44 protein-coding genes and 7 pseudogenes (1 of these 51 running past the window's edge) are annotated in these 57,671 nt (G+C 74.7%); 8 read left to right on the forward strand and 43 right to left on the reverse strand.

Annotated features, from left to right (window positions below; genetic code table 11):
- Positions 1 to 179 precede the first annotated feature (179 nt).
- Complete coding sequence (locus tag BJF88_RS06785) at positions 180 to 1,109, reverse strand: zf-HC2 domain-containing protein (protein WP_075828250.1); 930 nt, start codon at positions 1,107 to 1,109, stop codon at positions 180 to 182.
- Positions 1,106 to 1,723, reverse strand: a complete 618-nt coding sequence (sigE, locus tag BJF88_RS06790; RefSeq protein ID WP_075828251.1) for an RNA polymerase sigma factor SigE — start codon at positions 1,721 to 1,723, stop codon at positions 1,106 to 1,108. Before sigE ends, BJF88_RS06785 begins: the two co-directional genes overlap by 4 nt.
- Before the next feature lie 255 nt (positions 1,724 to 1,978).
- On the opposite strand from sigE, the pseudogene BJF88_RS06795 reads away from it, so the two are divergent.
- Positions 1,979 to 2,631: pseudogene (locus tag BJF88_RS06795) on the forward strand (O-methyltransferase).
- A gap of 37 nt (positions 2,632 to 2,668) precedes the next feature.
- Here the strand turns inward: BJF88_RS06795 and BJF88_RS21510 are convergent.
- The 7 genes and pseudogenes from BJF88_RS21510 to dapE all read right to left on the reverse strand — a co-directional run bounded on the left by BJF88_RS21510 (position 2,669) and on the right by dapE (position 8,906).
- A complete protein-coding gene (locus BJF88_RS21510) occupies positions 2,669 to 3,082 on the reverse strand; it encodes a hypothetical protein (RefSeq protein ID WP_075828252.1) in 414 nt (137 codons plus the stop codon).
- Positions 3,079 to 3,936, reverse strand: coding sequence for a M17 family metallopeptidase (locus BJF88_RS21515; RefSeq protein ID WP_255371829.1), 858 nt, complete (start codon positions 3,934 to 3,936; stop codon positions 3,079 to 3,081). The genes BJF88_RS21510 and BJF88_RS21515 overlap by 4 nt, the downstream gene beginning before the upstream one ends.
- 410 nt (positions 3,937 to 4,346) lie before the next feature.
- On the reverse strand, positions 4,347 to 4,514 hold the full coding sequence (locus BJF88_RS06810) for a DUF3117 domain-containing protein (protein WP_069387794.1): 168 nt from the start codon (positions 4,512 to 4,514) through the stop codon (positions 4,347 to 4,349).
- 170 nt (positions 4,515 to 4,684) lie between these two features.
- A complete protein-coding gene (locus BJF88_RS06815) occupies positions 4,685 to 5,917 on the reverse strand; it encodes a hypothetical protein (protein WP_255371830.1) in 1,233 nt (410 codons plus the stop codon).
- Positions 5,914 to 6,875, reverse strand: a pseudogene (gene folP / locus BJF88_RS06820) (dihydropteroate synthase). Before folP ends, BJF88_RS06815 begins: the two are co-directional and overlap by 4 nt.
- 5 nt (positions 6,876 to 6,880) lie before the next feature.
- Complete coding sequence (locus tag BJF88_RS06825; protein WP_075828283.1) at positions 6,881 to 7,684, reverse strand: TIGR00730 family Rossman fold protein; 804 nt, start codon at positions 7,682 to 7,684, stop codon at positions 6,881 to 6,883.
- 73 nt (positions 7,685 to 7,757) lie between these two features.
- A complete protein-coding gene (gene dapE / locus BJF88_RS06830; protein ID WP_075828254.1) occupies positions 7,758 to 8,906 on the reverse strand; it encodes a succinyl-diaminopimelate desuccinylase in 1,149 nt (382 codons plus the stop codon).
- Between the two features lie 35 nt (positions 8,907 to 8,941).
- On the opposite strand from dapE, the gene dapD reads away from it, so the two are divergent.
- Positions 8,942 to 9,934 (forward strand): 2,3,4,5-tetrahydropyridine-2,6-dicarboxylate N-succinyltransferase, encoded by a 993-nt coding sequence (gene dapD / locus BJF88_RS06835; RefSeq protein WP_075828255.1) that lies wholly within the window; start codon positions 8,942 to 8,944, stop codon positions 9,932 to 9,934.
- Between the two features lie 1,101 nt (positions 9,935 to 11,035).
- Here dapD and BJF88_RS06845 read toward each other — a convergent pair.
- The 28 genes and pseudogenes from BJF88_RS06845 to BJF88_RS06965 form a co-directional block, all read right to left on the reverse strand.
- Positions 11,036 to 12,333, reverse strand: a pseudogene (locus tag BJF88_RS06845) (citrate synthase).
- A 127-nt stretch (positions 12,334 to 12,460) separates the two neighbouring features.
- Positions 12,461 to 13,597: a succinyldiaminopimelate transaminase gene (gene dapC, locus BJF88_RS06850; protein ID WP_075828256.1), complete on the reverse strand. Its 1,137-nt coding sequence runs from the start codon at positions 13,595 to 13,597 to the stop codon at positions 12,461 to 12,463.
- A 17-nt stretch (positions 13,598 to 13,614) separates the two neighbouring features.
- The gene (gene fdxA / locus BJF88_RS06855) at positions 13,615 to 13,932 is read right to left on the reverse strand and encodes a ferredoxin (protein WP_075828257.1); all 318 of its coding nucleotides are present in this window, start codon (positions 13,930 to 13,932) and stop codon (positions 13,615 to 13,617) included.
- 120 nt (positions 13,933 to 14,052) lie between these two features.
- Complete coding sequence (locus BJF88_RS21525) at positions 14,053 to 15,498, reverse strand: prephenate dehydrogenase/arogenate dehydrogenase family protein (protein WP_083648949.1); 1,446 nt, start codon at positions 15,496 to 15,498, stop codon at positions 14,053 to 14,055.
- Complete coding sequence (locus BJF88_RS06865; protein ID WP_075828259.1) at positions 15,495 to 16,451, reverse strand: prephenate dehydratase domain-containing protein; 957 nt, start codon at positions 16,449 to 16,451, stop codon at positions 15,495 to 15,497. The genes BJF88_RS21525 and BJF88_RS06865 overlap by 4 nt, the downstream gene beginning before the upstream one ends.
- Positions 16,448 to 16,921, reverse strand: a complete 474-nt coding sequence (locus tag BJF88_RS21530; protein ID WP_255371831.1) for a hypothetical protein — start codon at positions 16,919 to 16,921, stop codon at positions 16,448 to 16,450. Before BJF88_RS21530 ends, BJF88_RS06865 begins: the two co-directional genes overlap by 4 nt.
- Complete coding sequence (locus tag BJF88_RS21535) at positions 16,846 to 17,370, reverse strand: hypothetical protein (RefSeq protein WP_255371832.1); 525 nt, start codon at positions 17,368 to 17,370, stop codon at positions 16,846 to 16,848. Before BJF88_RS21535 ends, BJF88_RS21530 begins: the two co-directional genes overlap by 76 nt.
- 23 nt (positions 17,371 to 17,393) lie before the next feature.
- Positions 17,394 to 19,094: a VanW family protein gene (locus tag BJF88_RS06875; protein ID WP_075828284.1), complete on the reverse strand. Its 1,701-nt coding sequence runs from the start codon at positions 19,092 to 19,094 to the stop codon at positions 17,394 to 17,396.
- On the reverse strand, positions 19,091 to 19,885 hold the full coding sequence (locus BJF88_RS21540; RefSeq protein ID WP_255371836.1) for a hypothetical protein: 795 nt from the start codon (positions 19,883 to 19,885) through the stop codon (positions 19,091 to 19,093). Before BJF88_RS21540 ends, BJF88_RS06875 begins: the two co-directional genes overlap by 4 nt.
- A gap of 639 nt (positions 19,886 to 20,524) precedes the next feature.
- The gene (locus BJF88_RS06890) at positions 20,525 to 22,009 is read right to left on the reverse strand and encodes a DUF6113 family protein (RefSeq protein ID WP_075828262.1); all 1,485 of its coding nucleotides are present in this window, start codon (positions 22,007 to 22,009) and stop codon (positions 20,525 to 20,527) included.
- Positions 22,010 to 22,034: 25 nt separating this feature from the next.
- A complete protein-coding gene (gene typA / locus BJF88_RS06895; protein ID WP_075828263.1) occupies positions 22,035 to 23,945 on the reverse strand; it encodes a translational GTPase TypA in 1,911 nt (636 codons plus the stop codon).
- 374 nt (positions 23,946 to 24,319) lie between these two features.
- Positions 24,320 to 25,954 (reverse strand): BCCT family transporter, encoded by a 1,635-nt coding sequence (locus tag BJF88_RS06900; protein ID WP_075828264.1) that lies wholly within the window; start codon positions 25,952 to 25,954, stop codon positions 24,320 to 24,322.
- A 237-nt stretch (positions 25,955 to 26,191) separates the two neighbouring features.
- Entirely contained in the window at positions 26,192 to 26,914 is a 723-nt protein-coding gene (locus BJF88_RS06905; protein ID WP_083648939.1) for an ABC transporter ATP-binding protein, read from the reverse strand.
- Positions 26,911 to 27,894: an ABC transporter ATP-binding protein gene (locus BJF88_RS06910; protein ID WP_083648940.1), complete on the reverse strand. Its 984-nt coding sequence runs from the start codon at positions 27,892 to 27,894 to the stop codon at positions 26,911 to 26,913. Before BJF88_RS06910 ends, BJF88_RS06905 begins: the two co-directional genes overlap by 4 nt.
- Before the next feature lies 1 nt (position 27,895).
- Positions 27,896 to 28,273 carry an FtsX-like permease family protein gene (locus tag BJF88_RS06915; RefSeq protein WP_083648941.1) on the reverse strand — a complete coding sequence of 126 codons (378 nt, stop codon included), beginning with the start codon at positions 28,271 to 28,273 and terminating at the stop codon, positions 27,896 to 27,898.
- Positions 28,274 to 28,313: 40 nt separating this feature from the next.
- Positions 28,314 to 30,683: a hypothetical protein gene (locus BJF88_RS19510; protein ID WP_075828266.1), complete on the reverse strand. Its 2,370-nt coding sequence runs from the start codon at positions 30,681 to 30,683 to the stop codon at positions 28,314 to 28,316.
- Positions 30,680 to 31,078, reverse strand: a complete 399-nt coding sequence (locus tag BJF88_RS18950) for an FtsX-like permease family protein (RefSeq protein WP_158068894.1) — start codon at positions 31,076 to 31,078, stop codon at positions 30,680 to 30,682. The genes BJF88_RS19510 and BJF88_RS18950 overlap by 4 nt, the downstream gene beginning before the upstream one ends.
- Positions 31,021 to 31,896 carry a hypothetical protein gene (locus BJF88_RS19515; RefSeq protein WP_158068895.1) on the reverse strand — a complete coding sequence of 292 codons (876 nt, stop codon included), beginning with the start codon at positions 31,894 to 31,896 and terminating at the stop codon, positions 31,021 to 31,023. The genes BJF88_RS18950 and BJF88_RS19515 overlap by 58 nt, the downstream gene beginning before the upstream one ends.
- On the reverse strand, positions 31,805 to 33,955 hold the full coding sequence (locus BJF88_RS06930) for a hypothetical protein (protein WP_075828268.1): 2,151 nt from the start codon (positions 33,953 to 33,955) through the stop codon (positions 31,805 to 31,807). The genes BJF88_RS19515 and BJF88_RS06930 overlap by 92 nt, the downstream gene beginning before the upstream one ends.
- 51 nt (positions 33,956 to 34,006) lie before the next feature.
- Positions 34,007 to 35,824, reverse strand: a complete 1,818-nt coding sequence (locus BJF88_RS06935; protein ID WP_075828269.1) for an ABC transporter ATP-binding protein — start codon at positions 35,822 to 35,824, stop codon at positions 34,007 to 34,009.
- Positions 35,824 to 36,837: an ABC transporter permease gene (locus BJF88_RS06940; RefSeq protein ID WP_083648942.1), complete on the reverse strand. Its 1,014-nt coding sequence runs from the start codon at positions 36,835 to 36,837 to the stop codon at positions 35,824 to 35,826. Before BJF88_RS06940 ends, BJF88_RS06935 begins: the two co-directional genes overlap by 1 nt.
- A gap of 105 nt (positions 36,838 to 36,942) precedes the next feature.
- Positions 36,943 to 37,587 carry an ABC transporter permease gene (locus tag BJF88_RS23215; RefSeq protein WP_369824507.1) on the reverse strand — a complete coding sequence of 215 codons (645 nt, stop codon included), beginning with the start codon at positions 37,585 to 37,587 and terminating at the stop codon, positions 36,943 to 36,945.
- Positions 37,494 to 38,462 carry a hypothetical protein gene (locus BJF88_RS23220; protein ID WP_369824508.1) on the reverse strand — a complete coding sequence of 323 codons (969 nt, stop codon included), beginning with the start codon at positions 38,460 to 38,462 and terminating at the stop codon, positions 37,494 to 37,496. Before BJF88_RS23220 ends, BJF88_RS23215 begins: the two co-directional genes overlap by 94 nt.
- 197 nt (positions 38,463 to 38,659) lie before the next feature.
- A complete protein-coding gene (locus BJF88_RS06950; protein WP_075828270.1) occupies positions 38,660 to 40,468 on the reverse strand; it encodes an ABC transporter family substrate-binding protein in 1,809 nt (602 codons plus the stop codon).
- A gap of 346 nt (positions 40,469 to 40,814) precedes the next feature.
- Positions 40,815 to 41,899: pseudogene (ychF, locus tag BJF88_RS06955) on the reverse strand (redox-regulated ATPase YchF).
- A 56-nt stretch (positions 41,900 to 41,955) separates the two neighbouring features.
- Positions 41,956 to 42,360 (reverse strand): hypothetical protein, encoded by a 405-nt coding sequence (locus BJF88_RS21545; RefSeq protein WP_255371833.1) that lies wholly within the window; start codon positions 42,358 to 42,360, stop codon positions 41,956 to 41,958.
- Positions 42,357 to 43,538 (reverse strand): hypothetical protein, encoded by a 1,182-nt coding sequence (locus tag BJF88_RS06960; RefSeq protein ID WP_255371834.1) that lies wholly within the window; start codon positions 43,536 to 43,538, stop codon positions 42,357 to 42,359. Before BJF88_RS06960 ends, BJF88_RS21545 begins: the two co-directional genes overlap by 4 nt.
- Positions 43,520 to 44,379, reverse strand: a pseudogene (locus BJF88_RS06965) (ABC transporter ATP-binding protein). Before BJF88_RS06965 ends, BJF88_RS06960 begins: the two are co-directional and overlap by 19 nt.
- A 349-nt stretch (positions 44,380 to 44,728) precedes the next feature.
- On the opposite strand from BJF88_RS06965, the gene rmuC reads away from it, so the two are divergent.
- Positions 44,729 to 46,018, forward strand: a complete 1,290-nt coding sequence (gene rmuC / locus BJF88_RS06970) for a DNA recombination protein RmuC (protein WP_075828271.1) — start codon at positions 44,729 to 44,731, stop codon at positions 46,016 to 46,018.
- 51 nt (positions 46,019 to 46,069) lie between these two features.
- On the opposite strand, the gene BJF88_RS06975 is transcribed toward rmuC, so the two are convergent.
- Positions 46,070 to 47,140 (reverse strand): 4-hydroxy-3-methylbut-2-enyl diphosphate reductase, encoded by a 1,071-nt coding sequence (locus tag BJF88_RS06975; protein WP_075828272.1) that lies wholly within the window; start codon positions 47,138 to 47,140, stop codon positions 46,070 to 46,072.
- A gap of 310 nt (positions 47,141 to 47,450) precedes the next feature.
- Between BJF88_RS06975 and xseA the strand changes: the two are divergent.
- The 3 genes and pseudogenes from xseA (at position 47,451) to BJF88_RS06990 (ending at position 50,151) form a co-directional block, all read left to right on the forward strand.
- Positions 47,451 to 48,796, forward strand: a pseudogene (xseA, locus tag BJF88_RS06980) (exodeoxyribonuclease VII large subunit).
- Complete coding sequence (locus BJF88_RS06985; protein ID WP_083648944.1) at positions 48,783 to 49,067, forward strand: exodeoxyribonuclease VII small subunit; 285 nt, start codon at positions 48,783 to 48,785, stop codon at positions 49,065 to 49,067. The pseudogene xseA and the gene BJF88_RS06985 overlap by 14 nt, the downstream one beginning before the upstream one ends.
- Positions 49,064 to 50,151: pseudogene (locus BJF88_RS06990) on the forward strand (carbohydrate kinase). Before BJF88_RS06985 ends, BJF88_RS06990 begins: the two are co-directional and overlap by 4 nt.
- Here the strand turns inward: BJF88_RS06990 and BJF88_RS07000 are convergent.
- The 4 genes from BJF88_RS07000 to BJF88_RS07015 all read right to left on the reverse strand — a co-directional run bounded on the left by BJF88_RS07000 (position 50,051) and on the right by BJF88_RS07015 (position 54,486).
- Entirely contained in the window at positions 50,051 to 51,304 is a 1,254-nt protein-coding gene (locus BJF88_RS07000) for an ABC transporter ATP-binding protein (protein ID WP_075828276.1), read from the reverse strand. The pseudogene BJF88_RS06990 and the gene BJF88_RS07000 sit on opposite strands and share 101 nt — an antisense overlap.
- A 61-nt stretch (positions 51,305 to 51,365) precedes the next feature.
- Positions 51,366 to 52,217: a carbohydrate ABC transporter permease gene (locus tag BJF88_RS07005; RefSeq protein ID WP_187346203.1), complete on the reverse strand. Its 852-nt coding sequence runs from the start codon at positions 52,215 to 52,217 to the stop codon at positions 51,366 to 51,368.
- Positions 52,217 to 53,158, reverse strand: a complete 942-nt coding sequence (locus tag BJF88_RS07010; protein ID WP_255371835.1) for a carbohydrate ABC transporter permease — start codon at positions 53,156 to 53,158, stop codon at positions 52,217 to 52,219. Before BJF88_RS07010 ends, BJF88_RS07005 begins: the two co-directional genes overlap by 1 nt.
- 35 nt (positions 53,159 to 53,193) lie before the next feature.
- Positions 53,194 to 54,486, reverse strand: a complete 1,293-nt coding sequence (locus BJF88_RS07015; protein WP_075828278.1) for an extracellular solute-binding protein — start codon at positions 54,484 to 54,486, stop codon at positions 53,194 to 53,196.
- A gap of 127 nt (positions 54,487 to 54,613) precedes the next feature.
- Between BJF88_RS07015 and BJF88_RS07020 the strand changes: the two genes are divergently transcribed.
- On the forward strand, positions 54,614 to 55,300 hold the full coding sequence (locus tag BJF88_RS07020) for a carbonic anhydrase (RefSeq protein WP_075828279.1): 687 nt from the start codon (positions 54,614 to 54,616) through the stop codon (positions 55,298 to 55,300).
- 59 nt (positions 55,301 to 55,359) lie between these two features.
- A complete protein-coding gene (locus tag BJF88_RS07025; RefSeq protein ID WP_075828280.1) occupies positions 55,360 to 56,778 on the forward strand; it encodes a class II fumarate hydratase in 1,419 nt (472 codons plus the stop codon).
- A 54-nt stretch (positions 56,779 to 56,832) separates the two neighbouring features.
- On the opposite strand, the gene BJF88_RS07030 is transcribed toward BJF88_RS07025, so the two are convergent.
- On the reverse strand, positions 56,833 to 57,671 hold the 3' portion of the coding sequence (locus BJF88_RS07030) for an MFS transporter (protein WP_075828281.1). The gene runs 553 nt beyond the window's last position; 839 of the gene's 1,392 nt are visible here — the last part of the coding sequence; its start codon lies off the right edge, out of view; the stop codon is at positions 56,833 to 56,835.

The raw sequence follows: 57,671 nt of genomic DNA on the forward strand, positions 1-57,671 counted from the left end.
CGCGTGCTGCGGCGCGAGCCCACGGTGGCGGGGTGCGGGGGTCCCTGCGGCCGACGCGTGCGGAGGCGGCGGCGGAGGCGGGAGCGGGACGGCGGCACGGTACGCCGACGGCGGCGCGAAGGGGTTGTGCGCGGCGTCGTCAGGACGCCCGCCCGGGTCGCGGCCGCTCGTGGGGTCGCTCATGAGGTGCCGAGTGCTCCTGTCATGGTCGTCCAGCCCCGGGAGATGCGCGCCGGGACCCCGGCATCGTAGTCACGGGCGGGGAAGCTCGCCACGAGGTCGGCGACGTCGTCCTGCTCCGTGTCCGCGACCACGTCGACGACGGTGTCACCGGACTGCCACACGACGTGCCACGGCTCCTCGGACAGCACGTGGACGGCACGACCGTCGACGTCCCACGTGCCCACGCCGTCGAGCGCCGCGCGGTCCAGCACGCCGGCCTGCTCGCGGACGACGACCTCGCCCGTCGACGTGCGCAGGTCGATCTCGAGCACGTCCCCGTCGTCCCGGACCGCCACCACCGCGACGCCGTCGGGCAGCGCGGTCGGCCGCGCCCAGCCGTGCCCGGAGAGACCGGCCAGGGCCGCGGTGCCGTCCTGCGACAGCGCTCCACCGGTCACGGGGGCCGCCGCACCGGGGGCCTGCGCGAGCACGGTGAGCGGGTCGGTGCGGTGCAGGCTCGGCGTGATCGTCGGGCTCTGCCCCAGGGCGAACAGCCCGACGGCGGCGACACCGGCACCGCCGACCGCCAGGGCGACGAGCCGGCGCCGGACCGCGCCGCCCCGCAGCTCGCCGCGCCACGCCCCGCGCGGCAACGCGGCCGGAGCGGCGACGGGCCCGGCCCACGGGTCGCCGGCGGACGGCGGACGGCGCAGCGGGTCCTCGTCGCTCGGGGGGATCTGCGCGGAGAGCGCGAGCAGGCGCGCCGTGAGGTCCGGCGCCGGCTCGACGTGCGCGGCCGCGCTCAGCGTGCGCCGGGCAGCGCGTGCCGCGGCCAGCTCCTCCGCGCACCCGCGGCACCCGGCCACGTGCTCGAGGACGCGCTCGCACTCGGCCGGGGAGAGCTGGCCGTCGACGAGCGCGGAGAGCCGGGAGCCGAGGTGCGTCACGCGGCCCCCTGCGGCGCGAGGTCGCCCGCGGCGGGGCGCTCGGCGGGGTCGCGGTGCGGCAGCGCCGCCCGCAGCTGGGAGCGTGCGCGGTGGATGCGCGAGCGCACCGTGCCGAGCTTGATCCCCAGCGTCACCGCGATCTCCTCGTAGGACAGCCCCTCGATGTCGCAGAGCACCACCGCGGCGCGGTACTCCGGCGTCAGCGCGTCCAGGGCGCGCTGGACGTCGTGGTCGAGGTTCGCGTGCTCGTAGCCGCGCTCCGGCTCCGCGAGGTCGGTCCGGGCCGGGTACAGCGCGTCGTCGTCGCCCATCGACTCCATGCGGATGCGCTGCTTGCGCCGCACCTGGTCGAGGAAGAGGTTCGTCGTGATGCGGTGCAGCCAGCCCTCGAACGTCCCGGGCGTGTAGCTCGACAGCGAGCGGAACACGCGCACGAACGTCTCCTGCGTGAGGTCCTCGGCGTCGTGCCGGTCGCCCGTGAGGCGGTAGGCGAGCCGGTACACGCGCGCCGAGTGCTCGCGGACGATCTCGTCCCACGAGGGTGGCACCCACCCTGCGGCGTCGTCCTGCGGATGGACCGGCACCGCCGGTCGTCTGTCGCTCACACCGTCCATCGTCCCAGATCAACGTCCGCAGGCCGAGGCGTGTTCCCCGGCACCGCCGGGACGTGCGCCGGACGTCCACACCCCGCGCACACCTCGGCGTCGCGGCGCGCCACCGGTCGGGCGGCGCGCGTCCGCGCCGACGTGGGCCTCTCCGGGTACGATCCGAACAGCCGGCGCACCGCGCCGGGCCCGCGCGCCCACGGCGCGGCGGGCGTGGACCTCCACCACGAGCACCACCACCAGCACAAGCACCCGGAGGCTCCGATCACGAGCGACGTCGGCACCAACCGCAGCGCCAAGGCCGCCGGCTGGGTGTACTGCGAGGACTTCGTCCCCGAGGACGAGGTCCTGCTGCGTGCCCGCGACCGTGCCGCCGAGCTCGGCTGCCCGGCGATCCTCCCCGGGGCGGGAGCCTGCTGCGGGTCCTCGCCGCGGCGCTCGCGGCGCGGTCCGTGGTCGAGATCGGCACCGGCACCGGCGTCGCGTCGCTGTGGCTCCTGCGGGGCATGCCCGCCGACGGGGTCCTGACCACCATCGACGTCGAGGTCGAGCACCAGCGCGCCGCGAAGGAGGCCTTCGCGGAGGAGGGCGTGGCGCCCACGCGCACGCGCACCATCCCGGGCCGGGCGAGCGACGTGCTCCCCCGGCTCACCGACGGCGCGTACGACCTCGTCCTCGTCGGTGGGGACGAGCTCGGCTACCCCGAGTACGTCGAGCAGGGTCTGCGGCTCCTGCGCCCGGGAGGCGTCCTGGCCGTCGACGGGGCGCTGCACCAGGACCGTGTCGCCGACCCGGCGCGGCGCGACGAGGTGACCACGGTCGTGCGCGAGGTCGGTCGCGCGCTGCGCCGGGACGAGCGCGTCCTTCCCGCGCTCCTGCCGAGCGGCGACGGGCTGCTCCTCGCCGTACGGCGCTGACGGCTCACCGCGCGGCGCCGGCGGCGGACGCCCGCGGTCAGAGGTCGCCGAGCGCGGCGAGCAGCAGCCGTGCCCCGTAGCCGGTCGCGCCCTCGACCATCTCGTGCCGCTCCGCGCCCGAGCGCGCCGGGCCCGCGACGTCGAGGTGCGCCCACGGCACCGCTCCGACGAACTCGCGCAGGAACAGCGCGGCCGTGATCGACCCGCCTCCGGGGCTCTCGAGCGGTACGTGCCGCAGGTCGGCCACGTCCGAGCGCAGCGCACCCACGTAGTCCTCGACGAGCGGCATGCGCCACACCGCCTCGCCGGTCTCGCGGGCCGCGGCCTCGACGGCGTCCGCCACGGCGTCGTCCGTCGCGTACAGGGCACCGTGCCCGCGGCCGAGACCGAGGGTCGCCGCGCCGGTGAGCGTGGCGACGTCGACGAGGACGTCGGGCGCGAGCCGGCTCACGGCGAAGCGAGGGCGTCGGCGAGGACGAGACGGCCCTCCGCGTCGGTGTTCGCGACCTCCACGGTGCGGCCGGAGAAGGTGCGCAGCACGTCGCCCGGGCGGTAGGACGCCGCACCCACGTGGTTCTCGGCGAGGGGCAGGACCGCGGTCACGCGCCGGTCGAGGCGCGCCTGCGCCGCGCCGAGCACGACCGCGAGCGCGACGGCGGCCCCGGCCATGTCGGTCTTCATCGGCACCATGGCCTCGCGCGGCTTGATCGACAGGCCGCCGGTGTCGTACGTGATGCCCTTGCCGACGAGGACGACGTGCCGCGCCGGGGTTCCGGCCGGGAGCACGCCGTGCTCGCGCGGGTCGTACGAGACCGTCACGAGGCGCGGGGGACGCGCCGAGCCGGCACCGACGGCGAGCAGCGCGCCGAAGCCGTCCGCCGCGAGCTCGCGGGGGCCGCGGACCTCCACGTCGAGGCCGTGCTCCTCGCCCAGCTGCCGCGCACGGTCGGCCAGCCACTGCGGGCCCTTGACGTCCGCGGGCGCGTTCGCCAGGTCGCGCACGAGCCACGTGGCCCGGGCACCGCGGCGTGCCGCCTCGATGGCGGGCTCCGGGTCCGGGCGCCCGTCCGGGGTGAGCAGCACGAGCTGCTCGGCCGGCGCGTCGCTCGCGCGCGCGGCGGCGTCCGCCGGCCGGCCGCGACGCTGCTGCCGGTACGCGGCGAGGAGGTAGCCCTCGACGAACGCGTGCACCCCGGTCGGCCCGGCGTCCGCCGTGACCGCGCTGACGACGCGCTCGAGCCCCCGGGACGCGCGGGCGAGCGCGGCGCCGGCCCGGCGCAGCGACGCGTCGTCGCCGCTGCCCACGCCCAGCAGCACGAGCCGCGTGGGCAGCCCGGCCCAGGCAGGCGCGACGCGACCCGACGTGGGCGCGCGGGAGGTCGACGCGCACGACGTCGCCGGCCGCGCCGCGGAACCCCGGCCCGCCGGAACGCTCGGCGAGCTCGGCCAGGTCGACGCCGTAGCGCACCGCCGCGTCGACGGTGCCGGCCCGCGGCTGGAGCCCTTCGCCGTCCTCGCGCGCGGGCGCGACGCGACGACCACCGCCGCGACGAGTCGTCCGTCAGCAGCGGCGACTCGCGCACGGCGCCCCGCGCCGCGTCGTCCGTCAGCAGCGGCGACTCGCGCACGGCGCCCCGCGCCGCGACCACCTCGGGCAGCGCGCGCGGGACGTCGGGGGCGGCGGTCGTCACCGCGCCGCGCTCACGAGCGACCAATCAGCCCACCACGGCCTGGAGCGCGTCGCCGAGCTCGCTCGCCTCGGTCGCGTTGAGCTCCACCACGAGCCGCCCCCCGCCCTCGAGCGGGACGCGCATGACGATGCCCCGCCCTTCCTTGGTGACCTCCAGCGGGCCGTCACCCGTCCGCGGCTTCATCGCAGCCATTGGTGGCTCTCCATTTCTTCGTCCCGGTCCGCCCCGCGTGCGCGGGGGTGGGGCGCCCTCCGTGGCCCGTCGCGTGGCCCGGGCAGCCGTCCGGCGCACCCGGGACGCGCGCCCGACCTCCGACGACGCCCGCGGCACAGTCTAGTTCACGTGCACCGACATCTCGGGCATCACGGGGGCCACCCCGACGGCGGGACCAGCCGCCACAGCTCCCAGACCCACCACGCCTGACCCGCCACGCACACGAGCGCCACCCCGGCGAGCCACGCGCGCGAGCGGGTCCAGCCCACCGTCACGGCCCCCAGCGGGAAGGCCAGGAGGAGGAAGCGGACGAGGGACGTCCCCGGCTGCACCGTGGCGACCAGGTAGGCGAGGTACGCCCCGGACCACGCGTGCATCTCGGGGCCCAGCCGCGCCGCGACCGGGTGGAGCACGAGCGCCGCGACGAGCACGAGGAGCAGGGCGAGCAGCCACGGGCCGGCGTCGTCGAACAGCCACCGCGAGACGTCGACCCACGGGACGACGGGCACGACGTCCGCCCCGCCGCGCCACGCCTCCTGCGTGCGGAAGTACGCCCCGGGCACCCCGGTGACGAGCCCGCAGACCCACGGCCACAGCACGCCGCTGCCGAGCGCCGACACGAGCAGCCCGGCGAGGCGCGCGACGTCGGGCGCGCGCAGGTCGCCGCGCCGGCGCCGCTGCAGCGCGTGCCACAGCACGACGGCGGCCATGGGCAGCGCGACGGCGCGCGTGAGGCCCAGCAGCACGATCGCGAGCGCCGCCCACCCGTACCGCCGGCGCGCGAGGAGCAGGAGGGAGCCGGCGACGAGCAGCAGCGCGAGCGACTCCGTGTACGCGACCTGGAGCACCGGGCTGGAGGGGAACACGCTGACCACCAGCACCGTGGCCAGCGGCAGCCCGGGACGCCGCTCGACCGCGGCGGCACCGGCCGTCGCGACGAGCCGGTGCACCACCACGACCGCACCGGCGCCGCAGACGAGCGCGAGCGTCGGGGCGAGCACGTCCCAGCCCGCGCCCGTCAGCGCGTCGAGCCAGCGCACGAGCGTCGGGAACAGCGGGAAGAACGCCCAGGGGTTCTGCAGCACCGCGCCGTCCGGTCCCACCGGCAGGACGTCCGGGTACCCCGTCTCGAAGATCTCGCGGTACCAGCTCCCGTCCCACATGCGGCCCGCGTAGGCGACGTACGACGGCGCGGGATCGGTCCACGGGTTGGCCGCCTGGGTGCGCGCGACGACGAGGAGGACGACCGCGCTGACGGCGCGCGCGAGCCCGTACACGGCGAGCGCCTGCACCCACCAGGGCCACGAGGTCGGGAGCAGCGCGTGCCGCCGGTGCACGGTCCGCACGGCCGTCACCCGGCGCGCGGCCCCGGCCGAGGTCACGCGAGGCCTCGCACCGCCGCGGACGGCGCCCGCTCGTCCCGCACGGCCGCCACCATGTCGAGCACGCGGCGCGTCGCCGCGACGTCGTGCGCCCGGAAGACCCGCGCGCCGAGCCAGGCGGCCAGCGCGGTCGCCGCGAGCGTGCCCTCGAGGCGCTCGTCGGCGGGCAGGCCGAGCGTCTCGCCGACGAAGTCCTTGCGCGACAGCGCCATGAGCAGCGGGAACCCGAGACCGGCGAGCACGGGCGTGCGCCGCAGGAGGTGCAGGGAGTGCCACGTGTTCTTCCCGAGTCGTGCGTCGGGTCCACGAGGACGGACTCCCGCGGCACGCCGCACGCGACCGCACGCTCGGCCGCGGCCCGCAGCGTCGTCACCACGTCCTGGACGATGCCGTCTCGCGGGTCGGCCGCACCCGGGCGCGCCGGGTACGCCACGCGGAACGGGTCGGTGCGCGGCGCGGCCCCGCCGGTGTGCGAGCACACGACGCCGACGCCGTGCTCGCCCGCCACCTCGACCAGGCGCGGGTCGTGGCCCGCCCACGTGTCGTTGACGAGGTCGGCACCCGCCGACGCCGCCTCCTGGGCGACCTCCGCGCGCCAGGTGTCGACGCTGACCAGCAGGTCGGGAAAGTCGGCGCGCACGCGCGCGACGAACGGCACGACGCGCCGCACCTCCTCGGCGACGGGGACCTCGGGGCCGACGCCCGCGCGCACGCCGCCGACGTCGACGATCTGCGCCCCCTCCTCGACGGCACGGGCGACCGCGGCGAGCGCCGCGCCGTCGTCGAGCTGGCGCGCGCCGGCCCAGAACGAGTCGTCGGTGCGGTTGACGATCGCCATGACCACGGGCCGCTCGAGCCGGCGCCCGCGCAGCACGAGCGGGGCGGACGCCGGGGGGACGTCGAGCGGGGGCGTGCCGGTCGAGGACGTGCCGGTCGGGGGCGGGCCGTCGGCGCGCACCGCCGTCAGCGGGCTCCGGCGGCGCGGCGCTGGTCGGCCGCGAGCGCCGCCGTGGCCTCGCGCTCCTCGGCGCGCAGCTGCGCGCCCCGCTCGCAGACGTAGTCGACCGCCTCGGCGGGGTCGTCGCACAGGTGGACGAGGTCGAGGTCCGCGGGGTGGATCATGCCGCGGTCCACGACCGCGGTGCGCGCCCACTCCAGGAGCCCGCCCCAGTAGTCCGAGCCGACGAGAGCGAGCGGGAACTCGGTGATCTTGTGCGTCTGCACGAGGGTGAGCGCCTCGAAGAGCTCGTCGAACGTCCCGAATCCGCCCGGCAGGACGACGAAGCCCTGCGCGTACTTGACGAACATCGTCTTGCGCGCGAAGAAGTACCGGAAGTTGACACCGAGGTTCACCCAGGGGTTCATGCCCTGCTCGAAGGGCAGCTCGATGCCGAGGCCGACGGACGTCCCTCCCGCCTCGGCGGCGCCCTTGTTCGCCGCCTCCATGATGCCGGGCCCGCCTCCCGTGATCACGGCGTACCCCTCGGCGACGAGACGCCGCCCGACCTCCTCCGCCAGGGCGTAGTCGGGGTGGTCCGGGCCCGTGCGCGCCGACCCGAAGACCGACACCGCCGGGCCGAGCTCGGCGAGCGCCCCGAAGCCCTCGACGAACTCGCTCTGGATCCGCATGACGCGCCACGGGTCGCTGTGCACCCAGTCGGCGCTCTGCCCCGAGTCGAGCAGGCGCTGGTCGGTCGTCTGGCGCGGGATCTGGCTCCCGCGCAGCAGGACGGGACCCTTGCGGTACCCGGAGCCGCTCTCGGGCATGCCCTCGTCGGAGCCGTCCTCGTCGATGCCGCCGGTGCCGTCGTCGCGGATGGTGTCGCTCATGCGCACGAGCCTATGCCGGGGTGCTGCCGACGAGCCACGCACGCAGCGCGCGTCGGCACAGGTCGAGCTGGTCGACGGGGCAGCGCTCGTCGTCCTTGTGCGCGAGCAGCGGGTCGCCGGGCCCGAAGTTCACCGCCGGCACGCCGAGCTCCGCGAAGCGGGCGACGTCGGTCCACCCGTACTTGGGCGCGGGCGCGCCTCCGGTGACGGCGAGCACGCTCGCGGCGAACTCGGCGGCGAGCGGGTCGTCCAGGCCGGGTCGGGCGCCCGGCGCGGCGTCCGTGACGACGACCTCGAACCCGGCGAACAGCTCCTCGACGTGCGCCGTCGCCCCGGCGACCGACCGCGACGGCGCGAAGCGGTAGTTCACGGTGACGACGCACTCGTCGGGCACGACGTTGCCGGCGACGCCTCCCCGGATGCCGACGGCGTTCATGCCCTCCCGGTACACGAGCCCGTCGACCTCGACGTCGCGCGGCACGTAGGCCGCGAGCCGGTCCAGGACCTCGTGCGCGGCGTGGATCGCGTTCGACCCGGTCCACGCGCGCGCCGAGTGGGCGGCGACGCCGGGCACGCGGACCTCGACCCGCAGGGTGCCGTTGCACCCGCCCTCGAGCCCGGCCGACGTCGGCTCGCCGAGGACGGCGAAGTCCCCCTGCAGCAGGTCGGGCCGGTTCCGCGCGAGGCGACCGAGACCGTTGAGATCGGACGCGACCTCCTCGTTGTCGTAGAAGATCCACGTGACGTCGCGGGCCGGGGCGTCGAGCTCGGCCGCGAGCGCGAGCTGGACCGCGACGCCGCCCTTCATGTCGACCGTCCCGCGGCCCCAGACCTCCGCGTCGGGCCCCTCCCCCACCACGCGCGTGGGCAGGTTCGGCGGGTCGGTGAGCGGCACGGTGTCGAGATGGCCGGCGACGACGACGCGTCGCTCCCGCCCGAGCGTGGTGCGCGCGACCACCGCGTCGCCGTCGCGCACGACCTCGAGGTGGGCGTACGGGCGCAGCGCCGCCTCCACGGCGTCCGCCAGGGCGCCCTCCCCGCCGCTGACCGAGGGGACGTCGCACACCGCCCGGAAGAGGGTCAGCAGGTCGCCCGTGGGCTCGAGCGGCGCGGGTGCCGCCGCGGACCGGTTCGGGTGGCGCTCGCTGGGGAGGGTCATCCCCGCACCCTACCGGCGCCGATAGGCTGGTCCTCATGACTGCAGCGACCCCCGCGAACGACCCCGCGACGGCCGCCTCCGCGTCGCGCACGGCATGGGGCCTCGGCCTCGCGACCGTCACCGACGACGGCACCGTGCTCGACGTCTGGTACCCGTCCCCCGCGCTGGGCGCCGCGCCCGCCGACGCGTCCGTGCCCGCCTCCCTCGAGGCGCTGGCCGACCGCGACGAGGTGCGCCGGGTGGACGTGCGCGTCGTGCGCACCGAGATCGACCTCGACGCCGCACCGGCCGACACCGCGGACGCGTACCTGCGCCTGCACCTGCTCTCGCACCGGCTCGTCGCCCCGCACGGGCTGTCGCTCGACGGCGTCTTCGGCGTGCTGCCCAACGTCGTCTGGACGAACCACGGCCCGTGCGCGGCCGACGGCTTCGAGGAGACCCGCCTGCGCCTGCGCGCCACCGGGCAGCCCGTCACGGTGTACGGCGTCGACAAGTTCCCCCGCATGGTCGACTACGTCGTGCCGGCGGGCGTGCGCGTCGCCGACGCGGACCGCGTCCGGCTCGGCGCCCACCTCGCCGCGGGCACGACCGTCATGCACGAGGGCTTCGTCAACTTCAACGCCGGCACGCTCGGGGCGTCGATGGTCGAGGGACGCATCTCCGCGGGCGTCGTCGTGGGCGACGGGTCCGACATCGGCGGCGGCGCCTCCATCATGGGCACGCTCTCGGGCGGCGGGCGCGAGGTCATCTCGGTCGGCCGGCGCTCGCTCCTCGGCGCGAACGCGGGCCTCGGCATCCCGCTCGGCGACGACTGCGTGGTGGAGTCCGGGCTCTACGTGACCGCGGGCACGAAGGTCACCGTCGTCGGGCAGACGGACGCCTCGGGCGCTCCGCTCGTCGTCAAGGCCCGCGACCTCGCCGGGCGCGACGGCCTGCTCTTCCGGCGCAACTCGGTGACGGGCGGCGTCGAGGCCGTGTCGCGCACGGGGGCGGGCGTCGAGCTCAACGCGGCGCTGCACGTGAACTGAGCTCCTGCACCCCGCGGCGACGCCATGTCCCCCCACCGCAGCGCGCGCGGCCGCCCGGGACGCCCGTCCCGGCGCCGCCGTCCGCTGCGCGCCGCCGTCACGCTCCTCACGGTGACCGCGGTCGGCGCCGGGGCCGTCGTCGTGGCGCTCAACCGCCTCGACGACGGCACGCCGGTGGCCGAGCGCTGCGCCGCGACCGCGGACGACCGGACGTGGTACCTGTCCGTCACGCAGGCGGACAACGCGGCGCTCGTCACCGCGGCGTCCCTGCGGCGGGGGATGCCCGCCCGTGCGGCGACCATCGGGATCGCGACCGCCCTGCAGGAGTCGCGGCTCGTCAACATCGACTACGGCGACCGCGACTCCGTCGGGCTGTTCCAGCAGCGCCCGTCGCAGGGCTGGGGCACGGTCGAGCAGATCATGGACCCGGTGTACTCGACGAACGCGTTCTACGACGTCCTCGACACCGTCGAGGGCTACGAGGACATGGAGATCACCGTCGCGGCCCAGACCGTGCAGCGCTCCGCGTTCCCGGACGCCTACGCCCAGCACGAGCCACGGTCGCGGGCCTGGGCGTCGTCGCTGACCGGGTACTCCCCTGCGACCGTCACGTGCGAGCTCGCGGCGGTCTCGGCCGAGCAGCTCGCCGAGCACCGTGAGGACCCGACCGCCCCGCTCGTCGGGCGCCTCGCGCGCGACCTCGGCGGCCTGCCCGTCTCCCCCGTCGGCGACCCCGCCGCCGGTGTCGTCACGGTCGACACCGCCGCCCTGCCCACGGCGGCGGGCGACGGCGGTCCCGAGCGCGCGGCCTGGGCCGTCGCGCAGTGGGCCGTCGCCTCGGCGGACGCGACGCATGTCGTCGGTGTCGAGGTCGCGACCGTCGCTGGTCCCGCGAGGACCCGACGTGGACGGCCGTCGACCCGGAGGCGCAGGACGCGACCGCGCCGCCGCCCACGGGCGCCGTCCGGCTCACCGTCGCGACCGTCCCGTCGCTCTGACCGCGCCGGCGGCGGCCCGCCCGGTGGCTCGGCGTGCCCGTGCGCACGGACGCCGCGCCCCCGGCGGGGACGCGGCGTCCGGAGCAGACGGCGGCCGGTGCCGTCAGCGGTCGGCGACGCCGACGTAGTCGCGCTCGGTCGCGCCCGTGTAGACCTGGCGCGGGCGGCCGATCTTCGTCTGCGGGTCCTTCATCATCTCGCGCCACTGGGCGATCCAGCCCGGCATGCGGCCGAGCGCGAACAGCGGCGTGAACATGGCGGGAGAGAAGCCCATCGCCTTGTAGATGAGGCCGGTGTAGAAGTCGACGTTCGGGTAGAGCTTGCGCTCGATGAAGTAGTCGTCGTGGAGCGCGATCTCCTCGAGCCGCATCGCGATGTCGAGCAGCTCGTCCTTCTTGCCCAGCGTGGACAGCACCGCGTCCGCCGACTTCTTCACGATGGCCGCGCGCGGGTCGTAGTTCTTGTAGACCCGGTGGCCGAAGCCCATGAGGCGGACGCCGTCCTCCTTGTTCTTCACCTTGCGCATGAAGGTGTCGACGTCGTACTCGGCGTTCGCGATCTTGTCGAGCATCGCGAGCACGGCCTCGTTGGCGCCGCCGTGCAGCGGGCCGGAGAGGGCGTTGACGCCCGCCGCGACCGACGAGTAGAGGTTCGCGTGCGACGACCCGACGATCCGGACGGTCGACGTCGAGCAGTTCTGCTCGTGGTCGGCGTGCAGGATGAGCAGCTTGTCGAGCGCGTCGACCACGACCGGGTCGGCCTCGTACTGCTGGTACGGGGTCGCGAACGTCATGCGCAGGAAGTCGTCGACGTAGCCGCGCGAGTAGTCGGGGTAGAGCAGCGGCTCACCGACGCGGCGGCGGTGCAGGTACGACGTGATGGTGCGGGTCTTGGCGAGCAGCAGGACGGTCGCGAGCTCCACCGTGTCGTCGTCGAACGGGTCGAGCGACTCCGGGTAGAACGTCGACAGCGCGTTGATGGCCGACGACAGCACCGACATGGGGTGCGCTCCGCGCGGGAACGTCCCCATGAACGTGCGGAAGTCTCGTGCACGAGCGTGTGGCGGTTGACGCGCTCGACGAAGGCGTCGAGCGTCGCGGCGTCGGGCAGCTCGCCGTGGATGAGCAGGTAGGCCACCTCGAGGAAGCTCGAGCTCTCCGCGAGCTGCTCGATGGGGTAGCCGCGGTAGCGCAGGACGCCGGCCTCGCCGTCGATGTACGTGATGCTCGACTCGCACGAGGCGGTGTTCATGAAGCCCGGGTCGACCGTGACGAGACCGGTGGACTTGAGCAAGGAGGACACGACGATGCCGTCGTTGCCCTCGGACGCCGCGACCACGGGCAGGTCCTGCGCCTGGTCGTCGACGAGGAGGCGGACCGTCGCCTGCTGGGTGGTGGTCATGGTTCCCTTCCTGCTGCTGCTCGCGCCGTTGCCGCGCGCTCGACCGTACCGCGCGCTCGCAGCACGTGACCAATCCAGGACCGCCACACGATCGTCACGCGACCGTGAGCCGGGTCACACCCAAGGATCAGCCTCCCGACAGTCGCGCCACGGCCTCCTGCACGCGCTCGTCCGGGGCGGTGAGGGCCACGCGCACGTGGCCCGCGCCCGCGGCCCCGTAGAACGCGCCCGGCCCGACCAGTATGCCGAGGTCGGCGAGCGCGGACACCGTGTCCCAGCAGTCGGCGGCGCCGTCGCGCTCCCCCGCCCGGCGGGTCCACAGGTACAGGCCCGCCTCGGAGTGGTCGACGGCGAGCCCCGCCGCCCCGAGCGCGCCGACGAGCGCGGCGCGCCGGCGGGCGTAGACCGCGCGCTGGGCGGCGACGTGCGCGTCGTCCGACAGCGCCGCGACCATCGCGGCCTGGACCGGCGCCGGGACGATCATCCCCAGGTGCTTGCGCGTGGCCAGCAGGTCGGCGACGAGCCGGGGGTCCCCGGCGACGAACGCCGCCCGGTACCCGGCGAGGTTCGACTGCTTCGAGAGCGAGTAGGCGACGAGCAGCCCGTCGTGCGAGCCGCCCGAGACGGCCGGGTCGAGGACGCTCGGGACGCCGCCCGACGCGTACGGCTCGTCCCACGCGAGCTCGGCGTAGCACTCGTCGCTCGCGACCACCGCACCGGTCCGGCGGGCCGCCTCGACGACGCGGGCGAGGTGCGCGCGGCCGAGCACCTGCCCGGTCGGGTTGCTCGGGGAGTTGACCCACACGAGGCGCACGTCGTCGCGACCCGCCCACTCCTCGACGTCGTCGCTGGCGAGCGGCGTCGCGCCCGCGAGGCGGGCCCCGACGTCGTACGTCGGGTACGCGGTGCGCGGGTGCACGACGACGTCCCCGGGCCCGAGGCGCAGGAGCGAGGGCAGCAGGCCGACGAGCTCCTTGCTCCCGATCGTCGGCAGCACGGCCGCCGGGTCGAGGCCCGGCACGCCGCGCCGCCGGGCGAACCACGCGGACACGGCCTCGCGCAGCGCGGCCGTGCCGTGCGTCGTCGGGTACCCCGGCGCGTCGGCGGCGGCGGCGAGCGCGTCGCGGACGACCGGCGGCGTCGGGTCGACGGGCGTGCCGATCGACAGGTCGACGAGCCCGCGCGGGTGCGAGCGCGCGCGCTCGACGTACGGGCCGAGCGTGTCCCAGGGGTAGGCGAGGCCGGAGAGGTCGGCGAGTCCCATGACCGACGACGCGGAGGTCAGGCCTGCGGCGGGAGCGCCGCGATCGCCGGGTCGTCCTTCTCGATGAGGCCCATCTTGGCGGCGCCGCCGGGCGAGCCGAGGTCGTCGAAGAACTCCACGTTGGCGCGGTAGTAGTCGCTCCACTCCGTGGGGACGTCGTCCTCGTAGTAGATCGCCTCGACCGGGCACACCGGCTCGCACGCGCCGCAGTCGACGCACTCGTCCGGGTGGATGTACAGCGACCGCTTGCCCTCGTAGATGCAGTCGACCGGACACTCCTCGATGCACGCCTTGTCCTTGACGTCGACGCACGGCTGGGCGATCACGTAGGTCACGACCGGGGAACCTTTCTGGCGACGGTCGGACCGCGCGGCGGGAGCGGCGACGGCGCCCCGTGGGCACGGGTCGTCGTCCTGGCCGCGCGCGGTCCGGAGGGCATGCCCGTCTAGTATCGCTCAGGTCGGGCGGTGGTCGCCCGCCACGGACCAGCCAGTGGACGGACGTGACATGACCCACGACGAGCCGGGACCCCGCCCGGCGGCCCCGGGCGGCGATGCCGGGGACCGGCCGTGGCGCGCGTGGGCCCCCGGGACGCGCGTCGTCGTCCGCCGTCGGCTCGACGACTCCGAGGCGGTGGCGGGCAAGACCCTCACGGACGTCATCGGCGTCGTCGTGAGCGTCACGCCGCGCGCGCTCACGCTCCGCGAGGACGCGGGCGGCGGCGCGCCGCACCGCGGCCACGGCCCGCGCGACGCCGAGCCGGCGCTCGTCGTCGTGCCGCTCGACGCGGTCGTCGCCGGCAAGGTCGTCCCCCCGCGCCCGCCGCGTCGCCCGGCGTGAGACCCACGGCGTCGCCGCACGCCGTTCAGCGCACGACCACGGTCCCGTCCTCGACCCCGACGACGACGCGCCCGGCCGCACCCAGGTCGTGAGCGCCTCCCGCCACCGGCCGCCCCGTCGAGCTCGACACGCTGCTCGTGGTCCGCGTCGCGGCCCGCGCCCTGGTCCGCGGAGAGGAGGGCGCGCACCGGGTCCGGGCGGTCGAAGAACGGTCCGACGGGGCCGTTCGACTCGAGCGCCTGCACGAGCCGCTCGAGGTCGCGCACGACGACGCGCAGGGCGGACGCCACCCACGCCGCGTTGTCGGTCACCATCGCCTCGGTGCGCCGCGGGTCGGTGCGTCCGACGCGCGTGCCGTCCCGGAAGCTGCCCGCGGCGAGGCCGAGCGCGACGTCGCGCACCGGCGCGTCGGCCACGACGCCGAGGATCTCGGTCGCGAGGACGTGCGGGACGTGGCTGACGAGCGCCGCGGACTCGTCGTGGACGTCGTCCGTGACGACGTGCGCCGTCCCGCCGAGCGGTCCGGTCACGAGGCCCAGCACGGCGGCGAGCGCGTCCGGGCGAGTCGAGCCGTCGACCGTGACCGCCCAGCGCGCCCCGTCGAGCAGCGCCGCGTCCGACGCCCCGAAGCCCGAGCGCTCCGTGCCGGCCATCGGGTGGGCGCCCACGTACCGGGCGTCCAGCCCGGCGGCGCGCACCGCCTCGCGCACCGCGCCCTTCACGCTGCCGACGTCCGTCACGACCGTCGTACCGCGCACGTGCCGCGCGACCTCCGTCGCGACCGCGCGCATCGCGCGCAGCGGCACGGCGAGCACCAGCACGTCCGGCTCCGGCGCGCACAGCGTCTCGAGGTCCGCCGCGACCGGCAGGCCCGCGGCGCGCGCCGCGTCGCACGTCGCCGCCGTCGTGTCGTACCCCGTGACCGCGACGCCGCGGGCGTGCAGCAGGCGCGCGACGGACCCGCCCACGAGCCCCAGCCCGACGACCGCGACCGAGACGGGCCCCGCGGCGCTCCCGGCGCTCCCGGCGCTCCCGGCGCTCCCGGCGCTCCCGGCGCTCACCACAGCAACCCGCTCGCGAGCGCCGCGGGGGGCGTGGCCGGGCCGACGCTGCCGACCGGGACGTGCGCCGCGTCGACGTCCGCGTGCACGCCCTCGTCGAGCTCGCCGCGCGCCGGCACGACGCCCAGGGTCTTGAGCGAGTCGCCCGCGCGCAGCAGGTCCTCGAGCACCGCACGCACCGAGGGCTCCCACGGCGCGGCGTCGACCGTCAGGACGAAGACGTACGCGCCGGCCACCCGGTGCACGCGCTTGAGCGGTCGCGTGACCAGGCTCGACAGGTTGACGCCCCGCTCGCCGAAGGACCGCGTGATGCGCGCGAGCACCCCCGGCCCCGTGACGACGGGGGTCACGGCGAGCATCGTGCGCCACGCGCCGTCGTGGGTCTCGCGGGCCCGGGCGAGCACCGCCGGTGCCGCGGCACGCGTGGCGAGGACGAGGAACCTCGTGCGGGCGCCGGCGAAGTCCTCGACGCCGCGCTCGTACGTCGCGAGGTCGTACAGCTCGCCGCAGATGCGCGGCCCCAGCGCGACCTGGTGCGGACCGGCGTCCCGGCACGCGGCCGCGTTCGACGCCGCCGGGACCGCGCGCAGGCCGGTGCGCCCGACGAACCCCTGGCACTGCGCGAGGCCGTGCGGGTGCGCGCTGACCTCGGTGAGCCGGCCGTGGTCGTGGCGCACGAAGGCGTCGAACTCGATGTCGAGGACGACCTCGTCGACCGCGACGACGTCGGGGCTGCCGACGATCGCGTCGAGCGACGGCACGACGTACCCCTCGACCGTGTTCTCGATCGCGACGACGCCGCGCGCGTCACCGCCGTCGGCGACCGCCGCGAACACGTCGCCCACGGTCCCGCGCGCGACCAGCGGCGCGGCGCCGCCGTGGCGGCCGGCCCACCCCACCGCGGCCTGGTGCGTGAACGAGCCCTCGGGGCCGAGGTAGCCGACGCCGCTCACGCGGGCGCGTGCTCGCCGGCGCCGCGCACGAGCGTCGACGCGCTCCAGCGCGGCTCGAGCGCGTCGGGCCCGGGCACGAACTCGTGCCCGGGCAGGACCGCGAGCACGCGGTGGGACACGCCGCGCTCGTCGAAGTCGCGCACGAGCGCGGCCAGCACGTCCGCGTCCGGGCACGAGAAGGCGGAGAAGAAGATGTGGGGCCCGGCCTGCGAGCGGTGGCTGCGCAGGTGCTGGAGGTCGATGCCGGCCGCGGCGACGAGCCCGAGCGTCTGCTGGAGCGAGCCGCGGTGGTCGTCGTGGGGTCCGAACGCCAGCCACACCTGGGCCGTCCCGTCGGGGCGGGGCGCGGCGTCGCGCGACTCGAGCAGCCCGTACCACACGGGCGGCCCGTCGGTCAGCCGCTCGCTGCCGGGCAGCTCGGCGAACCCGAGCCCGGACGGGAGGGCGGCCGCGGCCGAACGCTCGAGCACGAGCGTGCCGTCGGCCCCGCGAGCGCGACGCGCTGCTCGAGAGGCATCCGCGTCGGCACGAGCTGCGGCGTCATGCCCATCGCGCGCAGGGCGTGCCGGCGGTCGCGCATGCCGGCCTCGTCGACGACGACCGGGCCGGCCGCGTCCTCGGCGCGCGCCGACCGGCCGACCCAGACCCACGAGGCCGGGACCGCGACCGCCGAGGTGAGCACGAGCGAGGGCGGCGCGGCGAGGAGCGCGCGCTCGAGGTCGTGGGAGGGCTGGGCGGGGTGGCCCAGGTGCACGACGGCCGCCAGTCCCTCGATGCTCGCGACCGTCGACAGCGTCGCGGACGTCGACCCGAGGTCGAGGAGGGCGTCCGCCTCGGCGGGGTCGCCCTCGACCCAGTCCGCGGCGGTCGCCGCGAGCAGGGCGTGCGCCCCCGACTCCCGTTCGCTGCGTCCGAGCATCCTCACTCCTCGTCCGGTCGCGCTCACGGAGCGCAGACCACCTCGTTGTCCGGCTTGTACGTCCAGCGGTCGGCCTCGTCCTTGACGAGCTCGCCGTCGAGGTAGACCTTGCGGTAGTTGGTGATCGTGAAGCCCGGGTTGCCCGCGGGCGTCGGGGCGCAGTCCGGACCGGACTGCGTGACCGTCGTGGGCGGGACCACGTTCGAGCGACCGCTCGCGCTCGTCTCCACCTCGTAGTGCTTCGTGCTCCAGACGGCCACGTGGAGCTCGCCGCCGGAGACCCACGACTGCATGAGCACGCCGTACGGGGTGTCGTTCTTGAACTTCAGGTCGAGCGCGCCGACGTAGATCGTCGCCTCGCGCCCCGCGGGGTACCGCGAGAACCAGTAGCTGTGCTGGCGGTGCTCGACGTCCTCCAGGCCGGCGAAGAACGCCGCGTTGTACGTCGTCGTCGCCATCTGCGACAGGCCGCCGCCCACGCCCTCGATGTGCCGGCCGTTCTCGACGATGCCCGCGGAGCGGTAGCCGCCGGCCACGGTGATGGGCGACAGCGCCTCGGTGAGCGAGAACGTCTCGCCCGGCAGCACGAGCTGCCCGTTCACCTTGCTGGCGCCGACGCGCAGGTTCTCCGTGCGCACGGCGTTGTTCGTCAGCGGCGTGGAGAACTCCGAGACCTTCTCCTTCACCCCGAGCGCCTCGAGCGCGGCCACGGACTGCTCCGGGTCGCTCTGGACGAGCTCGACGGCGGCCGTCCGGTCGGTCGACGTCGCGGCCGTCTCGACGGCCTCGGAGATCGCCGCCGGGTCGATGGTCGTGCCCGGCTCGCCGCCGGTGATGACCGGTACGCCGCCGGAGAACTCGAAGTGGGCGTCGTCCGCCGCGGTGAGCAGGTCGTTCGTCCGCTCGACGACGGCCTCGACGAGCAGCGGGCCGTCGAACGCGAGGGCGAGGTCGCCGTCCGTCGGCGTGAAGGACGCCGCGCCCGCGAGCACCTCCACGGGGAGCTCCGGGGACTGGTCGCTCACCGCGACGACGACGGGGGCGGAGACCACCTGCTGCGCCACCGCGAGCGCCGCGTCGGTCTCCTCCTGCGTGACGTCCGGGCCGACCGGCTCGGTCTCGAGCTCGATGGGGCCGTCGGTGACGAGCCAGCCCTCCTCGATGCTCCGTGCCGCCTCGTCGGCCACGAGCTCGGTCCCGTCGGCCGCGGGCGTCGCGGTCGGCGCACCGTCCACGAACTGGACCGTCCCGTCGACCGGCTCGGTCTCGAGGCTGCCGCGCAGCGCCTCGACCTGCGCGTCGAGCGCCGCGTCGTCGACGTGCACGACCGGCTCCTGCTCTCCGCCGCCCACGACGTGGTCCCAGAGCCGGACGGGGTCCAGCGAGAACGCGGTGAGCTCGGCCGCGGTGGCGTCCGCGTCGAAGGTGAGCCCGGCCGCCGCCGGGTCCATGGTCGTCGTCGCGTCGCCCGCGGAGAGCGTCACGGGCTCCGCCGCGCGCGCGCCGACCGACGCGCTCAGCTCCTCCGCGGCCGCCGTGCGCGAGAGGCCGCCCACGTCCACCCCGGCGACCGTGGTGTCGCTGGGCACCTTGTCCGCGACGTACCACTGCGCCGCGGCGTAGAGGCCGCCGAGCACGAGGACGCCCACGCCGGTCCACAGCAGGCCGCGCACCCAGCCGCGCCGCGGCGCGTCCTCCTCGAAACCGTCGAACGGTGACGTCACGCGCTCCTCGTCCGGCGGCACGGGGCCGAACGGTCCTGCCGCGGCGGGAGCGCCCGCGGGCTCCTCCTCGGACGGGTGCGGACCTGCGGGCGCGGTCGGGTCCGGGTCGGTCGGCGCTGCGTCGGCGGGGGCCGGGTCGGTGAAGGCCGGGTCGGCGGGAGCCGGGTCGGCGGGGGCCAGGTCGGCCGGGCCGGGTCGGCGGGGTCGGCGAGGGCCGGGCCGGTCGCCGACGTGTCCGGGGCGGACGGCTCGGTCGGGGTCGAGCCGGCGCCGGCGGCGGCGCCCGGGAGCACCGACGTGCGCACCGGCCCGGCGGGACGTGCCCAGGGCTCGACGGGCGGCAGCACCTGCGTGGCGTCGGCGGGAGCGTCGGGCTCCGCGGGCGTCGCCGGCGGGGTCACGGGGTCGACGACCGGGACGACGCGCGTCTCGTCGCCCTCGGCGGGCTCGGCCGCACGGCGCTGGCCGTGGCGTCGGCGGGAGCGTCGGGCTCCGCGGGCGTCGCCGGCGGGGTCGACGGGGTCGACGACCGGGACGACGCGCGTCTCGTCGCCCTCGGCGGGCTCGGCCGCACGGCGCTGGCCGTCGCGCGGGAGGGGCTGCTCCGCCTCGTCGCTCCGCTCGGCGTCGACGCGCTGCTCGGCGTCGTCGCCCGGGTCGGCCTCGGCGCGCTCCACGGGCTCGTCGCCCCCGTCGCGCTCAGCACGCTCCACGGGCTCGACCGGCACGGTCGCGGACGCGTCGGCGGTCGGCTCGGGAGGCGTGGGGCCGGAGGCGTCCGGCTGGGCCATGGCGGGATCGGCAGCCGTGGGCCCGGCACCGTCCGGTCGCCCCGAGGGGACGTCGGCAGCAACGGGCTCACCGGTGACGGGCTCGCCGGTGGTCGGCCCGCCGGTGGTGGACCCGACAGCCGTGGCCTCGCCGGTGGTGGACCCGGCCGCGGTCGGTTCGGGAGCCGCCGGCTCGGGGTCGGCCGCGCCGGACCGGGCACGGGCGCGTCGTCCGGCACGGGCGCGTCGTCCGGCACGGGCGCGTCGTCCGGCACGGGCGCGTCGTCAGGCACGGGCGCGTCGTCAGGCACGGGCGCGTCGTCCGGCACGGGCGCGCGCTCGGCCGCCTGGGCGTCCGGGTCGAAGGCGAAGACGCGGGGCACGTAGGGAGCCTCGTCGTCGTCGAACGGCGAGCCCGGGGAGGCCGCCCCCGCGGCGTCGGACCCCGCAGGCACCCCGCCCTGCGCGTCGGCCGCGGGACTGTCCGCGGTCGGCGCGGCGTCCGTGGACGGCTCCAGGGCGTCCTCGGGCGTCTCGAGAGCATCGTCTCGCTCGGTCGGCTGACCCATCCACAGTCTCCGTGACGAAAGGCGCGCGGGCGTCCCGCGCGACGACGAGGGGTGTGCGGTCTCCCGCACGTCGAAGTCTATCCGGGCCGGTCTACGCCCGATGTCCGTTGCGCCCGGAAGGGCGCTCGTGCAGCGCCGGCCGGACCGGGCGCTCGCTGAACCACGACCGCGGGAGGAAGGCCGCCGCCGCGACGACCAGCATGCCGCCGTAGATCCAGACGTAGCCGACGACCTGGCTCGGCACGAGCACGTCGCCGCCGGGGCCCTCGATCGCGAGCACCTGCACGACGGCGACCCAGCCGACGCCGAAGGCGACCAGACCGGTGTAGCCGCCCCACGCACGCGCGAGCACGCTCGCCGCGAGCACCGCGAGCAGGGCGAGCACGAGCCCGAGGTGCAGCGCCGGCACGTCGACCACGGGAGCACGGTGGGCGACCGTGCCGACGAGCCCGACGACCGCGCCGATCAGCGCGCACGCCGCGGCGCGACCGACCATGCGTCCCGTGCTCGTCTCCACGTCGGAAAGGCTATCGGTCGGTGGCCCGGCGTTCCGGGAGGGCCCGCACAGCGGCGCGGGAGGCGCGTAGAACTCGTGTGAAGGGATGGGCGCGAGCACGTCGTTGCTCAGCGCGTACCACCCGACGAGCGGCTCGCCGTCGCTCGGCTCCACGCCGGTGCCCGCCGCGCTCACGGCCTGGACCTGCGTCGCGTGCGCACGCATCGCCCCGTGCACCGCCGGCAGGACCGTGGCGACGCCGACGGCCACGAGCGGCGGTGCGCCCGCCGCCGCGGTGTCGGGCACCGCGAGGGGCGGGAGCGTCGCGTCCGGGTCGGGGAGCGTCAGGGCGCCCTCCCCGGTGAGGAGCTCGCGCACCTCGGGCCGGTCCGCGAGCGCGCGCCGCGCGGCGCGCACCGTCCGCTCCGGCGCGACCGCCTGCCAGAAGGCGGGCGTCTCCTCCCCCGACGCGCCGAGGAGCTCGACGGCGCGCCGCGTCACCTCGTGCGCCCGCACGTGGTCGGGGTGGCCGTAGCCGCCCCCGCTCTCGTAGGTGACGACGACGGCGGGTCGCCGGTCGCGCAGCACCGTGGCGAGCCGGGCCGCCGCCTCGTCGAGCGGGACCGCGACGAAGGCGCCGTCCGGCAGGGACGCCTCCGCCGCCGCCCGCGCGATGCCGGGCGCCGCCCAGGCCATGCCTGAGTCGGTGTACCGCGCGGCGGGCGGGACGGCCGCGGCCTGCGGGGACGCGGACGTCGGACCACGGTCGACAGCCGGCACGGTGTCGAGGAAGAGGTGGTCGCGCACACCGAGCGCCGCGAGAGCGCCCGCGAGCTCGCCCTCCCGGTGCGTTGCGAGCGCCGGGCCGTCCCCCTCGAGGTGCCCGACGCCCGTGGGGTGCGTCGGCGTGTCGATGACCTCGCCGCGCTCTCCCCGCGTGCACGTCACGACCGTGACGGGCTCCCCCGCCGCCGCCCACGTCGCGAGCAGCGCTCCCGTGGCGAGCGTCTCGTCGTCGGGGTGGGCGTGCACGGCGACCAGCCCGCCGTCGGGGACGACGGGCCGCGTGCCGGCGGGCACCGCGGCTCGGCCGGTCACAGGCCGGTCAGGCGCGCTTGGCCCGGGCGGTGGCGCGGGCGCGCTCCGTCTGGTCGAGCAGGACCTTGCGGATGCGCACGACCTCGGGCGTCACCTCGACGCACTCGTCCTCGCGTGCGAACTCGAGCGACTCCTCGAGCGTGAGGTGGCGCGGCGGGATGAGGTTCTCGAAGTTGTCGGCCGTCGAGGACCGCATGTTCGTGAGCTTCTTCTCCTTGGTGATGTTCACGTCCATGTCCTCGTTGCGCGAGTTCTCGCCGACGATCATGCCCTCGTAGACCTCCTGCGTGGGGTCGACGAAGAACGAGCCGCGCTCCTGGAGGTTGATCATCGCGAACGGGGTGACCTTGCCCGCGCGGTCGGCGACGAGCGAGCCCGTGGTGCGGGTCTCGATCGGGCCGGCCCACGGCTCGAAGCCCTCGGAGATGGACGAGGCGATGCCCGTGCCGCGCGTCTCGGTGAGGAAGCGCGTGCGGAACCCGATGAGGCCGCGGGCCGGGACCATGAACTCCATGCGGATCCAGCCGGTCCCGTGGTTCGCCATGGTCTCCATACGCCCCTTGCGCTGGGCCATGAGCTGCGTGACGGCGCCGAGGTACTCCTCGGGCACGTCGATGGTCATGCGCTCCATCGGCTCGTGCGTCCTGCCGTCGATCGTGCGCGTGACGACCTGCGGCTTGCCGACGGTGAGCTCGAAGCCCTCGCGCCGCATCTGCTCGACGAGGATCGCGAGCGCGAGCTCGCCGCGGCCCTGGACCTCCCACGCGTCGGGGCGGTCGGTCGGCAGCACCCGCAGGGAGACGTTGCCGACGAGCTCGGCGTCGAGCCGGTCCTTGACCTGGCGTGCGGTGACCTTGTGGCCCTTCCCGCCCTTGCCGGCGAGGGGCGAGGTGTTGATCCCGATCGTCATCGAGATGGCTGGGTCGTCGACCGTGATGAGCGGCAGCGGGCGCGGGTCGTCGGCGTCGGTAAGCGTCTCGCCGATCGTGATGTCCGCGATGCCGGCGACGGCGACGATGTCGCCCGGGCCGGCCGAGTCGGTCGGCACGCGGTCGAGCGCCTTCGTCTCCAGCAGCTCCGTGATCTTCACGTTCTGCAGCGTGCCGTCCTGACGCGCCCACGCGACGACCTGGCCCTTGCGCAGCGTCCCGTTGAAGACGCGCAGGAGCGCCAGGCGACCGAGGAACGGCGACGCGTCGAGGTTCGTGACATGGGCCTGCAGGGGCGCGCCCTCGTCGTACGTCGGGGCCGGGATCTTCTCGAGGATCGTCGTGAACAGCGGCTCGAGGTCCTCGTTCGCGGGCAGGTCGCCGTCGAGCGGCTGGTCGAGCGCCGCGCGCCCCGCCTTCGCGGACGCGTAGACGACGGGCACGTCGAGCACCGCGTCCAGGTCGAGGTCGGGCACCTCGTCGGACAGGTCGCTGGCGAGACCGAGCAGCAGGTCGGTCGTCTCGGCGACGACCTCGGTGATGCGCGAGTCCGGGCGGTCGACCTTGTTCACGACGACGATGACCGGCAGCTTGGCGGCGAGCGCCTTGCGGAGCACGAAACGCGTCTGGGGCAGCGGCCCCTCGCTCGCGTCGACGAGCAGGACCACGCCGTCGACCATGGACAGCCCGCGCTCGACCTCGCCGCCGAAGTCGGCGTGCCCGGGCGTGTCGATGACGTTGATGGTGATGCCGTCCGGCTGACCGACCGCCGCCGCCGCGGGCCCCGCGTACCGCACGGCGGTGTTCTTCGCGAGGATGGTGATGCCCTTCTCGCGCTCGAGGTCACCCGAGTCCATGACGCGGTCGTCGACCTGCTGGTGGGCCGAGAAGGCGCCGGACTGGCGCAGCATGGCGTCGACGAGCGTCGTCTTGCCGTGGTCGACGTGGGCGACGATCGCCACGTTGCGCAGGTCGGAGCGCACAGACATCTACGGTTCTCATTTCGTGGGGTCGACGGGGGCGACGGACCCCCGGCGCCGCTCCTGGACCGGACCGGCGTGCTCGCCGCGGCGTCGGGAGGGCGCTCGGGTCGTCACCCGGGCACGGCTATCGTACCGGGTCGCCTGCGCGGCGGCGCCGCGTCGTCGGCTCGGGTGCAAAGGGGGACCCGCCCGGGCGCGCCGGCGGGTGGGCCGACGACGGGGCGGCGAGCGTACGCGGCGCCGTTGCCCGTACACCCACCTGCCGGCGATCGTCCCCCGGCACCCGGCGGCGCGACACCGGAGGACCGCCTCCGAGACCTGATCGAGATGTGTTCGTCATCACCCCGTGACCTGCCGCACGCCCGCCCGGGAGGGGCGGGTCACGGCTTGGGCGCTCGCCCGCCGGGCCGGCGGACGAGCCCGCGCCACCGGTTCGGCCGGTCGGGGTAGAGCTCCTCCCACTGCTCCGAGATGGACTCGGTGACCCGCGTCGTCACCTGCTCGGTGAGCGCCGCGCGCGCCTGCCGTCGCTCGACGCGCATGATCGCGGCGTGCTCGGCGCTGAGCGCCTTGATCGTCGCGACCGCCATGCCGATCAGCACGAGCGAGAAGGGCAGGGCGATGAGGATGGCCGCCGTCTGCAGCGCCTGGAGCCCGCCGGCGAGGAGGAGGGCGATGGCGAGCAGGCCCTCGAGCACCGCCCAGAAGATGCGGCTCCACGTGGGCGGGTTCGGGTTGCCGCCCGACGCGAGCATGTCGACCACGAGCGACCCGGAGTCCGAGGAGGTCACGAAGAAGACGACGATGAGGATGATCGCCGCGACGGACAGGATCGTCGCGAACGGCAGGTCGCCGAGCAGCTGGAACAGGACGGTGTCCTGGTCGACGGCTCCGTCCTCGAGCATGCTCCCGGGCGCGGTGATCTCGCGGTACAGGCTCGAGCCGCCGAAGATGGCGAACCACAGCGTGGTGACGATGGTCGGGACGAGCAGCGTGCCCAGGACGAACTCGCGGACCGTGCGCCCGCGCGAGATGCGTGCGATGAAGACGCCGACGAACGGTGCCCAGGAGATCCACCAGCCCCAGTAGAAGATCGTCCAGCCCGACTGCCACTCGAGGCCGACCGCGCCCTGGAACGCGGTCGTGTCGAACGTCAGGCGGAGCATGTTCTGCAGGTAGAACCCGAGCGACTGCACCCACTCGCGCAGCAGGAAAAGGGTCGGGCCGAGCAGCAGGACCAGCACTGCCACGACCCCGGCGAGCACCATGTTCCCGTTGGACAGCCACTTGATGCCCTTGCCGAGACCGGACACCACCGAGAACGTCGCCACCACGGTGATCGCCGCGATGAGGCCGATCTCGAGTCCCAGGCTCGGGTCGGCCACGTCGAGGAACCCGAGGCCGGCGGCGATCTGCATGACGCCGAAGCCCAGCGACGTCGCGACGCCGAACACCGTCCCGACGATCGCGATGACGTCGATCGTGTTGCCGAGCCAGCCCTTGACGCGGTCGCCGAGGATCGGCTCGAGCGCCCAGCGGATGGACACCGGACGGCCCTTGCGGTGGATCGCGTAGGCGAGCGAGAGGCCCGCGACCACGTAGATGGCCCACGCGTGGATGCCCCAGTGCAGGTAGCTCTGCCCCATGGCCGCCTGCGCGAGGACCGCGTCGCTGCCCTCCACGCCCGGCTTCGGGCTGACGTAGTGCGACAGCGGCTCGGCGGCGCCCCAGTAGACGAGGCCGATGCCCATGCCCGTGGCGAACAGCATCGCGAACCACACGGGCAGCCGGAAGAGCGGCTCCTCCTCGTCCTTGCCCAGGACGATGTCGCCGAACCGGCTCAGCCCCATCCACAGCGAGAAGACGACGAAGGCCGCGACGATGAGGACGTAGTACCAGCCGAACACGCCGATGACGTCGCTCTGCAGCGTGTCCATCGCCGTGCTCATCGCGTCGGTGAAGAGCACGGTCGCGAGGACGAACAGCAGGATGATCCCGGCCGCGGGGTAGAACACCCGGGGGTCGGGGCGACCGGTCCGCGCCGCGGAGCCCTCCTCCGCGGCGGGTGGTGGGGGCAGCTCGGCCCCTCCTTCAGGTCCTGTCGTCGCCGTCGACGTCGAGCCCGGCGCCTCGCCGGACCCGTCGACGCGCGGCGGTCGCCCGAGCCGGTGATGGAGGAGTCGTCGGTGCTGCTCATGAGCCCCAGGCTTCCTGTGCGCGCGGCACGGGGCAACCGGAACGTCCATCTCGGCTCAGCCGGGCTGTACGACCCGGCCGTCGTGGAGCTCGACGACGCGGTCCGCGCGCTGCACGAGCAGCGGGTCGTGCGTCGAGACGACGGCCGCGACCCCGCGCTCGTGGACCACCTCGCGCACGAGGTCCATCACGGTCGCCGCGGTGCCCGAGTCGAGCTGCCCCGTGGGCTCGTCCGCGATGAGGACCGCCGGCTCGGCGACGAGGGCGCGCGCGATCCCGACACGCTGCTGCTGCCCGCCGGACAGCTCGTACGGCCGTTGTGCGGCGTGGGCGTCGAGACCGACGAGCGCGAGGGCACGTGCGACGCGCTCCGCGCGCTCGCGCGGCTCCACGCCCTGCAGTCGCAGCGGCACCTCGACGTTCTCGGCGGCCGACAGCACGGGGACGAGGCCGAAGGACTGGAAGACGTACCCGATCTCGCGCCGCCGGACCTGGAGGACGTCCCGCTCGCGCATCGCCGACAGCGTGCGCTCCCCCGCGAGGACGACCTCCCCGCTCGTCGGGCGGTCGAGCCCGCCGAGGATGTTGAGCAGCGTCGTCTTGCCCGACCCCGAGGGGCCGCGCACCACGAGGAGCTCTCCGGCGCGGGCGACGAGGCTGACGTCGCGCAGCGCGTGCACCTCGTTCGCGCCGCGCCCGAAGACGCGCCCCACGCCGTCGGCCCGCAGCGCCGCATCCGGCGTCCTCCCGGCCGTCTCCGTCACCGCCGTCTCGGTCACGGCCGTCTCCCCTCGTCGTCCCGCCCTCGCGCGTCCGGCCAGACGCCCACGTGGTCCGTCTCGAGCGCGAGCCGGACGCGGTCGCGCAGGTCCAGGCTCGCCACGAAGTCCGGCGGCAGCTGCAGGCGTCCGACGCGGTCGAGCACGGCGAACTCCTCGGCGACGTGCCGTTCGGAGCCGTGCTCGTCCACCTCCGTGCGCCGCAGCACCTCGGTCGACGTGCGCCCGTCACGGATCTGCACCGTGCGCAGGACGTGGTCGGAGACCGTGGGGTCGTGCGTGACGATGAGCGTGGTGACGCCGAGCTCGGCGTTCACGCCCCGCATCGCCTCGAGGACCTCCACCGACGTGGCCTCGTCGAGCTCACCCGTGGGCTCGTCGGCAAGCAGGACCCGCGGCGCGTTGGCGACCGCCACGGCGAGCGCGGTGCGCTGCTGCTCCCCGCCCGACATCTGGTCGGGACGACGGTCCCGCACGTGGCCGATCTCGAGCAGCTCCAGCAGGGCGTCGACGCGCGCACGCCGCTCGTGCGCCGCAAGGTCGCCGGCGAGCGTCAACGGCACGGCGACGTTCTCCGCGGCGGTGAGGTACGGCAGGAGGTTGCGGCTCGTCTGCTGCCACACGAAGCCGACGGCGTGCCGCTGGTAGCGCACGCGCTCGCGCCGCCCCATGGTCAGCAAGTCGGTCCCCGCGACGACGGCGGACCCGCCCGTCGGCCGGTCGAGACCGGACAGGATCGTCAGCAGCGTCGACTTTCCCGACCCCGACGCGCCGACGAGCGCCACGAGCTCGCCCGGGTCGACGCGCAGGTCGAGCCCCTGCAGCGCCTGCACCTCGACGCCGTCCGCGGAGAAGATCCGCACGAGGCCCTGGCAGAGGATGTCCGGCTCCGCCGGGTCGCGTGGCGCGCCCCGCGACGCGGTCCCCGCGTCGGGGTCCGCCACGGCGTCCGGTTCGTCGACTCCGGTCCGGGTCGTCATGTCACCTCTCCTCACCGATGCGCAGCTGGGCCGCGAGGTTCGTGCGCCGGCTCAACGCCGTGGAGGCCGCGACCGCACCGGCCACCACGAGGACGAACCCGCCGACGACGACCCCGAGGAGGGCGGGGTCGACGGTCAGCGGGGGTCGGGCGTCGCCGCCCGTGAACGGGGTCAGGTCGACGGTCGCGAGCACGAGCGCGGGGACGGCGACCCCCAGCACGGCGCCCACGACGACGGCGGCGAGCACCCACGGTCCCAGCTCCCACGCGACGAGACCGCGCGTCCCGCGCCGCTCGAGCCCGAGCGTGCGCAGCACCGCGACGAGCCGGTCGCGCGCCGGCGCCCGATCATCAGGGTCATCACGACCGCGGCCGCGCACAGCAGCCCGGAGAGCGCGATCGCGACGACGAACGCCCGGTTCATCCCGTCCGCCGCGGGCGAGTCGAGCAGGTCGGCGGAGACGAGGTCGGGACCCGTGACCGCCGACCGCGGCAGCACCTCGGCGACGGCCGCGCGCACGCGTCCGGGTCGGCGCCGTCCTCGAGCGAGAGCAGGGCGACGCGCGGCCGGAACGTCTCGTCGAGCGCCTGCGCGGCGAGCGCGCGGTCGACGACGACGAACGAGCGGGCCGGCAGCCCCGGGAGAGGTCCGGACGCGGCGAGCACGTCGACGGGCACGCTCCGGGACCCGACCAGCGTCACCTCGTCCGCGCCGACCGGGACGCCGAGCGAGCCGGACACCACCGCGGGGAGACGGTCGCCCGGCGTCGACAGGCCGTCCGGCAGCGCGTGCGCCCCCGGGACGTCCGCCTGGACGGCGGCGAGCGCCTCGGCGTCGACCGCGAGGACGGTCACCCGCTCCCCGGACACCCCGAGGCGCAGCGGGAGCTCGCCGGCGTCGGCCACGGTGGCGACCTCGGCGACGCCGTCGACGGCCCGCAGGTCCGCGACGACGTCCTCGTCGACGACCGGCCCGCTGACCCGCACGTCGGCGCCCGCCTCGCCCCAGGCGATCGTCTCGACGCCCGCGCGCACGCTCGAGTACAGCACGCCCGACGACATCGCGACGGCCACGCCGACGACGAGAGCGAGGGCCGGGACGACGCCGCCCGCGGGGTCGCGGACCGTGCGCGCCGCACCCAGGAAGGGCACGAGGTCGCGGCGCACGCGGAACGCGCGCTCGAGGGCGCGCACGGGCACCGGGTAGACGCGCAGCACCACGACGCACGTGGCGAGCGCCAGCAGGAGCGGCGCGGCGGCGAGGAGCGGGTCGACACCGCCCGAGCCGGCGGCACCGGCCGCGGCACCGGGGTCCGCTCCCGTCCCCTCCACCACGACGCCGCGCCGCAGGAGCAGCACGACCGAGACGGCGGCCGCGGCGACGACGAGCAGGTCGACGAGGGTGCGCCACCGGCCGCGGTTCGTGCCGAGGTCCGCGCGCGCCTCGCGCAGGCCCGCGGGCGACGTCGTGAGGGCGAAGAGCGCGGCCGGCGCGAGCGCGACGAGCAGGGCGGGCACGAGCGTCCCCACGCCCACGGGACCGCCGCCCGCGGCCACGGGCACGGCGAGGACCGCGGCGGTCGCGCCGACCGTCGCGGCGGGCAGCGACAGCGCGAGACCCTCCGCGGCCATGAAGCCGCGCAGCTGCACGCCCGACCCGCCGCGTGCCCGCAGGAGCGCGAGCGAGGGGCGGCGGCGGGAGACGACGAGCCGCGCGCCGAGGAGCAGCACCGCGAGGGTCACACCGAGCGGCCCGACCGCGACGACGGCGAGGACGGCCGCCGACGCACGCTGCTGCGCGAGGAGCGCGCCGAGCACGTCGCCCAGCTCGCTCGCGGGCGTCAGGGTGAAGGCGCCGCCCTCGACCACCGGGTACGGCGAGGCGGTGAACCCGCGCAGCTGCGCGAGGAGCGCGGCCACCTCGTCCGCCTCGACGGCGTCGCCGGAGACGGGGTACCAGACGCGGGTCGACGGGCTGAGGAAGGTCGCGCGGTCCGCGGTCGCGGGGTCGAGATACATCGCGGTGCGCGCCGAACGGCCGAGGTTGAGGTCGTCCACGACCTGCGGCTCCGCGGAGTACGGGTTGTGCTGCCAGTAGTCCTCGTCCGGGTCGTCCGCCGTGAACGTCCCGGTCAGGCGGGCCGACGTGACGACGTCGAGCGCGCGCACCTCCCCGACCGGCCACCCCAGCACGTCCGCGGACTCGGCGGCGACCACGACGTCGAGGACCTGGTGGCCGACGGTGTGCACCGTGCCTGACTCGTCCACGAGCGCGGCACCGTCCGGGTCAGGTTCCGGGAGCTCGACCGGACCGGGCCACTCCCCCTCGACCAGGGTCACGTGCTCGGCGAGGCGCGGGTCGACCTTGACCACGCCCGACGGGAACCGGACGTCGTTGCCGGGCACCGCGGGCAGGTCGCGCGCGTCGTCCTCGACGGTGAGCTGCGGCTCCCCCAGCGCCGAGCGCAGCGGCTCGGGCTGGGCCTCGCGCAGCCGCTCGAGCCCCGCGGCGAACGCTCCCCACACCTCCTCGACGTCGGGCGCGAGGTCGGTGGACCCGGGCGTGGGCGCCGGGCCCCGGTCCGGCGGCACCTGGTTGACCGCGACGACGTCGCGCTGCAGGGGCGTCGTCCGGTCGAGGACGTGCGCGACCTGGGCGGAGTCCGTCGCCGCGACCGCGCGTGGCCACGCGGTCACGACGAACGCGACGATCAGCACGACGACGGCGAGCGCGACCGAGACGGCGCGGTACGCGGCGAACTGGCGCCACGTCAGGCGCGCGAGCCTCATCGGATCTCCTCCCGGTACTCGCCGTCGAGCGCCTGGGCCCGCACGCGTGCTGCGACGACCGCGGCCACCGCGACGAGCCCTGCGAGGAGCACGCCGAGCAGCAGCGCGGTCGGGGCCGCGGCCAGGCCGAGCGGCACGGGCAGCACCTGGGCGGCGTCCCCGAGCGTCGCCCGGGCCAGCGCCGGGACCGTCAGGGTCGCGACCGCCCAGCCGGCGAGCGTCCCCAGCACCAGCGAGGCACCGGTGACCGCCGCGAGCTCGAGGGCCCGGCCGCGCGCCTGCGCACCGGGCGCCACTCCGAGCGCCCGCAGCACCGCGACCTCGGGACGCCGGACCCTCAGCAGCGCGGTCGCGACCGCGAGGACTCCCGCCAGGGCCAGGACGAGCGCGCCCACCGCGGCGAGCCAGAACGCGACGCGCACGGGTGCCGAGACGTCCGGAGCCGCGTCGCGCCGGCGACCTCGACCGTGACGTCGGTCGCGCCCTGCGCTCGCGCCAGCTCGAGCGCGCCCTCGGCGAGCGCCCCGCGGGCGTCGTCGTCCTCGGCGCCGAGCCAGACCTCGCCGGGGCGGGGCACGGACTGCCCGGCGCGCACGAGGTGCTGGAGCAGCGCGCCCTCGTCGGCGAGCACCGCCGCGCGGTCGACGGCGCCCGGGATCACGTCCGCCACCGCCGCCACCCGGACCGGCAGGTCCGTCCCGGACACGGTGAGGACGGACTCGTCGCCGGGCGCGAGGTCGTAGCGCTCGGCGATCGGGGCGGGCACCGTGAGCGCGAGCGGCGGGAGGCCGGCGTCGCCCCCGGGCAGGACGCGGACCGCGAGCGGCAGGCCGTACCCCCCGAGGTCGGCCGCGAAACCGGCGGCACCGGCAGGCCGGACGGCGGCGAGCTCCTCGCGCACGAGCGACGTCACCGGCGCCCAGCCCTCGAGGGCGAGCGGAGCGTCCCCCGCGGGGGTCGTCGCGCTCGCGCGGTCGACCGTGACCGTGGCGCGGGCCGGCATCGAGGGCGTGCCGACGAGGAGGTCGACGGCGACGAGCCGCCACCGGCCGGGCCCGGGAAGCTCACCGGCGAGGGTGTGCGTCGTGGGCTGCTCGCCGACGCCCGTCGCGGCTCCCGGGTCACCGCCCGGCGCGTAGGACACCGCGACCTCCCCGAGGAGGACCTGGCTGAGCGCCCCCGCGTCGTCCGCCACCCAGGCCGCGGCGCGCACGGAGCGCGACTCGTGGGCATCCGCCCAGTACCAGGGGGTGTCGGCCGTGACGTCGACCGCGAGGGCCACCGCGGCGGTGAGGTCGACGGCGATCCCCGTCGCGTCGTCGGGCAGCGGGGTGCCGGGGTCGCCCGCCTCGTCGCGCAGCCCGCCCGCGAGGACCGCGACGTCCGCCGTGCCCGGCGGGACGCTCAGCACGTCGGCGGCCGCGTCCGCGTCGAGGGCGAGCAGCGTCAGGGGGTCCTCCCCCATGACGCCCGGCAGCTCGAGCACGCTCGACGCGCCGGCCACCCCGGGGAGGGCGAGATGCTCCGCCAGCAGGGGCGGCTGCGCCGCCGCCCCGACGGTCGGTGCCCCGCCGGTGTCCACCCGCACGTCGGCCCCGGTGCGCAGCTCCGCGACCGAGCTCCGCAGCGTCGTCGTGGTCCCGGCGTAGCGCCCGCGAGGTGCCCGCGCCGGCCGCGAGCACGACGAGGACCACCGGGACCGCGACGACGACGAGGCGGCGCGCGACCTGCCGGGCGGCGAGCGGGACCGTGAGGTGACGACCGCGCGCGGCGACGCGGTCCACGAGCGCGGTCAGCGGGCCGAGGACCGCCGTCGCGACGACGGCGAGCGCGACGAGCACCGCCGCCGGCGCGAGGACGGCCAGGGGGTCGATCTCGGCGGCACCGCCGGTCGTCACGACCGGGGAGCCGTACCGCAGGAGCTGCCACAGGCACAGGCCCGCCACCACGAGCGCCAGCACGAGCGTCCCGGCGGCCGCGGCGGCCCGGACGCGTCCGGACCGGTCGGTCTCGTGCCGCCGGGCGACCGCACGCGCCTGGAGCCACGCGACACCGGTGACGAGCGCGGTGCCCACCGCGGTGCCGAGCGCGGCGACGAGCCACGGGGCGGCGAGCACGCCACCGGCGTCGGGGCCCGCCCGCAGGGCGACCAGGGCCCCGCCCGCGCCGAGGAGCGCTCCCGCGCCCACGACGCCGCCGGCCTCCGCCGCGGACACCCCCACGAGCTGGCGCGTGGAGGCGCCGCGCGCGACGAGGAGCCCGACGTCGCTCGCCCGGGTCTGCGCGAGCAGTCGCGCCACCTGGACCAGGGCCACGACGCTCACGACGACGAGCAGCGCGACCGGCACGAGCGTCACGGCACCGGCCGCGGCGAGCGCGGCACGGGCCTCGGCCGCCGTCGCGGCGAGCTCCCCGGTGACCGTGAGGCCGCGCACGGCGACCGCGTCGTCCTCACGCAGATGGTCGCGCAGCGACGACGCCCCCTCGGCGGCGCCGAGGTCGGCGGGCACGACCCGCGTCGCGTCCGGCACGACGGTCCACCGCACGAAGGGCGTCGTGCCGAGGCCGGCGAGCGTCTCCGGGGTCACGACGAACGGGCCGACGACGGACCCGTCGACGCCCGAGACGGCCAGGGGGTCGTCGAACCAGCGGGGGTCCTCCTCGTCGAGCGGCCGCCACGTCCCGACGAGGGTCAGCTCGGTCCCCGGCTCGGCCTGCGGGTCGGTGTCGGACCGGCCGACCACCACGACGTCGCCGCGGGCGAGGCCCAGCGTCTCGGCCGCGGCGGCGTGCAGCGCGGCCTCGCCGGGAGCCGACGGCCATCCCCCCGCCACCTCCGCGACCCCGGGCAGCGCGGGGTCGACCTCGAGGACCGCGCGGTCGGCAGCGAGACCGTCGTCGGCAGGCTCGTCGTCCGCGGCGCCCGCGTCGGCGCCGTCGGGCGGGCGCGCGGGCGCGGCGAGCGGCAGCGGCTCGGTGCGCACGGTGCGGTCGACGGCGAGCGGCACGCCCGCCAGGTCGGCCTCGACCACCTCGCGGACCCGCGCGTCCTGCGCCGTCGCGTCGTCGGCGAGGCGCGTCTGCACCTGCACGCCGCGCGCGGTCGGCGCGGCGCCGTCCAGGGCTCCGCGTGCACCGGACGTCGCCGCGGACTGGACGTAGCCCACCGTGGCGCCGACCGTCGCGACGACGAGCGCCGCGAGCAGCACGATCGTCGCGAGCAGGCCCAGCTGCGCACGCGACCGCCGGACGGCCAGCGCGGTCGCTCTCACGGGCGCCTCCCTCTCGCGACGTCGACGCCCGAGCGACCGGCCGGCCGCACGTCAGCCCAGGTGGCCGCCCCGGAGCGACGCGTTGCCCTCCGGGTTCTCCTGCGGGGTGAGCGGCTCGAACGGCGTGACCGGGTCGCGCAGCTCGCTGCGCTGGTCGCCGAGCTCGGCGAGCAGCGCGTACCGCGCGTCGCGGCGACGGCGCTGCTCGTCGGGGTCGGGCACCGGCGCCGCGGCGATGAGGCGCCGCGTGTACTCCTCGCGCGGGTCGTGCAGGACGTCCGCGCGCAGGCCCTGCTCGACGATCCGGCCGTTCTGCAGCACGACCACGCGGTGCGCGAGCAGGTCGATCACCGCGAGGTCGTGGCTGACGAACAGGCAGGCGAACTGGTATCGCTCCTGCAGGTGCGTGAACATCTGCAGGACGCTCGCCTGGACGGACACGTCGAGCGCCGACGTGGGCTCGTCGGCCACGAGCAGCTCGGGGTCGAGCGTGAGCGCGCGGGCGATGCTCACGCGCTGGCGCTGACCGCCGGACAGCTCGTGCGGGTACCTGTTGTACGCGGTGCGCGGGAGCTCGACCGCGTCGAGCAGCTCGTACACGCGCTCCTGCTGGGAGCGGGCGTCGCCGACCTGGTGGACGACGAGCGGCTCGGCGATGCAGTCGCCCACGGGCATGCGCGGGTTGAGCGACGCCGCCGGGTCCTGGAAGACGACGCCGATGCGCTTGCGCAGCTCCTTGAGCTCGCGCTTGCGCATCCGGCCGAAGTCCTCCCCGAAGATCGACACGGACCCGCTCTCCGCGGGGATGAGGCCGAGCGCGCAGCGGGCGATGGTCGACTTGCCGGAACCCGACTCCCCGACCAGCCCGACGATCTCGCCCTTGCGCACCTGGAACGACACGTCGTCGACGGCGCGGAACGGCGCCTTGCCGAGACGCTGGTACTCGATGACGAGGTTGCTCAGGTCGAGCGCCGGGGCGTCGGCCGAGTCGGGGTGGTCGACGACGTCCTCGGCGGAGGTCCCGAACTGCCCCGGGCCGGACCCCAGGTGCGGCACGGAGCCGAGCAGACGCTTCGTGTACTCGTGCTGCGGCCGCGTGAGCACCTGCTCCGCCGTGCCCATCTCGACGAGGTCGCCCTTGAGCATCACCGCGACGCGGTCCGCCATGTCGGCCACCACGCCCATGTTGTGCGTGATGAGGAGGATGCCCGTGTCGAGCTTGTCCTTGAGCGAGCGCAGCAGGTCGAGGATCTCCGCCTGGACCGTGACGTCGAGCGCCGTGGTGGGCTCGTCGGCGATGATCACCTTCGGGTCGCAGCTGATCGCGAGCGCGATGACGACGCGCTGGCGCTGACCGCCCGAGAGCTCGTGCGGGTACTGCTTGAGGCGCCGCTCCGGCTCGGGGATGCCGACCATGCGCAGCAGCTCGGCGGCGCGCGCGTCGGCCTGCCTGCCGAAGGCGATGCCGTGGAGCTGGAGCGCCTCCGTGAGCTGGTCCCCGATCGTCAGCACGGGGTTGAGCGCGGTCATCGGCTCCTGGAACACCATGGCGACGTCGTTGCCGCGCAGGCGGCGCAGGCCGCGCAGGTCGAGGTCGCTGAGGACCTTGTCGCCGACGCGGACGGTGCCCGAGACCTTCGCGTTCTTCGGCAGCAGGCCGAGCGCGGTCATCGACGTGACGGACTTGCCGGAGCCGGACTCGCCGACCAGCGCGACGACCTCGCCCGGGTGCACGTCGAGCGTGATGCCCTTGACGGCGTGCACGGTGCCGAACTCGGTGCCGAAGCGGACGTCGAGGTCCTCGAAGGCCAGCACGGCGTCCGACCGGTGGCCGACCCCGTCCTCGGTGGTGATGTCGAGGGTCGTCATCAGGCCTTGCTCCTGTTCTGGCGGGGGTCGAACGCGTCGCGCAGACCGTCACCGAGGAAGTTCACCGCGAGGGCGATGGCGAGGATCATGATGCCCGGCCACCAGAACAGCCACGGACGCGTGGTGAAGGCGTTCTGGTAGTCGGAGATGAGCAGCCCGAGCGACGTGCTCGGGGCCTGGACGCCGAACCCGAGGTAGGACAGCGACGTCTCGAGGAGGATCGCCTGCGCGATGGCGAGCGTCGCCGACACGATGATGACGCCGATCGCGTTCGGCAGGATGTGCTTGGTGATGATGCGCCCGGCGCCCGTGCCCACGGCGCGGGCCGCGGTGACGAACTCCCGCTCGCGCAGCGACAGCACCTCGCCGCGCACGAGGCGGGCGAGACCGGTCCACGTCACCGCGCCGAGCACGAGCGTCAGGCCCCAGATCCCCCAGTCGCGGGCGATCGCGCCGAGCACCGCCGCGAAGACCAGGAGCGGGATGATGATGAACAGGTCGGTCAGGCGCATGAGCAGCGCCTCGATCCAGCCGCGGTAGTACCCGGCGAGCGCGCCGATCAGGGTGCCGAGGAAGGTCGAGATCAGGCCGACGCCGAGCGCGATGATCAGCGACTGCTGCGTGCCGCGCATGACGAGCGCGAAGTAGTCCTTGCCGATGGTGTCCTGGCCGAACGGGTGCTCCCACGACGGCCGGCCGCCGTTGACGACCTGACCCGCGAGCGTGTAGTCGTGCGGCCACCAGCCCGGGATCGGGCCGATCCCGATCGACGTGAACGCGACGATCGTGATCACCACGAGCACGACGAGCGACGCCATGGCCCCCTTGTGCCGGAAGAACCGGCGGCGCACGAGCTGGCCCTGGCTGTACGACTTGCCGTCGTGCGGCTCCTCGTCGATCGCGATCGCCGTGGACTTGGCGCCGATCGCGTCGGTGCCGCTCACGCCCACGATGGGCTCGAAGGACTCGTCGCCCTGCTGCGCGCGCCGTGCGCGCTGGTCGTCTTCACTCATCGCGGTCTCCGGGGGTCTTCGCGCGGGCCGTGCAGGTCGTGCGCCCGCTCGTCGAGTTCGTCGTGCCGACCGCGCGGGTCGGCTCCATGAGGTACGTCACCGCGCTCACCGCCGGATCCGCGGGTCGAGGTACGCGTAGGCGATGTCCGCGAGCATGTTCATGACGATCGCCGCGATGCCCGTGACGAGGAAGAACGCCATGACCGGGTTGGGGTCGACGTTGTCGAGGCCCGTGCGGAACAGCTCGCCCATGCCCTTCCAGCCGAACACCGTCTCGGTGATGACGGCACCGCCGATGAGGCCGGCGAAGTCGAACGCGACGATCGTCGTGATGGGGATGAGCGCGTTGCGGAACGCGTGCTTGGTGATGACCGCGCGCTCCGACAGTCCCTTCGAGCGCGCCGTGCGCACGTAGTCCTGGCCCATGACCTCGAGCATCGACGAGCGCGTGTAGCGGCTGTAGGAGGCGACCGAGATGAGCGTGAGCAGGATGGTCGGCAGGATGAGCTGCGCGCCCTTGTCGAGGAACGACTCCCAGAAACCGCCCGTGAAGTTCGGCGTCTCCGCGCCGATCGTCGAGATCGGGCGCGACTTGAGGTCGAGGAAGCTCGAGAAGTGCGCCATCGCGATGTCCGCGACGACGAGCACGCTCATGATCACGCCCGTGATGGCCGAGGCGAACATCGCCTGCCGGCGGGAGTACCCGCCCCACAGGTAGCCGACGAGCAGGGAGAGCGCGATCGCGAGCACGAAGAGCCCGATGAGCACCCACCAGCCGCTCGGCTCGACGAGGAGCCCCGCGAACGCGAAGTACGAGACGATGCCGACGACGACGGTCGTGAGCGTCGCGTAGAGCACCCGCCGGTTGGCGAGGCCCGTGACGAGCGACGTGACGAGCACGGCGGCACCGGCGCGACGAGCGTCACGACGACCGGCCCCATGAACGGGTTGCGGTACCAGTCGAGCGCGTTGAACACGAACATCACGACCGCGGCGAAGACGAACGTCGCTCCTGCGGTCAGCAGCCGGCGCCGCGCGTCACCGCCGAGCACGGCCTGCGCGAGGAACGCGAGCAGTGCCGCGATGAGGAGCACGGCTGGTGGACTCACCCAGCCGTCGGCGATCCAGTCGTTGTAGCGGATCGCGCCGTACTCCTTGAGCAGCACCGCGGCCCAGAAGACCGGGAGCGAGAAGAAGAGGAAGGCACCGAACGTGACGGTGTAGTCGAACCCGGAGTACTGGCGGATCGCGGTGAGGATGCCGAGCGCGACGCCGACGATGATGGCGAGGACGGTCGCGATGACGACGAGGCGCAGCGTCGAGCTCGCCGCCTGACCGAGGAGGCTCCCGACGTCCCGGTTGGTCCGGTCGACGCCGAGGTCGCAGTTGAGCGTCACGCAGCCGGCGACGCCGCGGAGCCAGTTCCAGTACCGGAGGTACCACGGGTCGTCGAGACCCATGAACGCGGTGCGCGCGGCGATGAGCTGGTCACGGTTCTCGTTGTTGGACTCACGGAGGTCCTCGAGGGGGTCGCCCGAGTTGATCACCATGATGTACAGCAGGAACGACGCGCTGAGAAGCACCAGGAACGAGATCCCGATGCGCCGCAGGATGAATCTGAGCACGGGTCTACCCTTCAAGCCTGGCGCCGGTCGGGCGCCTGCTCCGTGTGGGACAGCAGGTCACTGTATGCCACCGGATGACGAACTCCTGCATCGTTCCTGTCCGAGCACCCGTGTGGGGCAGGAGGCGGCGCCTCCTGCCCCACAGGGTGCCCGTCAGGACGTGCTCACGGAGCGAGTGCTACCGGGAGCGGCTCAGCTCACTGAGCCACGTACCACTGCTCCGCGTTCCAGACGACCGTGCTCTGCGTCGCGGTGTCGCGGACGTTCTGGAGGTTGGAGTTGTAGGCGACGACGCCCGGGTGGGCGAACACCGGGATGCCGAACAGCGTGTCCCAGAGCTGCTTCTCGATGACCTTGGTCTGCTCGAGGTGCACCTCGGGGTCGACCGACGACGCGAGCGCGTTCCACGCCTCGTCGACGACGGGGTCGCTGTACTCGCCGTAGTTCTGCGGCTGGCCCGTCGCGTAGATGTTCTGGCCCGAGGCGATCTGGCCCGAGCCGGCCCACGCGAAGAGCGCGACCTCGTAGTCACCGTTCGGCAGGATGTTGTCGAAGAAGTCCTCCGCGCCGACGTCCTGGATCTGGAAGCCCGCCTGGTCGCAGCTGGACTTGATGAGGGCGACCTGGTCGCTGCGGCGCGGGTTCGGCGCCGAGTAGCCGATGCGGACCGTGACCGGCGTCGGGACGCCCGCCTCGGCGATCTTGGCCTGCGCACCCTCGATGTCGACCTCGTCGTAGCGACCGTCGTACGCCGCCTCGACGACCTCGTCGTAGTCCTCCTGGAAGGGGAACACCTCACGGAGGTTCATGACCTCGGCGTCGGGGTTGATCGGCGCGATGAGGTTGTCGATGATCTGCTGGCGCGGCACGCACATCGCGAACGCCTCGCGCAGGGCCAGGTTGTCGGCGAAGACGTTGCCCTCGCGGAAGTTGAAGTCGAGGTGCTCCCACGTGAGCGAGGAACCGGTCTCGACCGTGACCGTGTCGCCGATCGCCTCGAGCTGGCCGAGCGTGTCGACCGTCGCCTGGGGCTCGATGACGTCGAGGTCACCGTTCTGCAGCGCCTGGACGTGCGTGTCGGCCGCGGTGAAGCGGAACGTCATCTCCTGGGTCGCGGCCGGGGTGCCCCAGTACTCCTCGTTCGCCGTGAGCGTGAGGGACTGGCCGGCGGTCCAGCCGTTCTCCTTGAACGTGTACGGGCCGGACGACGGCACGAGCGCCGGGTCGGGCAGCTCGCCGGGCGTCTGGGACAGCCAGCCGGTGTTCCAGAACTCGGCCAGCGGCGCGAGCTGGGCGTAGTCGCGGTCGCGGACGGCCGTGACCATCTCCTCGGTCGTCATGCCGGCCTGCTCGGCGGCGACGTGCGCCGGGAGCGGCGCGGCGACCAGGATCTCCCAGTCCGCGTAGACCGTCGGGTAGTTGAGCACGAACTCCTTGCCGTCCGCCTCGCCCTCGGGGCCCTCGGGGACGTACTCGCCGTAGGTCAGGCCGGAGACGTGGTTGAACAGCCCCGTCGCGGGGTCGTCCTCGGTCGGGATCGCCTGCGCGGCCCAGTCGAGGACGAAGTCGGCGACCGTGATCGGCGTGCCGTCGGACCACGTCGCGTCGTCGGCGATCGTGTAGGTGACCTGCAGCGGGTCCTCGTTCGTGACCTCGTAGGTGCCGAACGTCTCGTCGTGGCAGATCGTGCCGTCGGTGCCGAAGTAGAAGAACTGGCCCTGGATGCGCTCCGTGACGACGGAGTTGTACGTCGAGTACGTCTCCGGGGTCCACGAGTTGTAGCCGAGGAACTCGTCCTCACCCACGGAGAACGAGACGTTGCCGTCCTGCGTCTCCGAGATGCCGGTGTCCTGCTTGCAGGGGTCGTCGGGGTCGATCTCCGCCGCGGCCGAGCTCTCCGTCGAGTCCGGCTCGTCGTCGTTGCCCGCGGGGCTCGTGCACGCTGAGAACAGCAGTGCACCGGTGGCTGCCACCGCGATGGCAGCGCTCGTGCGCCTGATCTTCAATGTTCCTCCTCCAGGGGATGGTGGGCACGCCCCGGACGTCAGCTCGTCCGGGCCGCCCCGACCGGCATCTCCGGACGAGCCGGTGTGCATGGTCGGGTGACGCCCACCACGGTTTCGGGAAACGCTACCTACCAAGTTGCGCAGGTTGTCCGGATCGCCTGGTTGCCGGAGGTGATCGTTACCGAGTTGATACTGGTCGGTACGGGGCCGACGCGAGGGGGAAATCGACCGGAAACACACCCGGAACAGCGGCCCGCGAGGCTGTGACCTGCACCACTGCGCGCGGGGGGCGGCACGATCACCCCGCGCGAGCACCGTCCGTCACGGTCGTGCGCGACGACGCACGTCAGACGTTGAAGCGGAACTCCACGACGTCGCCGTCGGCCATCACGTAGTCCTTGCCCTCGACGCGCGCCTTGCCCGCCGCGCGCGCGGCCTGCACCGAGCCGGCCTCGACGAGGTCGGCGAACGAGACGACCTCGGCCTTGATGAAGCCGCGCTCGAAGTCGGTGTGGATGACGCCGGCCGCCTGCGGGGCCGTCCAGCCCTGGCGGATCGTCCACGCGCGCGACTCCTTGGGGCCCGCCGTGAGATAGGTCTGCAGGCCGAGCGTGTCGAACCCGACGCGCGCCAGCTGGTCGAGCCCGGCCTCGGTCTGACCGCTCTCGGCGAGCATCTCGCGCGCCTCCTCGGGCTCGAGCTCGACGAGCTCGGACTCGAACTTCGCGTCGAGGAAGATCGCCTGCGCCGGGGCGACGAGCGCGCGCAGACGTTCCTGCATCGCGTCGTCGGCGAGCCCCGCGTCGTCGGTGTTGAAGACGTAGATGAACGGCTTCGCGGTGAGGAGCTGCAGGCTCGCGACCTCGGCGAGGTCCAGCCCCCCGGCGGACGCCCCCTGGAAGAGGGTGGTCCCCTCCTCGAGGATCGCCTGCGCCTTCTGCGCCGCGGCGAGCAGTGCCGCGTCGCCCTTCTTGATCTTGACCTCCTTCTCGAGCCGCGGCAGCGTCCGCTCGAGCGTCTGGAGGTCGGCGAGCACGAGCTCGGTGCTGATGGTCTCGATGTCGCCCTCGGCGTCGACCGATCCCTCGACGCGCACGACGTCCGGGTCGGAGAACACGCGCGTCACCTGGCAGATGGCGTCGGCCTCGCGGATGTTGGCGAGGAACTTGTTGCCCAGGCCCTCGCCCTCGCTCGCGCCTTGACGATGCCCGCGATGTCGACGAACGACACGGTCGCCGGCAGGACCTTCTGGCTGCCGAAGATCTCCGCGAGCGTGTCGAGCCGCGGGTCCGGCAGCGGCACGACACCCACGTTCGGGTCGATCGTCGCGAACGGGTAGTTCGCCGCGAGGACCTGGTTGCGCGTCAGGGCGTTGAAGAGGGTGGACTTGCCGACGTTGGGCAGGCCGACGATGCCGATAGTGAGAGCCACGGGCCACCATCCTACGCAGGGCGGCGCCCCGGCTCCCGGCCGGGGCACCGCGTGCGTCAGGCGTACGACATGACGCGCTGGGAGCAGCTCGGCGCCGGCGGTCGTACCGCGCGCGCCCCACCGGCGCCGAGCACCAGCACGACGGCGCCCAGCACCGGCCCGACGGCGAGGCTCACCCAGCCGAGGACCGCCGAGGGCAGGACGACCGCGAGCACGCCGGGGACGAGCACCGGCAGCGCCAGCGCGAGCACGAGCGCCATCGCGACGGTCTGGGACGCCATGGTCGCCATCGCGGCGCCCTGCGGGGACTTGAACGGGCTGTCGCCCGGCTTCGGCACCGGGTAGAGCAGACGAGCCGAGGCCGCGCTCGAGACGCCGAGCGAGACCAGGAGCAGTCCGAGCGTGAGGCCGAGGACGGCGGGGAGCGCGTCCCAGCGGCCCGCGACCGCGACGGAGATCACGGCGAACAGGACCGCGACGGGGATACCGCCGACGAGGACCGGCACCGCCCGGCCCCACCGGTCGGCGCGGCCGCCGACGCCCGTGGACACGTGCAGCGCGAACGCGGTGTGGTCGTAGGCGACGTCGGCCGAGACCGCGAACCCGAGGATCCAGGCCGTGATCGGCCCGAGCACGAGGAAGATCTCCGATCCCGGCCCGCCGCCGACCGCGAGGAGCACCACGGGGATGAGCGGGACGACGGCGATGGACCCCGAGTAGCGCGGGTCGCGCAGCCAGTACGTCGCGGTGCGCGCCGCGACGGCCCCGGTCGGCGTCGCGGGGAAGCGCGAGAACATGCCGAGACCCTCGCCCGGCCGCCCGCGCCGTGCGTCGGCGGGGTCACGAGCGCCCGCGCGAGCGACCGGTCCCACACGACCCACGCGACGGCGAGCGCCACGAGCGCGACGACGAGGCGGGCGAGCGCGAGCCCCCACGCGCCGTCGTGCACGGCGGCGCCGAGACCCCAGGGCGCGCCGAACGGCGTCCAGGCCACGACGGCCGCGAGGCGCTCGACGAGGTCGCGCACGCCCTCGCCGTCGACCGGACCGTCTCCCATCTGCGACGCGAACCATCCGAACGCGGGCCCGACGAGCATGAGGGGGACGAACGCCGCGATCGTCACCACCTCGCGGTAGCGGCGGGACTCGAGCAGCGGGGCGAGCGCCGTCGTCGTGGCGCGCGAGCCGACGACGCACAGCGCGAGCGCGAGCAGCGCCCCGACGAGCGCCGCGAGGACCGCGAGCGGCGTGCGCCACCAGGCGAAGGAGACGCCGAGCGCCGACAGGCCCGTGGCGATGCCGGGGATCGACACCGTCCCGGCGAGCGCGAGGCCGGCGAGGAGCCGGCGCTGCGGGATGCCGAACAGCACGAAGCGCTGGGGGTCGAGCGTCGCGTCGACGCCGAACGCGAAGAGCGGGACGATCCACCAGGCGAGGACCGCGACGGCACCGACGAGCACCGTGACGGCCCCGGCGAGCACCGGGTCGCTCGTGCCGAGCGCCACCGTGCCCGTCACGACCAGCCCGACGACGAAGAGCCCGTAGAGCGAGCCGATCACGAAGCCGATCGTCTGCCACGCGCTCCGGCGGAACGCGTTGGCCATGAGCGTGAGCTTGAGCCTTACGAGCTGCGCAGCCATGCCAGCCCCTCCGACGCGTGCGGCCGCCGACGAGCTCGACGAACCGGTCCTCGAGGCTCTGCCCGTCGCGCACCTCGTCCACGGTCCCGGCCGCGAGCACGTGCCCGCCCGCGACGACGGCGACGTGGTCGCACATGCGCTGCACGAGGTCCATGACGTGCGAGGAGACGACGACCGTGCCGCCCGAGCGGACGTAGTCGGCGAGGATGTCACGGATGTTGGCCGCCGACACCGGGTCGACCGCCTCGAACGGCTCGTCGAGGACGAGCACCTGCGGCGCGTGGATGAGCGCCGTCGCGAGCGCGATCTTCTTCGTCATGCCCGCGGAGTAGTCGACGACGAAGGTGTTCGCGTCGTCCTGGAGGTCCAGCGCGGCGAGGAGGTCGGTCGTGCGCTCGGCGACCGTGTCCCGGTCCATGCCGCGCAGCAGGCCCGCGTAGGTGAGGAGCTGCGCGCCGGTGAGCCGGTCGAAGAGACGCACGCCGTCGGGCAGGACGCCCAGGCGGCGCTTGCCCTCGACGGGGTCGGCCCACATGTCGGTGCCGTGCACGTGCGCGCTGCCGAAGTCGGGGCGCAGCATGCCGGTCGCCATGGAGAGCGTCGTCGTCTTGCCGGCGCCGTTCGGGCCGACGAGACCGTAGAACGAGCCCGCGGGGACGTCGAGGTCGACGCCCGCGACGGCGACCTTCTCGCCGAACCGCTTCCACAGCCCGCGCAGCGACAGCGCCGCGGTCGGGTCGGGAGCCGCGACCCGCTGCTCCCCCGGCGCGGGCGCGGGGACCTGCGCGGCGGGAGCGGGGACGGGGCCGGCGGGCGGAGGTTCGTGCGTGCGGTCGACCATGGCGCCCAACCTAGCGGAGCGTCCGACGGCTCCACGGTGCCGTTTGTCACGACGCGCCGGGGCGTGCGCCAGGTCACCGCCGGGCTGTCGGTGCCGCGTGCGAGGGTGCCGCCATGGACTCGTGGGCGCTGTTCTCGGTCGGGCTCGTGCTGGGCATCGTCGTCGGCGCGGTGCTCGTGCTCGTCGTGCGGCGCACGTCTCCCGACGGCGCGGCCGCCGAGGTGCGCCGGCTCAGCGCGCTGCTCGGCCAGGCCCAGCAGGACGCGGCGCGTGGCGCCGGCCTCGCCGAGCGGCTCGATGCGGAGCGCGAGGCTTCGACCGGCAGCTCGCCGCGGAGCGCGACGCGTTCGTGCGCCAGCTCGCCGCCGCGCAGCGCAGCGCCGACGAGCGCCTCGACCTCGCGCGCGCCGCGCACGAGCAGCAGCTCGCCGACGTCCAGGAGGCCGCCGCGCGGCGCGTCGCCGAGGTCCAGGGCGACCACCGCCGCATCGAGACGCAGTTCGAGGCGCTCTCGCGACGCGCGCTCGCCGCGACGTCCGAGCAGTTCCTCGCCCACGCCGAGGAACGCCTCCGGCACAGCCACGAGACCGGGGCGGCGGAGCTCGCGAAGCGCGAGGAAGCCGTGCGCACCCTCGTCGAGCCGCTCGCGCGGTCCCTCGAGCAGATGCGCGCCGAGGTCGCGGCCGCGGAGAAGGCCCGCGCCGCCGGCCACTCCGCCCTCGCGGAGCACCTGCGCCAGCTCGCCGAGGCGAGCGCCGACCTGCGCAGCGGGACGAACGACCTCGTCACGGCGCTGCGCTCCTCGCAGACGCGCGGGGCGTGGGGCGAGCTCCAGCTGCGCCGCGTCGTCGAGGCCGCCGGGATGCTGTCGCGCGTCGACTTCACGGAGCAGGCGCACGTCGCCACCGAGGACGGCGCCCTGCGCCCGGACATGGTCGTCCACCTCGCCGGCGGCAAGAACGTCGTCGTCGACTCGAAGGTCGCGTTCCTCGGCTACCTCGAGGCGCAGCAGGCGTCCGACCCGGCCGTGCGGGAGGACCGCCTCGACGCGCACGTGCGGCACATGGTCAAGCACGTGGACGACCTCGCGTCCAAGCGCTACTGGGCGCAGTTCAGCCCCACGCCGGAGTTCGTCGTGATGTTCGTCCCGGCCGAGCCGTTCCTCGCCGCGGCCGTCGAGCGGCGCCCCGACCTGCTGGAGTACGCGGCCCGGCGCAACGTCGTCGTCGCGACGCCGATGACGCTCGTCGCGCTGCTGCGCACGGTCGCCTACGCGTGGCAGCAGGACGCGGTCACCGACAACGCGCACGAGGTGCTGCGCGCCGGCAAGGAGCTGCACTCGCGGCTCGTGACGACGGCGCGGCACGTGACGAAGCTCGGGCGGTCGCTGAGCGCGGCGACGAAGGACTTCAACGTCTTCGTCGGGTCGCTCGAGACCCGCGTGCTGCCTCAGGCGCGCCGCCTCGTCGACCTGCACGTCGTCGACGAGTCCGAGCGCATCGGCGCGGTCCGCGTCGTGGACGACGTGCCGCGGCCCGTCACGCAGCCCGAGCTCGTGGCCGCGGCGTCCGACGCCGTCGTCGCGATCGACGACCGCCCGGGCGACGACGAGGACGGGACACGCCAGGCGTTCGCCTGATGCGTCCGCGCCGGGCTGCCGGCCGCGGGAGCGGCGGGCGGGGCGCGGACGTCAGACCGGCTGGACGGACAGGGAGCGACGCCCGCCGCGCCCCGGACGGGCGCCGGGGCCCGTCGCGCCGAGGTCGGCGCGGAGCTCGCGCGGCAGGGAGAACATGAGGTCCTCGGTCGCGGTGCGGACCTCCTGGACGTCGCCGAACCCGCGCTCGGCCAGGTACGCCAGCACGTCGTCGACGAGGATCTCGGGCACCGAGGCACCCGACGTCACACCGACCGAGGTCGCGCCCTCGAGCCAGGTCTCGTCGATCTCGCGCGCCCGGTCGACGCGGTACGCCGCACCCGCGCCCGCCTGGAGCGCGACCTCGACGAGACGCACCGAGTTGGAGGAGTTCGCCGAGCCCACGACGATCACGACGTCCGCGTCCGGCGCGAGCTTCTTCACGGCGACCTGGCGGTTCTGCGTGGCGTAGCAGATGTCGTCGCTCGGCGGGTCCTGCAGCGTCGGGAACTTCTCGCGCAGGCGACGCACCGTCTCCATCGTCTCGTCGACGGACAGCGTGGTCTGCGAGATCCACACGACCTTCTCGGGGTCGCGGACCACGACGTCGTCGACGGCGTCGGGCGAGTTGACCACCTGCACGTGCTCGGGCGCCTCGCCGGCCGTGCCCTCGACCTCCTCGTGGCCGTCGTGGCCGATGAGCAGGATGTCGAAGTCGTCCTTGGCGAAGCGCACGGCTTCCTTGTGCACCTTGGTCACCAGCGGGCACGTCGCGTCGATCGTGTCGAGGTTGCGGGCCGCGGCGGACGCCTTCACGGCCGGCGAGACGCCGTGCGCGGAGAAGACCACGCGGGCGCCCTCGGGCACCTCGTCCGTCTCGTCGACGAAGACCGCGCCGCGCTCGCTCAGCGTCTCGACGACGAACTTGTTGTGCACGATCTCCTTGCGCACGTACACGGGCGCGCCGTAGTGCTCGAGCGCCTTCTCCACCGCGACGACGGCGCGGTCGACGCCCGCGCAGTAGCCGCGGGGGGCGGCGAGGAGGACGCGCCGTCCGGTCGCGGCCGTGGTCGCGCTCGCGGCCGGCTGGGCGAGGTCGGCGGGCTGGGCTGGCGTGGCACTCACGCCCGCCAGTCTAGGTGACCTGCCCGTCCGCGCCCGGGTCGGGGGCCGGTGGTCCGCGACACTCCCCCGCGCCTGCACACGACCGTCACACCCGGTCGCCGGCGGCGTCGCGCACCCTCGCCCGTCCATGGTGTCGTGCCGAACCCCGGTCTGCGCACCGATCCGGGTCCCGAACGGTGGACGACCCGGGGTTCGGCACCGGACCGCGCCGCCGAACGGTCGACGACCCGGGGTTCGGCACGCGACGACGCCGCGGGTCGTGGCGGGAGGACGGGGCGGGGCGGCCGCCGGTGGGGTGGCCGTCGGTGGGATGCGGCAGGCTGGTCCCGTGACCGCCTCGCTCCCCCTGCCCGACGGCGTGGACGCCCCGCGCCGTCCGGCGTCGCGCCACGAGCTCCCCGCCCGGGCGCTCGACACGACGGCGGAGCACCCGTGGCCGGTGCGCCTGCTCTCGCGCAAGATCGAGCAGTACGTCGACCGCATGGCGCCCGTCTGGGTCGAGGGACAGGTCGTGCAGCTCAACCGCCGACCGGGCACGTCCACGGCGTTCCTCACGCTGCGGGACACGGACCAGGACATGTCGCTGCCCGTGTCGGCAGCCGTGCGCGTGCTCGACGGAACGCCCCTCGAGGAGGGCGCGCACGTCGTCGTGCACGCGAAGCCCGTGTTCTGGTCCCGGCGCGGCACGCTGCAGCTCCAGGCGCGCGAGATCCGGCCGGTCGCGTCGGCGAGCTGCTCGCGCGGATCGAGCACCTCCGGCGCGTGCTGGCCGCGGAGGGGTTGTTCGACGCCGAGCGCAAGGTGCCGCTGCCGTTCCTGCCGCGCGTCGTCGGCCTGGTGTGCGGGCGCGAGTCCAAGGCGGAGCACGACGTCGTCGTCAACGCCCGGGCCCGGTGGCCGCAGGTGCGGTTCGAGATCCGCGAGGTCGCGGTCCAGGGCGTGCACGCCGTCGAGCAGGTCGGGGCCGCGCTGCGCGAGCTGGACGCCCACCCCGACGTCGAGGTCGTCGTCGTCGCCCGCGGCGGCGGCTCGGTCGAGGACCTGCTCCCGTTCTCCAACGAGGCCCTGGTGCGCGCCGCGGCAGCGTGCCGCACGCCGATCGTCAGCGCGATCGGCCACGAGACCGACTGCCCGCTGCTCGACCTCGTCGCGGACCACCGCGCGTCGACGCCGACGGCCGCCGCGAAGCGGATCGTCCCCGACGTCGCGGAGGAGCGCTCGCGGATCCGACAGGCCCGTGCGCGGGCGCGCACGGCGGTCGAGGCCCGTGTCGCCCGCGAGCAGGCCGCGCTCGACGCCGTGCGCTCGCGCCCCGTCCTCGCGTCCCCCGAGGTCGTGCTCACCGACCGCGCGGAGCGGGTCGCCGGGCTGCGCGACCGCGGCCGGCGCGCGCTCGAGGCGTGCCTCGTCCGAGGCGCCGGCGAGGTGGGCCGCCTCGAGGCGCAGGTGCGCGCGCTGTCGCCCGCCTCGACGCTCGAGCGCGGCTACGCCGTCGTGCAACGCGGCGACGGGCACGTCGTGCGCTCCGCCTCCGACGTGGCCGTCGGCGACGCGCTGCGCGTGCGCCTCGCCGACGGGCAGCTCGCGGCACGGGTCGTCAACGACGACCACGCCTCGCACCCCGACCACCGTTCCCGCGCAGATGAGGTTGAATGACGCCGTGACCGATTCCGACAACGCTGTCAGCCCGGACGTCTCGACGCTGACCTACGAGCAGGCGCGCGACGAGCTCGTGCAGGTCGTCGCCCGCCTCGAGGCCGGCGGGGAGCCGCTCGAGGCGTCGCTCGCCCTGTGGGAGCGCGGCGAGGCGCTGGCCGCCCGCTGCCAGGAGTGGCTCGACGGCGCGCGGGCGCGGCTCGACGCCGCACGCGCCGGCGACGGCGCCACGGGCGACGCGTCAGACGACACCTCCGGAGGAGACCGATGAACCCCACCGCCGCTGCGTCCCCCGACGACCGGTCCGTCCCCGTCCACCCGGGCCCGGTGCGCGCCGACGGGCACGCGCTCGTCGTGGGCGAGGCGCTCATCGACGTCGTGCACCGCGCCGACGGCAGCGTCGACGCGCTGCCCGGCGGGAGCCTCGCGAACGTCGCCCTGACGCTCGGCCGGCTCGGCCGGGACGCACGTCTCGTCACGTGGATCGGCGCCGACGAGCGCGGCGACGCGATCCGCGCGTGGCTCGCGGGCTCCGGCGTGGTGCTCGCGCCGGGCAGCTCGGACGCGCCCTCGACGAGCGTCGCGACGGCGCACCTCGACGGCGACGGCGCCGCGACCTACGAGTTCGACCTCGAGTGGCAGGTCCCGCCGGGCACCGCCGCGACGGCGAGCACGCTCGTGGTGCACACCGGCTCCATCGCCGCGGTGCTCGAGCCCGGCGCGAGCGCGGTCCGCGACCTCGTGGCCGACGCGCGCCGGACCGCGACCGTCACCTACGACCCGAACGCCCGCCCGGCGCTCATGGGCGAGCCGGGCGACGCCCGCGAGCGCATCGAGGCGATGGTGGCCCTGGCCGACGTCGTCAAGGTGTCCGACGAGGACCTCGAGTGGCTCGTGCCGGGCGGCGACGCGGTCGAGGTCGCGCGCGCGTGGCTCGCGCTCGGCCCCGCGCTGGTCGTCGTCACGCTCGGGGGCGCGGGCGCGTCGCGCTGACGCCCGGCGGGCAGCAGCGCGTGGTGGCGCCGCACGTCGAGGTGGTCGACACCGTCGGCGCGGGCGACTCCTTCATGGGCGCGCTGGTCGACGGCCTGTGGGACGCGGGCCTGCTCGGCGCGGACCGCCGCGACGCGCTGCGCGCGGTCGACGTCGACACCCTCGCGGACGTGCTCGAGCGCTGCGCCGCCGTCGCGGCGATCACCGTCTCGCGCGCGGCGCAACCCCCCGCGGCGCGAGGAGCTGTCCCCGGTCTGACGGTCAGACCCGCGCCTCCTGCTTCTTCGCGCGCTCGAGCGACGCGCGGCGGTCCTCCTCGTTCTCGCGCTCGACCCGCTCGGCCTCCTCGGGGTCGCGCGTGAGGTTCTCGCTCGACTCGGGGTCGAAGATCATCATCTTCGTCGGGTCGAACCAGAGCTCGGTCGTCTCGCCGTCGCGCACGCGCGACGCCGAGTCGAGGGCGACGACGAACTGGGTGCGCATCCCCTCCCCGTCGAGCTCGCGGTCCAGCTCGTCGAGCATGCCCTTGACGGAGTCCGGCATCTCGAACGGCACGTAGGCGTACAGGTCGGCGCCCAGCCACTCGGTGACGTCGACCTGGGCCTCGAACGTGTGGCCCCGGTCCTTCTTCGACGGGTCGACGAGACGGGCGTCCTCGAAGTGCTCCGGACGCAGCCCGACGATGACGAGGTCGCGCTCGCCGACGACGTCGCGCACGCGGTCCGGGAGGTCGAACTCGCCGAACGGCAGCGCGATGCGCCCGCCCGAGACGCGGCCGGGCAGGAAGTTCATCGGCGGCGTGCCGATGAACCCCGCGACGAACAGGTTGACCGGCTGCTCGTAGAGCCCGCGTGGGCTCGCGACCTGCTGGAGCACGCCCTTGCGGAGGACGGCGACGCGGTCGCCGAGCGTCATCGCCTCGGTCTGGTCGTGGGTCACGTAGACGGTGGTCGTGCCGAGGCGGCGCTGCAGCCGCGCGATCTCGGTGCGCATCTGACCCCGGAGCTTCGCGTCGAGGTTCGACAGCGGCTCGTCGAAGAGGAACGCCTTGGCGTCGCGGACGATGGCACGTCCCATCGCCACGCGCTGGCGCTGCCCGCCCGACAGGTTCGCGGGCTTGCGGTCGAGGTGCTCGCGCAGGTCCAGCAGGTCGGCGGCGTGCTCGACCTTCGCGCGGATCTCCTGCTCGCTGTGCTTGCCCTTGGCGAGCCGCAGCGGGAACGCGATGTTCTCGGCGACGGTCAGGTGCGGGTACAGCGCGTAGTTCTGGAAGACCATCGCGAGGTCGCGGTCGCGCGGGGCCTTCTCATTCACGCGGCGGCCGTCGATCTCGAGCTCGCCCGCGGTGATGTCCTCGAGCCCGACGATCATCCGCAGCACGGTGGACTTCCCCGACCCCGACGGGCCGACGAGGATGACGAACTCGCCGTCGGCGATCTCGAGGCTCACGTCGTCCACGGCGAGGAAGCCGTCGCCGTAGCGCTTGACGATGTCCTTGAGGGTGATCGACGCCATCAGCTCTCTCCTCGGGTTCGGCGTGGTGGGTGCGGGGCGGTGGCGGGCGGGAGGTCGGTCGTCATCCCTTCACCGCCCCCTGGGTGAGGCCGGAGACGATCTGGCGCTGGAAGAGCACGACGAGGACCACGACCGGGATCGTCACGACGACCGCCGCCGCCGAGATCGCGCCCGTCGGCTGCTCGAAGTACGAGGCGCCCGTGAAGAACGCGAGCGCCGCGGGCACGGGGCGCGCCGCGCTCGTCGACGTGAGCGAGATGCCGTAGACGAAGTCGTTCCACGCGATGAAGAACGCGATGAGCGCGGTCGTGAAGACCCCGGGCGCGGCGAGGGGCACGATGGCCTTGCGGAACGCCTGCCACGGCGTCGCCCCGTCGACCTGCGCGGCCTGCTCGAGCTCCCACGGGATCTGCCGGAAGAACGCCGCGAGGGTCCAGATCGAGATCGGCAGGGTGAGGGACAGGTACGGGATGATCAGGCCGAGCCAGGTGTCGTAGAGCCCGATGTTGCGCCACAGGTTGAACAGCGGCGTGACGATGGACACGACGGGGAAGATCGAGACGCCGAGCGCCGTCGTGAGGATCAGCCGCTTGCCGGGGAACGCCAGGCGCGCGATCGCGTACGCGCACAGCGTGGCGAGCACGACGGCGATGAAGGTGGCGATGAGCGAGATGCCGATGGAGTTGCGCAGCGCCGACAGGAACAGCTCCTGCGCGGACCCCGACGGCGACAGGATCTGCTCGTAGTTCTCCGAGCTCCAGCTCGGCGGGAGGAACGTGCCCGAGTTGATCTCGGCCGACGACTTGAAGCTCGTCATGAAGATCGACAGCACGGGGAACAGCGACCCCACGAGCACGACGACCGTGATGACGGCCCACCAGACCCGGGCCCGGGTGCTGAGCACGCTGCCCATCACTTCTCCCCTCTCGCGCCGGCGAGGTCGACCTTGAAGAGCTTGATCGCCACGAAGCAGATGGCCACGACGCACAGGAACAGCAGCACGGAGATCGCGGAGCCCATGCCGATCTGCAGCTGTCCGATGGACGTGCGGTACGCGAGGAGCGAGAGCACCTCGGTGTTGTTCGCACCGTTGGTCATGATGAAGACGTTGTCGAAGATGCGGAACGCGTCGAGCGCGCGGAACAGGACGGCGACCATGATCGCGGCCTTCATGTTCGGCACGATGACGCGCGTGAACCGCTGCCACGCCGTCGCGCCGTCGACCTTGGCCGCCTCCTCGAGGTCGCCCGGGACCTGCGCGAGGCCGGCGAGGAGCAGCAGCGAGATGAACGGCGTCGTCTTCCACACCTCGGAGGCGATGATGACGAACAGGCTCGTGCCGAACTGCGCGAACCAGTTGAGGTCGGAGCTGATGCCCGGCACCCAGTCGAACCAGTTGTTGACGTAGCCGGACGTGATGTCGAACGCGTAGAACCACGCGAACGCCGAGACCACGGTGATGATCCCGTAGGGCACGAGGATCGCGGTGCGCAGCAGGCCGCGCAGGCGCCGGATGGCGCGGTGCATGACGAGCGCGAGCGCGAACCCGAGCACGAGCTCGACCGCCACCGTGATGACCGTGATGAGCATCGTCACGCCGAGGTCGCGCCACCAGACGGCGTCCGTGAGGATCACGGCGTAGTTGCTCAGGCCGACGAACGCGCGCTCGTCGGGCGCGGTGAGCTTGTAGTTGAAGAGCGAGTCGTACACGGCCTGGAGGATCGGGTACAGCGTCACCGCGAGCATGACGACGAACGCCGGCCCGGCCAGCATCCAGCCGAGGCGGGCCTCCGCCCGCGCGCGGTCGCTGCGCGCCGCCTTCGCCGCGCGGTCCTCGCCCGTGCCGTCGTCGATCTCGACGTCCTTGGCGCTTCCCGGGATCGTGGTGCTCACAGGAGTCGCTCCCCTCGCAGGACCGCGGTGATGTAGTCGGTGGACCGCTCGGGCGTGGTCTGCGGGTCCACGTCCGACGGCGGGTACCACGTCTGCTGGAGGCCGGTCGAGACCTCGTTGTAGAACGGCGTCTTGGGGCGCGGCGCCGCCTGCTCGAGCGAGTCGCGGATGAGGTCGGCCATGGGGAACGTCTCCTGGACCTCGGGGTCCTCGTAGGCCTCCGTGCTCGCGGGCGGGTTGCCGTCGGTGACGAAATAGGCGGCCTGGTTCTCGGGGCTCACGATGCACTCGGCCGCCTCGTACGCGAGCTCGGTGTGCTCGCCGAACGCGCCCACCCCGAGGCTGATCCCGCCGTACGGGGGCCGGGCGTCCTCGCCCTCGACCGTCTGCGGGTACAGCGCCCAGCCGATGTCGTCGAGCACCGCCTGGTCCAGGGCCCCGGACTCGACGGCGTCCTGGGTCGAGGACCACACGAACGGCCAGTTCACCATGAACGACGCGTCGTCCCCCTGGAAGAGCTCGAGCGAGGCGGACTCGTTCTCGCTCGGCAGGCCGGGGCCACCCAGCCCGGAGGTCCCGATCTCCCCCATGATCTGCGCCGCCTCGCGTCCGGCGTCGGACTCGAGCCCGAGCTCGATGTCCTCGGCGGGCGCCTCCGGGTTCTCGACGACGTGGCCGCCGCCGCCCTCGACGAGCGCGTTGATCCACACGGTCAGCGACTCGGCCTTGGCGCCCTGCACCGCGAGCAGCTTGTCCTGGCTGCTTGCCGCCTCCATGATCTGCTCCCACGAGACCGGCTGCGACATGTCGAGGCCGGCCGCCTCGGCGACCGACGTCCGGTACCACAGCAGCTGCGTGTTGGCCCAGAACGGCACCGCGACGAGCTCGTCCTTCCACGTGGACCCGTCGATCGCGCCCTGCACGACGTCCTCGGTCGTGGCCTCGGCGACGTCGTCGGGCACCGGGGCGAGGAACTCGGCCTCCGCGAACTCCGCGATGAAGACGGGGTCGAGGCTCATGAGGTCGATCGAGGAGTCCTTGGCCGCGAGCCGGCGCGCGAGCTGCTCGCGCTGCGACGCCGCGTCGCGCGGCAGGAGCTCCGTCACGATCCGGTAGGCGCCGCCCGACTCGTCGGAGCACGCGGCGGCGATCGTCGCCTGACCGCCCGCGTCGGGATTGATGTACCACGTCAGCTCCGGCGTGCCGCCCTCCCCCGTGGCACACGCCGCGAGCGGAGCGGCGACCCCCAGGACGGCGAGCACGGCGAGCGGGCGGGTGCGTCGTCGCACGGCGGCTCCCTTCCTCCGCGCGGCCTCCCGGCAGGGACGCCGTCTGCCTCAATGGCTACACCCGGCGTACCGGTTTCGCCACGCGACGCCTGCGACCTGCGGGGTCGCGGTGCGCGATCATGGGGCCATGACGAGCACCGCGACCACCTCCCCGAGCACCCCGCCGAGCACCCCGGCCGAGGCCTGGGCGACGCTGCGCGCCGGCAACGACCGGTTCGTCGCCGACGCCCTGCTGCACCCGTCGCAGGGCGCGGACCGGCGCCGCGAGACGGCCGGCGCCCAGCACCCGCACACCGTCCTGTTCGGGTGCTCGGACTCGCGCGTCGCCGCCGAGATCGTCTTCGACCAGGGACTCGGCGACATGTTCGTCGTGCGCACCGCCGGGCACGTCGTCGACACGACGGTCCTGGGGTCGATCGAGTACGGCGTCGAGGTGCTGTCGACGCCGCTCGTCGTCGTGCTCGGGCACGACTCGTGCGGCGCCGTGGCCGCCGCCGTGCAGACCCTGTCGACCGGTGCGCAGGCCGACGGCTTCGTCCGTGCCGTCGTGGACCGCGTCATCCCGTCGATCGCGAAGATCACCGGAGCGGGCGGCGGCTCCCTCGAGAGCCTCGACCCCGCCCGGCTGCGGCGCGAGCACGTGCGGAACACGGTCGACATGCTCCACTCCTACTCGGCGGGTCTCGCGGCCGCCGTCGCGGAGGGCCGCTGCGCGATCATCGGCGTCGAGTACGACTTCGCCGAGGGCCGTGCCCGGCTCGTGGACGTCGTGGGCGACGTCGGCGAGGAGCCGGTCGCCGACGACGAGCGCTGACGAGCGCCGCCGACCCTCCGGGTTCGGAACGGCGCGCGCCGTTGCGGCACGATAGGAGCATGACTGCTGCAGCCACCGACGGCTCCCCCGAGTTCCGCATCGAGCACGACACGATGGGCGAGGTGCGGGTCCCCGCGCAGGCCCTCTACCGCGCCCAGACGCAGCGCGCGGTCGAGAACTTCCCGATCTCGGGCACGCCCCTCGAGCGTGGTCACATCGAGGCGCTGGCTCGCGTCAAGAAGGCCGCGGCGCGGGCGAACGCGGAGCTCGGCGTGCTCGACGCCGACGTCGCGGCCGCGATCGTGGCGGCGGCGGACGAGGTCGCGTCGGGGGCCCATGACGAGCACTTCCCGGTCGACGTCTTCCAGACCGGGTCGGGCACGTCGTCGAACATGAACACGAACGAGGTGCTGGCGACGCTCGCGACGCGCTCGCTCGGGCGCGACGTGCACCCGAACGACCACGTCAACGCGTCGCAGTCGTCGAACGACGTCTTCCCGACCTCGGTGCACGTGGCCGCCACGGCGGGCGTGGTGCGCGACCTCGTGCCCGCGCTCGAGCACCTCGCGGGCGAGCTCGAGTCGAAGGCCGAGGAGTTCGCGACGGTCGTCAAGTCCGGCCGCACGCACCTCATGGACGCCACGCCCGTCACGCTCGGCCAGGAGTTCGGCGGGTACGCCGCGGCGGTCCGCTACGGCGTCGAGCGCCTGCAGGCCGCGCTCCCGCGTGCCGCGGAGGTCCCGCTGGGCGGGACCGCGGTCGGGACGGGCATCAACACGCCGGCGGGCTTCCCGCAGCGCGTGATCGAGCTCCTCGTCGAGGACACCGGCCTCCCGCTGACGGAGGCGCGCGACCACTTCGAGGCGCAGTCGGCGCGCGACGGGCTCGTCGAGCTGTCCGGCGCGCTGCGCACGATCGCCGTGTCGCTCACGAAGATCTGCAACGACCTGCGCTGGATGGGGTCGGGGCCGAACACGGGCCTCGGCGAGATCTTCATCCCCGACCTGCAGCCCGGGTCGTCGATCATGCCGGGCAAGGTCAACCCCGTCGTGCCCGAGGCCGTCCTCATGGTTGCCGCGCGCGTAGTCGGCAACGACGCGACGGTCGCGTGGGCCGGCGCGTCGGGGAGCTTCGAGCTCAACGTGCAGATCCCCGTCATCGCGCAGGGCGTCCTCGAGTCGGTCCGCCTCCTCGCGAACGCGTCGCGCGTCCTCGCCGACCGGACCGTCGCGGGGATCACCGCCAACGTCGAGAAGGCGCGGGCGTTCGCCGAGTCGTCGCCGTCGATCGTCACGCCGCTCAACCGCGTCATCGGGTACGAGGCCGCGGCGAAGGTCGCCAAGCACTCGGTCGCGGAGGGCGTCACCGTGCGCCAGGCCGTCGTCGACCTCGGCTTCGTCGAGCGCGGCGAGGTCACCGAGGAGCAGCTCGACTCGGCGCTCGACGTGCTGTCGATGACGCGCCCGCCGCGGGGCTGACCGCACGGCCCTGCCCCACCCGGGTGGCCGGGTGGGGCAGGGCGCAGCGCCGGATCAGCCGAGGTGGACGGCCTGGTGGTCACCCGCCGGGAGGAGGCGCTCCTTCGGACCGCGCACGAGCGCGAACGCAAGGATCGCACCCAGCGCCATGGTGACGGCGCCGGCGACGAAGACCGCCGAGTAGCCGTCGACCAGATCGGCCGGCCCCGGGACGCCCGACGCCGGCAGCGCGCCCGCGTAGACCGTCGTGAACACGGAGAGCCCGACCGACCCGCCCACCTGCATCGCAGCGTTGACGGTCGCGCTCGCCGCGCCGGCGTCGTGCGGCGCGACGCCCGCGAGGGCGACGTTCTGCAGGGGCACGAGGACCATCGCGAGCCCGACGCCGAGGACCACCTGGGCCGGGAGGACCTGGGCGGCGTACGCGCCGTCGACCGTGATACGGCTCAGCAGGAGGAGGCCACCCGCGGCGATCGCGGGCCCGGCCACCATGAGCGGACGCGGCCCGACGCGCGGCAGGAGCGCCGTCACGACCGGCGTCATGACGAGGATGACCACCGTCATCGGGACCGAGCCCAGGCCGGCGCGCACGGGCGACAGACCCATGACGATCTGCAGGTGGAACGACAGGTAGAGCAGCGCCCCGATCATGAGCGTGCCGACGACCGCCTGGAGGAGGAACGCGCCCGCGCGGACGCGGTCGCGGACGACGCGCAGCGGGAGGAGGGGCTGCGCCGTGCGCGCCTCGACGACGACGAACAGCACGAGCAGGACCACGCCGGCGACGAGGAACGCCACCGTGTCCGGCGCGGTCCAGCTGTGCTCGGCCAGGGTGAGCCCGTAGACGAGCGCACCGAGCCCGACCACCACGAGGACGGCGCCGAGGACGTCAT

Origin of the sequence: Cellulosimicrobium sp. CUA-896 (assembly GCF_001942335.1) — a bacterium.
In the GTDB taxonomy this organism is placed as follows: Bacteria; Actinomycetota; Actinomycetes; order Actinomycetales; family Cellulomonadaceae; genus Cellulosimicrobium.

Bases quoted from the DNA above. Each gene is read 5' to 3' on its own strand.
- typA (WP_075828263.1), bottom strand. From the start codon at position 23,945: ATGTCTGTGCGCTCCGACCTGCGCAACGTGGCGATCGTCGCCCACGTC.
- BJF88_RS06810 (WP_069387794.1), bottom strand. From the start codon at position 4,514: ATGGCTGCGATGAAGCCGCGGACGGGTGACGGCCCGCTGGAGGTCACC.
- sigE (WP_075828251.1), bottom strand. From the start codon at position 1,723: ATGGACGGTGTGAGCGACAGACGACCGGCGGTGCCGGTCCATCCGCAG.
- BJF88_RS07020 (WP_075828279.1), top strand. From the start codon at position 54,614: ATGACGAGCACCGCGACCACCTCCCCGAGCACCCCGCCGAGCACCCCG.
- dapC (WP_075828256.1), bottom strand. From the start codon at position 13,597: ATGGGACTCGCCGACCTCTCCGGCCTCGCCTACCCCTGGGACACGCTC.
- dapE (WP_075828254.1), bottom strand. From the start codon at position 8,906: ATGACCCTCCCCAGCGAGCGCCACCCGAACCGGTCCGCGGCGGCACCC.
- BJF88_RS19510 (WP_075828266.1), bottom strand. From the start codon at position 30,683: ATGAGGCTCGCGCGCCTGACGTGGCGCCAGTTCGCCGCGTACCGCGCC.
- BJF88_RS07025 (WP_075828280.1), top strand. From the start codon at position 55,360: ATGACTGCTGCAGCCACCGACGGCTCCCCCGAGTTCCGCATCGAGCAC.
- dapD (WP_075828255.1), top strand. From the start codon at position 8,942: ATGACTGCAGCGACCCCCGCGAACGACCCCGCGACGGCCGCCTCCGCG.
- BJF88_RS06960 (WP_255371834.1), bottom strand. From the start codon at position 43,538: ATGGCTGCGCAGCTCGTAAGGCTCAAGCTCACGCTCATGGCCAACGCG.
- BJF88_RS06825 (WP_075828283.1), bottom strand. From the start codon at position 7,684: ATGCCCGAGAGCGGCTCCGGGTACCGCAAGGGTCCCGTCCTGCTGCGC.
- BJF88_RS06985 (WP_083648944.1), top strand. From the start codon at position 48,783: ATGAGGTTGAATGACGCCGTGACCGATTCCGACAACGCTGTCAGCCCG.
- BJF88_RS07000 (WP_075828276.1), bottom strand. From the start codon at position 51,304: ATGGCGTCGATCACCCTCAAGGACATCGTCAAGCGCTACGGCGACGGC.
- BJF88_RS06940 (WP_083648942.1), bottom strand. From the start codon at position 36,837: ATGAGTGAAGACGACCAGCGCGCACGGCGCGCGCAGCAGGGCGACGAG.
- BJF88_RS21540 (WP_255371836.1), bottom strand. From the start codon at position 19,885: ATGGCCCAGCCGGACGCCTCCGGCCCCACGCCTCCCGAGCCGACCGCC.
- BJF88_RS21535 (WP_255371832.1), bottom strand. From the start codon at position 17,370: ATGCTCGGACGCAGCGAACGGGAGTCGGGGGCGCACGCCCTGCTCGCG.
- BJF88_RS06910 (WP_083648940.1), bottom strand. From the start codon at position 27,894: ATGACGACCCGGACCGGAGTCGACGAACCGGACGCCGTGGCGGACCCC.
- BJF88_RS06935 (WP_075828269.1), bottom strand. From the start codon at position 35,824: ATGACGACCCTCGACATCACCACCGAGGACGGGGTCGGCCACCGGTCG.
- BJF88_RS07005 (WP_187346203.1), bottom strand. From the start codon at position 52,217: ATGGGCAGCGTGCTCAGCACCCGGGCCCGGGTCTGGTGGGCCGTCATC.